Origin of the sequence: Mesorhizobium sophorae, from assembly GCF_002270415.1 — a bacterium.
Taxonomy (GTDB): domain Bacteria; phylum Pseudomonadota; class Alphaproteobacteria; order Rhizobiales; family Rhizobiaceae; genus Mesorhizobium; species Mesorhizobium sophorae.
In genome coordinates, this window is record NZ_NNRI01000007.1 from 172,615 (window position 1) to 230,285 (window position 57,671).

General features: G+C 63.3%; 49 protein-coding genes and 1 riboswitch (2 of these 50 only partly in view). Of the genes, 19 read left to right on the top strand and 30 right to left on the bottom strand.

The window, feature by feature from the left end:
* On the bottom strand, positions 1-230 hold the 5' portion of the coding sequence (locus CGZ66_RS05295; protein WP_095084264.1) for a LysR family transcriptional regulator. It extends 760 nt beyond the left edge of the window; only the first 230 of its 990 coding nucleotides appear in the window; the start codon lies at positions 228-230; its stop codon lies off the left edge, out of view.
* A gap of 311 nt (positions 231-541) precedes the next feature.
* Between CGZ66_RS05295 and chvE the strand changes: the two genes are divergently transcribed.
* The 5 genes from chvE to CGZ66_RS05320 all read left to right on the top strand — a co-directional run bounded on the left by chvE (position 542) and on the right by CGZ66_RS05320 (position 6,209).
* Entirely contained in the window at positions 542-1,612 is a 1,071-nt protein-coding gene (chvE, locus tag CGZ66_RS05300; RefSeq protein WP_095082253.1) for a multiple monosaccharide ABC transporter substrate-binding protein, read from the top strand.
* Between the two features lie 121 nt (positions 1,613-1,733).
* On the top strand, positions 1,734-3,266 hold the full coding sequence (gene mmsA, locus CGZ66_RS05305) for a multiple monosaccharide ABC transporter ATP-binding protein (RefSeq protein WP_095082258.1): 1,533 nt from the start codon (positions 1,734-1,736) through the stop codon (positions 3,264-3,266).
* Complete coding sequence (gene mmsB / locus CGZ66_RS05310; protein ID WP_095082262.1) at positions 3,263-4,555, top strand: multiple monosaccharide ABC transporter permease; 1,293 nt, start codon at positions 3,263-3,265, stop codon at positions 4,553-4,555. The genes mmsA and mmsB overlap by 4 nt, the downstream gene beginning before the upstream one ends.
* A gap of 192 nt (positions 4,556-4,747) precedes the next feature.
* Entirely contained in the window at positions 4,748-5,740 is a 993-nt protein-coding gene (araD1, locus tag CGZ66_RS05315; RefSeq protein WP_095082267.1) for an AraD1 family protein, read from the top strand.
* Positions 5,741-5,756: 16 nt separating this feature from the next.
* Positions 5,757-6,209, top strand: coding sequence for a hypothetical protein (locus CGZ66_RS05320; RefSeq protein ID WP_095082269.1), 453 nt, complete (start codon positions 5,757-5,759; stop codon positions 6,207-6,209).
* 18 nt (positions 6,210-6,227) lie between these two features.
* On the opposite strand, the gene CGZ66_RS05325 is transcribed toward CGZ66_RS05320, so the two are convergent.
* Positions 6,228-7,001, bottom strand: a complete 774-nt coding sequence (locus tag CGZ66_RS05325) for an ABC transporter substrate-binding protein (RefSeq protein ID WP_095084265.1) — start codon at positions 6,999-7,001, stop codon at positions 6,228-6,230.
* A gap of 100 nt (positions 7,002-7,101) precedes the next feature.
* Positions 7,102-8,196, bottom strand: coding sequence for a 2'-deoxycytidine 5'-triphosphate deaminase (locus CGZ66_RS05330; RefSeq protein WP_095082272.1), 1,095 nt, complete (start codon positions 8,194-8,196; stop codon positions 7,102-7,104).
* Positions 8,197-8,350: 154 nt separating this feature from the next.
* Positions 8,351-8,428: riboswitch (SAM riboswitch) on the top strand.
* Between the two features lie 57 nt (positions 8,429-8,485).
* On the opposite strand from CGZ66_RS05330, the gene CGZ66_RS05335 reads away from it, so the two are divergent.
* Positions 8,486-9,676 (top strand): O-succinylhomoserine sulfhydrylase, encoded by a 1,191-nt coding sequence (locus CGZ66_RS05335; protein WP_095082279.1) that lies wholly within the window; start codon positions 8,486-8,488, stop codon positions 9,674-9,676.
* Positions 9,677-9,690: 14 nt separating this feature from the next.
* On the opposite strand, the gene CGZ66_RS05340 is transcribed toward CGZ66_RS05335, so the two are convergent.
* The gene (locus tag CGZ66_RS05340; RefSeq protein WP_095082283.1) at positions 9,691-10,842 is read right to left on the bottom strand and encodes a ceramide glucosyltransferase; all 1,152 of its coding nucleotides are present in this window, start codon (positions 10,840-10,842) and stop codon (positions 9,691-9,693) included.
* Positions 10,843-11,065: 223 nt separating this feature from the next.
* Here CGZ66_RS05340 and apaG point away from each other — a divergent pair, with 223 nt between their 5' ends.
* Entirely contained in the window at positions 11,066-11,458 is a 393-nt protein-coding gene (gene apaG, locus CGZ66_RS05345) for a Co2+/Mg2+ efflux protein ApaG (protein ID WP_095084266.1), read from the top strand.
* 42 nt (positions 11,459-11,500) lie between these two features.
* Here apaG and CGZ66_RS05350 read toward each other — a convergent pair whose 3' ends face one another.
* The 3 genes from CGZ66_RS05350 to CGZ66_RS05360 all read right to left on the bottom strand — a co-directional run bounded on the left by CGZ66_RS05350 (position 11,501) and on the right by CGZ66_RS05360 (position 14,742).
* The gene (locus CGZ66_RS05350) at positions 11,501-12,535 is read right to left on the bottom strand and encodes an Hsp33 family molecular chaperone (RefSeq protein ID WP_095082287.1); all 1,035 of its coding nucleotides are present in this window, start codon (positions 12,533-12,535) and stop codon (positions 11,501-11,503) included.
* A 78-nt stretch (positions 12,536-12,613) separates the two neighbouring features.
* The gene (argF, locus tag CGZ66_RS05355; RefSeq protein WP_095082290.1) at positions 12,614-13,525 is read right to left on the bottom strand and encodes an ornithine carbamoyltransferase; all 912 of its coding nucleotides are present in this window, start codon (positions 13,523-13,525) and stop codon (positions 12,614-12,616) included.
* A 17-nt stretch (positions 13,526-13,542) separates the two neighbouring features.
* Positions 13,543-14,742 (bottom strand): aspartate aminotransferase family protein, encoded by a 1,200-nt coding sequence (locus tag CGZ66_RS05360; RefSeq protein ID WP_095082295.1) that lies wholly within the window; start codon positions 14,740-14,742, stop codon positions 13,543-13,545.
* Between the two features lie 356 nt (positions 14,743-15,098).
* On the opposite strand from CGZ66_RS05360, the gene CGZ66_RS05365 reads away from it, so the two are divergent.
* Positions 15,099-15,617, top strand: a complete 519-nt coding sequence (locus CGZ66_RS05365) for a GcrA family cell cycle regulator (protein ID WP_095082299.1) — start codon at positions 15,099-15,101, stop codon at positions 15,615-15,617.
* Between the two features lie 127 nt (positions 15,618-15,744).
* Here CGZ66_RS05365 and CGZ66_RS05370 read toward each other — a convergent pair whose 3' ends face one another.
* The 3 genes from CGZ66_RS05370 to CGZ66_RS05380 all read right to left on the bottom strand — a co-directional run bounded on the left by CGZ66_RS05370 (position 15,745) and on the right by CGZ66_RS05380 (position 18,952).
* Entirely contained in the window at positions 15,745-16,755 is a 1,011-nt protein-coding gene (locus tag CGZ66_RS05370) for a magnesium and cobalt transport protein CorA (protein ID WP_095082303.1), read from the bottom strand.
* A 91-nt stretch (positions 16,756-16,846) separates the two neighbouring features.
* Positions 16,847-17,572, bottom strand: a complete 726-nt coding sequence (gene phoU, locus CGZ66_RS05375; protein WP_095082306.1) for a phosphate signaling complex protein PhoU — start codon at positions 17,570-17,572, stop codon at positions 16,847-16,849.
* A gap of 114 nt (positions 17,573-17,686) precedes the next feature.
* Complete coding sequence (locus tag CGZ66_RS05380) at positions 17,687-18,952, bottom strand: ATP-binding protein (RefSeq protein WP_167392008.1); 1,266 nt, start codon at positions 18,950-18,952, stop codon at positions 17,687-17,689.
* Between the two features lie 184 nt (positions 18,953-19,136).
* Here CGZ66_RS05380 and ppk2 point away from each other — a divergent pair, with 184 nt between their 5' ends.
* Positions 19,137-20,045, top strand: a complete 909-nt coding sequence (ppk2, locus tag CGZ66_RS05385; protein ID WP_095082311.1) for a polyphosphate kinase 2 — start codon at positions 19,137-19,139, stop codon at positions 20,043-20,045.
* 68 nt (positions 20,046-20,113) lie between these two features.
* Here the strand turns inward: ppk2 and CGZ66_RS05390 are convergent, their stop codons facing one another.
* From CGZ66_RS05390 to CGZ66_RS05400, 3 genes are all read right to left on the bottom strand, one after another.
* Entirely contained in the window at positions 20,114-20,863 is a 750-nt protein-coding gene (locus CGZ66_RS05390) for an enoyl-CoA hydratase-related protein (protein ID WP_095082313.1), read from the bottom strand.
* Between the two features lie 14 nt (positions 20,864-20,877).
* Complete coding sequence (locus tag CGZ66_RS05395) at positions 20,878-21,516, bottom strand: acyl-homoserine-lactone synthase (protein ID WP_095082315.1); 639 nt, start codon at positions 21,514-21,516, stop codon at positions 20,878-20,880.
* A 97-nt stretch (positions 21,517-21,613) separates the two neighbouring features.
* Entirely contained in the window at positions 21,614-22,345 is a 732-nt protein-coding gene (locus CGZ66_RS05400; protein WP_095082317.1) for a helix-turn-helix transcriptional regulator, read from the bottom strand.
* Positions 22,346-22,602: 257 nt separating this feature from the next.
* Between CGZ66_RS05400 and CGZ66_RS05405 the strand changes: the two genes are divergently transcribed.
* Positions 22,603-23,454 carry an ABC transporter substrate-binding protein gene (locus tag CGZ66_RS05405; RefSeq protein ID WP_095082319.1) on the top strand — a complete coding sequence of 284 codons (852 nt, stop codon included), beginning with the start codon at positions 22,603-22,605 and terminating at the stop codon, positions 23,452-23,454.
* A 24-nt stretch (positions 23,455-23,478) separates the two neighbouring features.
* Here the strand turns inward: CGZ66_RS05405 and CGZ66_RS05410 are convergent, their stop codons facing one another.
* Complete coding sequence (locus CGZ66_RS05410; protein WP_167392009.1) at positions 23,479-23,892, bottom strand: tellurite resistance TerB family protein; 414 nt, start codon at positions 23,890-23,892, stop codon at positions 23,479-23,481.
* A 157-nt stretch (positions 23,893-24,049) separates the two neighbouring features.
* On the opposite strand from CGZ66_RS05410, the gene CGZ66_RS05415 reads away from it, so the two are divergent.
* A complete protein-coding gene (locus CGZ66_RS05415) occupies positions 24,050-25,696 on the top strand; it encodes a lysine--tRNA ligase (protein WP_095082321.1) in 1,647 nt (548 codons plus the stop codon).
* Here the strand turns inward: CGZ66_RS05415 and CGZ66_RS05420 are convergent.
* The 8 genes from CGZ66_RS05420 to CGZ66_RS05455 form a co-directional block, all read right to left on the bottom strand.
* Positions 25,662-26,513 (bottom strand): thermonuclease family protein, encoded by an 852-nt coding sequence (locus CGZ66_RS05420; protein WP_425352264.1) that lies wholly within the window; start codon positions 26,511-26,513, stop codon positions 25,662-25,664. The genes CGZ66_RS05415 and CGZ66_RS05420 overlap by 35 nt on opposite strands.
* 9 nt (positions 26,514-26,522) lie before the next feature.
* A complete protein-coding gene (locus tag CGZ66_RS05425) occupies positions 26,523-27,173 on the bottom strand; it encodes a S24 family peptidase (protein WP_095082323.1) in 651 nt (216 codons plus the stop codon).
* 158 nt (positions 27,174-27,331) lie between these two features.
* Complete coding sequence (locus tag CGZ66_RS05430; protein WP_095082325.1) at positions 27,332-27,637, bottom strand: DUF3303 family protein; 306 nt, start codon at positions 27,635-27,637, stop codon at positions 27,332-27,334.
* Between the two features lie 197 nt (positions 27,638-27,834).
* On the bottom strand, positions 27,835-30,054 hold the full coding sequence (locus CGZ66_RS05435) for a 3-hydroxyacyl-CoA dehydrogenase NAD-binding domain-containing protein (protein ID WP_095082327.1): 2,220 nt from the start codon (positions 30,052-30,054) through the stop codon (positions 27,835-27,837).
* Between the two features lie 15 nt (positions 30,055-30,069).
* Positions 30,070-31,278: an acetyl-CoA C-acetyltransferase gene (locus tag CGZ66_RS05440; RefSeq protein WP_095082329.1), complete on the bottom strand. Its 1,209-nt coding sequence runs from the start codon at positions 31,276-31,278 to the stop codon at positions 30,070-30,072.
* Between the two features lie 85 nt (positions 31,279-31,363).
* Entirely contained in the window at positions 31,364-32,536 is a 1,173-nt protein-coding gene (locus CGZ66_RS05445) for an acyl-CoA dehydrogenase family protein (protein WP_095082331.1), read from the bottom strand.
* A 51-nt stretch (positions 32,537-32,587) separates the two neighbouring features.
* The gene (locus CGZ66_RS05450; protein ID WP_095082333.1) at positions 32,588-34,378 is read right to left on the bottom strand and encodes an acyl-CoA dehydrogenase; all 1,791 of its coding nucleotides are present in this window, start codon (positions 34,376-34,378) and stop codon (positions 32,588-32,590) included.
* A gap of 273 nt (positions 34,379-34,651) precedes the next feature.
* On the bottom strand, positions 34,652-35,113 hold the full coding sequence (locus CGZ66_RS05455; RefSeq protein ID WP_095082335.1) for a MerR family transcriptional regulator: 462 nt from the start codon (positions 35,111-35,113) through the stop codon (positions 34,652-34,654).
* Between the two features lie 454 nt (positions 35,114-35,567).
* On the opposite strand from CGZ66_RS05455, the gene CGZ66_RS05460 reads away from it, so the two are divergent.
* The 4 genes from CGZ66_RS05460 (at position 35,568) to CGZ66_RS05475 (ending at position 42,878) form a co-directional block, all read left to right on the top strand.
* On the top strand, positions 35,568-39,602 hold the full coding sequence (locus tag CGZ66_RS05460) for a peptidoglycan-binding protein (protein WP_095082337.1): 4,035 nt from the start codon (positions 35,568-35,570) through the stop codon (positions 39,600-39,602).
* A 192-nt stretch (positions 39,603-39,794) separates the two neighbouring features.
* Positions 39,795-40,718, top strand: a complete 924-nt coding sequence (locus CGZ66_RS05465; RefSeq protein WP_095082339.1) for a sulfite exporter TauE/SafE family protein — start codon at positions 39,795-39,797, stop codon at positions 40,716-40,718.
* Positions 40,718-41,509, top strand: a complete 792-nt coding sequence (locus tag CGZ66_RS05470; protein WP_095082341.1) for a TIGR02186 family protein — start codon at positions 40,718-40,720, stop codon at positions 41,507-41,509. Before CGZ66_RS05465 ends, CGZ66_RS05470 begins: the two co-directional genes overlap by 1 nt.
* A 112-nt stretch (positions 41,510-41,621) precedes the next feature.
* Complete coding sequence (locus CGZ66_RS05475; protein WP_095082343.1) at positions 41,622-42,878, top strand: Hsp70 family protein; 1,257 nt, start codon at positions 41,622-41,624, stop codon at positions 42,876-42,878.
* Positions 42,879-42,888: 10 nt separating this feature from the next.
* On the opposite strand, the gene CGZ66_RS05480 is transcribed toward CGZ66_RS05475, so the two are convergent.
* A complete protein-coding gene (locus tag CGZ66_RS05480; RefSeq protein WP_095082344.1) occupies positions 42,889-43,797 on the bottom strand; it encodes a LysR family transcriptional regulator in 909 nt (302 codons plus the stop codon).
* 278 nt (positions 43,798-44,075) lie between these two features.
* On the opposite strand from CGZ66_RS05480, the gene CGZ66_RS05485 reads away from it, so the two are divergent.
* From CGZ66_RS05485 to CGZ66_RS05495, 3 genes are read left to right on the top strand one after another with little or no spacing between them, the layout of a single operon-like run.
* Positions 44,076-47,006, top strand: coding sequence for a molybdopterin oxidoreductase family protein (locus tag CGZ66_RS05485; RefSeq protein ID WP_167392011.1), 2,931 nt, complete (start codon positions 44,076-44,078; stop codon positions 47,004-47,006).
* A complete protein-coding gene (locus CGZ66_RS05490) occupies positions 47,003-47,737 on the top strand; it encodes a 4Fe-4S dicluster domain-containing protein (RefSeq protein ID WP_095082345.1) in 735 nt (244 codons plus the stop codon). Before CGZ66_RS05485 ends, CGZ66_RS05490 begins: the two co-directional genes overlap by 4 nt.
* A 5-nt stretch (positions 47,738-47,742) precedes the next feature.
* On the top strand, positions 47,743-48,678 hold the full coding sequence (locus CGZ66_RS05495) for a dimethyl sulfoxide reductase anchor subunit family protein (protein ID WP_095082347.1): 936 nt from the start codon (positions 47,743-47,745) through the stop codon (positions 48,676-48,678).
* Positions 48,679-48,680: 2 nt separating this feature from the next.
* Here CGZ66_RS05495 and pdeM read toward each other — a convergent pair whose 3' ends face one another.
* From pdeM to CGZ66_RS05520, 5 genes are all read right to left on the bottom strand, one after another.
* Entirely contained in the window at positions 48,681-49,397 is a 717-nt protein-coding gene (pdeM, locus tag CGZ66_RS05500) for a ligase-associated DNA damage response endonuclease PdeM (protein WP_095082349.1), read from the bottom strand.
* A gap of 13 nt (positions 49,398-49,410) precedes the next feature.
* A complete protein-coding gene (locus tag CGZ66_RS05505; protein WP_095082351.1) occupies positions 49,411-51,930 on the bottom strand; it encodes a ligase-associated DNA damage response DEXH box helicase in 2,520 nt (839 codons plus the stop codon).
* 66 nt (positions 51,931-51,996) lie between these two features.
* Positions 51,997-52,857 (bottom strand): C40 family peptidase, encoded by an 861-nt coding sequence (locus CGZ66_RS05510; protein WP_095082353.1) that lies wholly within the window; start codon positions 52,855-52,857, stop codon positions 51,997-51,999.
* Positions 52,858-52,952: 95 nt separating this feature from the next.
* On the bottom strand, positions 52,953-53,303 hold the full coding sequence (locus tag CGZ66_RS05515; RefSeq protein WP_056588405.1) for a MarR family winged helix-turn-helix transcriptional regulator: 351 nt from the start codon (positions 53,301-53,303) through the stop codon (positions 52,953-52,955).
* A gap of 72 nt (positions 53,304-53,375) precedes the next feature.
* Complete coding sequence (locus CGZ66_RS05520) at positions 53,376-54,740, bottom strand: leucyl aminopeptidase family protein (protein ID WP_095082355.1); 1,365 nt, start codon at positions 54,738-54,740, stop codon at positions 53,376-53,378.
* Between the two features lie 124 nt (positions 54,741-54,864).
* Between CGZ66_RS05520 and CGZ66_RS05525 the strand changes: the two genes are divergently transcribed.
* Positions 54,865-55,686 carry a tetratricopeptide repeat protein gene (locus CGZ66_RS05525; RefSeq protein ID WP_095084270.1) on the top strand — a complete coding sequence of 274 codons (822 nt, stop codon included), beginning with the start codon at positions 54,865-54,867 and terminating at the stop codon, positions 55,684-55,686.
* 174 nt (positions 55,687-55,860) lie between these two features.
* Here CGZ66_RS05525 and CGZ66_RS05530 read toward each other — a convergent pair whose 3' ends face one another.
* Positions 55,861-56,883, bottom strand: a complete 1,023-nt coding sequence (locus CGZ66_RS05530) for a type II secretion system F family protein (protein WP_095082357.1) — start codon at positions 56,881-56,883, stop codon at positions 55,861-55,863.
* A gap of 9 nt (positions 56,884-56,892) precedes the next feature.
* On the bottom strand, positions 56,893-57,671 hold the 3' portion of the coding sequence (locus CGZ66_RS05535) for a type II secretion system F family protein (RefSeq protein ID WP_095082359.1). 235 nt of this gene lie beyond the right edge of the window; only the last 779 of its 1,014 coding nucleotides appear in the window; its start codon lies beyond the right edge, outside the window; its stop codon occupies positions 56,893-56,895.

Genomic DNA, 57,671 nt, shown 5'->3' on the forward strand with positions numbered 1-57,671 from the left:
TCGCACAGCTTGACCTCCAGCACGGCCTCCATTTCGCTGATCATGCGCGAAGCCGCCGGCTGAGAAATATTCATAACCTGGGCTGCCGCGCTCACCCGGCCATGGTCGTCGAGCGCGACGATCATACGCATGTGACGCAAGCTGAGGCCACTGCGCAGCAAGGTTTCGCCGTCGCCCGGCATCTCTCTGTAACCATTTGAAATCGCATTCGGATTCCTTAGCGCCGCCATAGCCTCTCCTTGCTTCTGCTCGCAGGCGGCCAGCGGTCGCGCCAGCCGTCTCGCCTCGATAGCATATACCAATATTGATATAGCAATCATCAAAGATCGCATTTGACAGTTATGGCAAAGGATCACAACCTTCGCGCGTTCCGAGACGCGACGGTCGCAGACGAGAAAAATCGTATCGATTGAAATCAGCGCCTCGGGGCCATGGGAGGATACCGGAGATCGATATGACGGCAGCAGTGCCTTGGCGCTTCTGCACGATTGCGCGGCCCGCGACCCCCGGGGTGCCGCGTCCATCAACCAGGGAGAGTTAAGTGAAAATCATCAAGACGTTAGTCGCCGCCTTGGCGGTCAGCATCGCGGCCATGTCGGCCACCGCCTACGCAGCCGACAAAGGCCTCGTCGGCGTGCTGATGCCCACCAAGACCTCGCAGCGCTGGATCAATGACGGCGACGCCGTCAAGTCCCAGCTCGAGGCTCTGGGCTACACCGTCGACCTGCAATATGCGCAGGACGACATTCCAAACCAGCTCAGCCAGCTGGAAAATGAAATCACCAAGGGCCCGAAGGCGCTGATCATCGCCTCGATCGACGGCACCACCCTGTCGGACGCGCTGCAGAAGGCCGCTGACGCCGGCGTCGTCGTCGTCGCCTATGACCGCCTGATCAAGAAGACCGCCAATGTCGACTACTACACGACCTTCGACAATTTCGGCGTCGGCGTCATCCAGGCGAATTCGCTGGTCAAGGGTCTCAAGGAGCGTTTCCCGAACACCAAGCCCTGGAACGTCGAACTGTTCGGCGGCTCGCCAGACGACAACAACGCCTTTTTCTTTTACAATGGCGCTATCTCCGTCCTGCAGCCACTGATCGACGACGGCTCGATCAAGATCAAGTCCGGCCAGACCGGCATGGACAAGGTCGGCACCCTGCGCTGGCTGGCGGCAACCGCCCAGGCTCGCATGGACAATCTGCTCTCGGCCAACTACTCGGACGGCAGCCGTGTCGATGGCGTTCTGTCGCCCTATGACGGCCTGTCGCGTGGTATCACCGCATCGCTGCGCGCTGTCGGCTACGGCACGGACGCTCAGCCCTGGCCGATCGTGACCGGTCAGGACGCCGAGACCGCCTCGGTCAAGCTGATCATCTCGGGCGAGCAGTACTCGACCGTGTTCAAGGACACCCGCGAACTGGCCAAGTCGACCGTTGAGCTCGTCGACAAGGTGCTCTCGGGTGGCAAGCCGGACGCCCTCGACACCAAGACCTACAACAACGACGTCAAGGTCGTTCCCTCGATCCTCTTGACGCCGCATGAGGTCGACAAGTCGAACTACCAGGCCCTGGTGGTCGACTCCGGCTACATCAAGGCTGATGACCTGAAGTAATTCGGTCACAAATCGAGGGGTCCTGCGCAACGCAGGGCCCCTTTTCGTTCACCAGCAGGCCCGGTATTGTTACCGACCTCGCCGGCAGTGTTTGCCGACCTCTCAGGGAGCGGTAGTCCCAATGGCCTCGACGATTTTGGAGATGCGCGACATCACCAAGACGTTCCCCGGCGTGAAGGCGCTGTCGAACGTCAACCTCAGCGTCGAGGAAGGCGAGATCCACGCCGTGGTCGGCGAGAACGGCGCCGGCAAGTCGACGCTGATGAAGGTGCTGTCCGGCGTCTATGCGTCCGGCACCTATGATGGCGCGATCGTCTACCGTGGCGAGGAATGCCATTTCAAGGGCATTCACGACAGCGAACACAAGGGCATCGTCATCATCCACCAGGAGCTTGCGCTGGTGCCGATGCTGTCGATCGCCGAAAACATTTTCCTTGGCAACGAACACGCCAGATTTGGCATCATCGACTGGAATGCCAACGAGACACGTACCAGCGCCTTGCTGAAGAAGGTGGGCCTCAAGGAGGACCCCAAGACGCTGATCACCAATATCGGCGTCGGCAAGCAGCAACTGGTCGAGATCGCCAAGGCGCTCAGCAAGGAAGTGCAACTGCTGATCCTCGACGAGCCGACCGCGAGCCTGTCCGAAAAAGACAGCCAGGCGCTGCTCGACCTGCTGCTCGAATTCAAGCGGCAAGGCATCACCTCGATCCTGATCTCGCACAAGCTCAACGAGGTGAACCGGGTCGCCGACAAGGTCACCATCATCCGCGACGGACGGACCATCGAAACACTTGCCAAGAAAGACATCTCGGAGGACCGCATCATCACCTCGATGGTCGGTCGTTCGCTCGACGACCGCTATCCGCCGCGCGAGCCCAAGATCGGCGAGGTGGTGCTCCAAGTGAAGAACTGGTCGGTCTATCACCCGATCCATGCCGAGCGGCAAGTGATCAAGGGCATCGATATCAATGTCCGCAAGGGTGAGGTGGTCGGCATCGCCGGGCTGATGGGCGCCGGACGCACCGAATTCGCGATGAGCCTGTTCGGCCGCTCCTATGGCCGCCGCATCACTGGCGAGGTGCTGCTCAAGGGCAAGCCGATCGATGTCTCGTCGGTGAGCAAGGCGGTGGAACACGGCATTGCCTACGTCACCGAGGACCGCAAGACCTACGGTCTCAATCTCATCGATCACATCAAGCACAACATCACGCTGGCCAACCTGCCCGGCGTGTCGCGCCACGCCGTGATCGACGACCTGCGCGAACTTGCCGTCGCCAATGACTACAAGGCCAAGACCAACATCCGCTCGTCCAGCGTCTATCAGATGACCGGCAATCTGTCGGGCGGCAATCAACAGAAGGTGGTGCTGTCGAAATGGCTGTTCGCCAATCCGGAAGTGCTGATTCTCGACGAGCCGACGCGCGGCATCGACGTCGGCGCCAAATATGAAATCTACACTATCATCGCCCGCCTCGCCTCCGAGGGTAAGGCGATCATCGTCATCTCGTCGGAGATGCCAGAACTGCTCGGCATCACCGACCGCATCTACGTCATGAACGAAGGCCGCATCGTCGGCGAAATGACGGCGAGCGACGCCAGCCAGGAAAAGATCATGCGCGCCATCGTTCGGGGAGAAGGAAAAGCATCATGACCACCGAAAGCGCTCCCGCGCCGAAAAGCGGCGTCGCCGAAGATGTGCAGCAGGGGCCGCGTGTGGCCGTCTCGGCGCTGATCACGAATCTGCGCGAATACGGCCTGATCCTGGCGCTGATCGCCATCATGGTGTTCTTCCAGTTCACCACGTCCGGCACGCTCTTCAAGCCGGTGAACCTGAGCAATTTGGTGCAGCAGAACAGCTTCATCATCGTGATGGCGCTGGGTATGCTTCTGGTGATCGTTTCGGGCCATATCGACCTCAGCGTCGGCTCCGTCGCCGGTTTCATCGGCGCGCTGGCGGCAATGATGATGGTCATCTGGCCGCTTGGCCCCCTCAGCAATCCGCTGGTTGTGTCGATCATCTGCCTCATCATCGGCGGCGGCATCGGCGCGGCCCAAGGCTACTGGATTGCCTATCACCGAATACCGAGCTTCATCGTGACGCTGGCCGGGATGCTGATCTTCCGCGGCATCTGCCAGGCGCTGCTAGGTGGCGGGTCGTCCGTTGGGCCGCTTCCAGATGGCTTCAAGGCGCTCAGTTCCGGCTTCATTCCGGACGTGATCGGCCCCTTGACGCTGATCCCGCCGACGGTGAACGCCGCCGGCAAGACCATCATCGGCAGCGGCCTGACGCTGCACATGACGACGATCCTGATCGGCGTCGTCGCCGTGCTCGCCTATGCGTATTTCGGGCTCAAGGCACGGCGCACGCGCGAGCAGCACGGCTACGAAGCCGAACCTTTCACGCTGTTTGTCATCAAGACCCTGGTGACCAGCGCGCTGGCGCTGTTCCTGGTCTACCAGTTCGCCAGCTACAGGGGCCTGCCGATCGTTCTCATGGTGATGGGCGTGCTGATCGCACTGTTCGTGTTCGTCACCAAACGCATGACGATCGGCCGGCGCATCTACGCAATGGGCGGCAATGCCAAGGCGGCACAGCTATCGGGCATCAAGACCGAGCGACTGACCCTGATGGTGTTCGTCAATATGGGCGTGCTGTCGGCGCTTGGCGGCCTGATCATCGCGGCGCGCCTTGGGCAGGCGGTGCCGGCGGCAGGCCTTGGCAGCGAGCTTGACGTCATCGCCGCAGTGTTCATTGGCGGCGCCTCGGCGATGGGTGGTGTCGGCCAGGTCATCGGCGCGGTGGTCGGCGGCTTCATCATGGGCGTGATGAACAACGGCATGTCGATCATGGGCGTCAACGTCGACTGGCAGCAGGTGGTGAAAGGCCTGGTGCTGCTCGGCGCGGTGGTGTTCGACGTCTACAACAAGAACAAGGGCTGAGGGAACCAGGAAGGCATACGGGTCACATCGCGGCGCTGCCCGGCGGCACGAAAAGAAGTCCCTGAGGGACCAGGCTCGCGAGCGCAATCCGAATGGAGCATTTCACCCGTGGCATGGACGAGGTCCTGGCCGCGCTGGGCAAGGTTTGCCGTCCCGGCAGCCCCTGCCAAGGCAAATGAGAGAGGATTCATCATGCTGATCTCCCAGATTCTCGATGACGCCGAGACCATCCGCGTCGTTGCCCGCAACGGCGGCAAGACCCGGATCATCAACGGCGCGCGCAGCGTTTATTCGCTGGCGATGGAGGCCGCCCGCACCGGCGTCGGGCTCGTCGCGCTGATCGAACGCAAGGGGCTTGGCGAGACAATCGATCTCGATGCCGCCTACAAGAAGGGGCGGCTGCTGTCGCCGATCAACCACCCCGATCCGGCGCACCTGCATCTGACCGGCACCGGACTGACGCATCTCGGCTCGGCCGCGACACGCGATTCCATGCACAAGAAGCTCGGCGCCGACGGCGAGGAACAGCTGACCGATTCCATGAAGATGTTCCGCATGGGGCTGGAGGGCGGCAAGCCGGCGAAAGGCCAGATCGGCGTGCAGCCGGAATGGTTCTACAAGGGCAACGGCACGATGGCGGTGGCGCCAGGCGCCGCACTGCTGTCGCCGGCTTTCGCCAAGGACGCCGGCGAAGAGCCGGAAGTGGCCGGCATTTACGTCATCGGCGACGACGGCGCGCCGTTCCGTGTCGGCTTCACGCTGTCGAACGAGTTTTCCGACCACGTCACCGAGCGCGTGAACTATCTGTTCCTGGCCCACTCCAAGCTGCGCAACGCCTCATTCGGGCCGGAAATATTGATCGGCGACTTGCCCTCCGACATCCGCGGCAGCTCGCGCATCTATCGCGACAACGAGGTGCTGTGGGAAAAGCCGTTCCTGTCAGGCGAAGCGAACATGTCGCACACCATAGCCAATCTCGAACACCACCACTTCAAATATGCGGCTTTCCGCCAGCCGGGCGACGTGCATGTGCATATGTTCGGAACGGCGACGCTATCCTTCGCCGACGGCATCAAGACCGAGGCCGGCGATCTGTTCGAAATCGAGGCCAAGGATTTTGGCCTGCCGCTGCGCAACCCACTCGAGATCGAGCAACCGGTGAAGGTGGCGGTGAAGGCGCTTTGAGATAGCGGAGTGGAAAATGAACAGAATGCGGCTTGTCATTTTGTTCGCGGGCCTAGCCCTGTTCCTGGTCCAGCCGCCATCGGTCGCCTTTAGCGCTGGTCAGTGCAGCGCGAAGTCCTACCGTGAAGCCCACTCGGCGATGACGAAGCGTCTTCTGGCAACTGGTTATTCGAAAGCACAAGTAGGCTTTCTGATGAGCAATACGGATCGTATAACGTCCGCGCTTCGCAGCGACAGGCTGAACGACAATGCCAGTGCCTGCGGTATCGACTCCGCCAGGGCCCATATTCTCGGTTGCCTCGACAAGCAGTTGTTTCCTTTGAAGTCTGGCTCAAGCGCCTCGCTCGATGAGGAGAAACCGACCAGAGGATTTTGGGGCAGGAAACGCTTGGCCGTACGCGAACTGCTCTTTGTCGGCCAATTTCATGGCTGTCTGGGCGCCGCGAAAGAGCATCTCTTTCGCGGCTGACCCGGACGGGGTTCAACCTCAATAAATATCGAAGTCGAAGTACTTGGCCTGGATCTTCTTGTAGGTACCGTCGGCGACGATGGCGTCTATTGCCGCATTGAGCTTGTCGCGCAGCGCGGTGTCTTCCAGGCGAACGGCAATGCCGGCCTGGGTCTCCGTGCCCTTGACGTCACCGACCAGCTTGCAGCAGCCGTCGCTTGCCTTCTTCAACCAGTCCACCAGCACGAACTTGTCAGAGATGACGGCATCGAGACGGCCGTTCGTCAGATCGGTGATCGCCTCTTCCTGGGTCGGGTAGAGTTTCGCCTCCGCGCCAGCCTTGCCATAGACATTCTGGGCATAGTCGGCCTGCGTGGTCGAGGCCTGGGCGCCGACCGTCTTGCCGGCAAGGGCCGCCGGTTCGGTCGAGGTGAGTTCGGTATCCTTCGGCGCCACCAGCGCGAGCGGAGTCGTATAGTATTTGTTGGTGAAGGAGACCTGCTTCTTGCGTTCCTCGGTGATGCTCATCGAGGCGATGATGGCATCGAATTTCTTGGCCTGCAGGGCGGGGATGATGCCGTCCCAGTCCTGGGTGACGATCTCGCACTCGACCTTCATCTGCGCACACAGCGCATTGGCGATGTCGATATCGAAGCCGACGACCTTGCCGTCCGGGGTGATGGTGTTGAACGGCGGATAGGCACCCTCGGTGCCGATCTTCAGTTTCTCAGCAGCCTGCGCCGACAGAGAGCCGGCCGCCATCAGCAACACGGCAGCACCTGCTGCCGATATGATCCATTTTGAAATCCGCATTTTCTTGGTTCCCCTTGAACGCCGCCAGCTTGGCGGCCAGAAAGCCAGCCAAGCATGACGAGCCATCGCAGGCAAGTGTATTGCCCGACGGGAATTGGGTTCAGCGCGCTGGGCGGAAATGCTTGGACAGCTTCAGGCCTTGCGCCTGGTAGTTGGAGCCGAGATCCGTGCCGTAGAGCGCCTGCGGCCGCTTCAGCATATGCTCGTAGACCAGCCGGCCGACGATCTGGCCATGGTCGAGGATGAACGGCACTTCGTGGCTGCGCACTTCGAGCACTGCGCGACTGCCGGTGCCGCCGGACGCCGAATGGCCGAAACCCGGATCGAAGAAGCCGGCATAGTGGACGCGGAACTCGCCGACCAGCGGATCGAACGGTGTCATCTCGGCGGCGTAGAGCGGCGGCACATGCACCGCTTCCTGGCTGACGAGGATGTAGAATTCATCGGGATCGAGCACCAGTTCGCCGGCGCCGCTCTTGTGGATCGGCTCCCAGAAGTCGACGACCTCTTGTGCCGCGCGCTTGTCGACATCGACGAGACCGGTGTGATGCTTGCCGCGATAGCCGACCAGGCCGTTCTGATCGCCGTTGAGATCGATCGACAGTGCGATGCCGCCGCCGGAAATGTTCGGCGGCTCGGTTGCGACCAGCATCTCGGCGCGATGCAGGTCATGCAGCTCGGCTTCCGAGAGCAGTGCATTGCCGGTGCGGAAACGGATCTGGGACAGACGCGAACCGGTACGCACGACGATCGGAAAGGTGCGCGGGCTGACCTCGAGATAGAGTGGGCCGTGATAGCCGGCGGCGATCTTGTCGAACTCGTGGCCGCGATCGGTCATGACGCGGGTGAAGATGTCGAGCCGCCCGGTCGAACTCTTCGGATTGGCCGAGGCCGAAATGTCCGCCGGCAATGCCAGGCTTTCAAGCAAGGGCACGATATAGACGCAGCCGGTCTCCAGCACCGCGCCCTCGGCAAGATTGATCTCGTGCAGCTGCAGCCGGTCGAGCTTTTCCGAAACCTTGTGGTTGGGGCCCGGCAGGAACGAGGCCCGCACCCGCCAGGCCTTGTCGCCGAGCCGCAGATCCAGGCTCGCCGGCTGGATCTGATCGGCATCGAACGCGCGCGCCGACTTCAGCGCACCGGACTGGAACAGCGCCGAAATGTCCTGATCGGGAAGAATGCCTGTCTGCCGCAAGGCTCCACTCCTAGGCCAGGCGATTCTTGGGGCCAGGCGATTTTCTGTTCGCAGGTTCTTGCCGCAAAACCGTGGAACACTGCTGCGGAACCTGCTTGGTACAACCTCTTAATGAAGCCGGCAATTGACGCAAGCGTGGCGCGGGTCTAAAGGGTCGTTATCCCGTGGTGATTTGGCCGGTCGGCTTGCAGCCACGTTAAACAAGTCGCTAAAGGACCGTCGGGCCGCAAGGCCGTATGGACCGGTTGCGACTTTCGCGGCCGGTTTTTTTGTGTCTGGAACAAAAGCGATGAGCACCAAGAAGCGTAACTGGAAGCCTCAAACGACACTCGTGCATAGCGGAACCCTGCGTTCCGGTTTCGGCGAAACCTCCGAGGCGATGTACCTGACCCAGGGCTATGTCTACGAAACGGCGCAGGCCGCCGAAGCCCGCTTCAAGGGCGAGGAGCCGGGATTCATCTACTCGCGCTACGCCAACCCGACCGTCGACATGTTCGAAAAGCGCATGTGCGCGCTCGAAGGCGCCGAGGACGCGCGCGCCACCGCGTCCGGCATGGCCGCGGTGACGGCCGCGCTGTTGTGCAGCGCCAAGGCCGGCGATCATATCGTGGCAGCACGGGCGCTGTTCGGCTCCTGCCGCTGGGTGGTCGAGACGCTGGCGCCGAAATATGGCATCGAGGCGACGCTGGTCGACGGCACCGACATCGCCAACTGGGAAAAAGCGGTCAAGCCGAACACCAAGCTGTTCTTTCTGGAAAGCCCGACCAACCCGACGCTGGAAGTGGTCGATATCGCCGCGGTTGCCGCGCTTGCCAATTCGATCGGTGCGCGGCTGATCGTCGACAATGTCTTTGCCACGCCCCTGCAGCAGAAGCCGCTGCAGCTCGGTGCGCACATCGTCGTCTACTCGGCGACCAAGCATATTGACGGCCAGGGCCGCTGTCTCGGCGGCGTCATCCTGTCGGACAAGAAGTGGATCGACGAGAACCTGCACGACTATTTCCGCCACACCGGCCCCAGCCTGTCGCCGTTCAATGCCTGGACGCTGCTGAAGGGGCTGGAGACGCTGCCGCTGCGCGTGCGCCAGCAAACGGAAAGCGCCGGCAGGATCGCGGATTTCCTGGCCGAGCGGCCCGAAATCGCCCGCGTCATCTATCCCGGCCGTGCCGACCACCCACAGGCGGCCATCGTCAAGAAGCAGATGTCGGGCGGCTCGACGCTGATCTGCCTGGACGTCAAGGGAGGCAAGCAGGCGGCCTTCGCCTTGCAGAATGCCCTCGACATCGTGCTTATCTCCAACAATCTCGGCGACGCCAAGAGCCTGATCACCCATCCGGCGACGACGACGCACAAGAATCTGAGCGACGAGGCGCGTGCCGAACTCGGCATCGGGCCGGGCACGCTCAGGCTGTCGGTCGGCCTGGAGGATACCGACGATCTTCTGGAAGACATCGAACAGGCGCTGAAGTCGGCCAAGTAAAAGGCCTTTGGCCATCAGGCGCCGGACGGCGTCTCTTCCAACTCGGCGGCCTTGGTGCCGATGGTCATCGCGTTGCCGCGCCAGTCGACGGCGCCACCCAGCCAGCCGCGCGCCCACATCGCCGGCAGGATCAGGTCGCGCATCATGATCGCCGCGACCATGCGCGGCGACAGGTACCAGCCCTTGGACCAGGCCAGGGCGCATTCCGGAAGGTAGAAGGCCGCCAGCACGGCAATGGCGGTTGCCCAGAGGCTGACGCCGGCGCTTGCCGCCGCCAACAGCGCGAGTGCCAGCGGCACCACTGCCCCGGTCAGGATTTCGGGTGCGAAAAACCATGGGAAGGTGACGCGGCGCAGGCGCGCCCAACGGGCCTGACGCGACCAGATCTCGTCAAAGGTGCGCCGGCCGAGTGGTTGCTCGAAGGGCGCGGCGACGAGATTGACGCGCAGGCCAAGGCCATTGACCAGCTTGGTCGCGGCAGCATCCTCGGCGATCTCGGCGGCGAGCGCACGGATGCCACCACTGGCGTCGAGCATCGGCTTGTTCCAGAGCATGCTCTTGCCCTGGGCAAAGCCGAGGCCAAGCGCCTCGCCAGCATATTGCCAGCGCGCTTGCAGCGTGTTGAGGAAAGCGCACTCGACCTCGGCCCAGAAGCCAGCGGGCCGCGAGCCTATCGGCGTCGAGCAGACAAGGCCGGTGTCGGGCCGCCATGCAGCCATCAGGTGCTGCACGTAGTCTCTCGGCATCAACACGTTGGAATCGGCCAGGACAACCCAATCGTGGCGCGCTGCCTCCCAACCCTTGACGCAATTGTTGAGTTTCGGATTGGCGCTGATGCGGTCGTCGCCGATCAGCAGCCGCGCCGGCACCTTGGGAGAACGGGCGATGGCGGCACGGATCAGCCTGACCACCGGATCGTCGGCATGGGCGACGCAAAAGACCAGTTCATAGCGTGGCCAGTCGAGCGAGAGGGCGCGCTCCAGCGTCTCCTGCGTGAACGGCTCGACGCCACGCGATGGCACGATAATCGACACCGGCCGCGGCTTGCCGGCCGGCGGCGCGATGGTGCGGTGGCGCTTCAGACGCGAAGCGGCGAGCAGGATGCTGGCGAGGTTTGAAAGGATGAGAGTGACCGAAAGCGAGGCGGCTATGAGGGTGAGTTCCATCGAGACCTGGCCACTCCAGAAAAGACGGCCCGCGTGATGGCCGTTTTCAACAGTTCGACAGAGCGCCGAGTCGCCCGCTTCGTGCACACCACCATTGTCATGTGTCACTTAAATGACATTCTTTGTCGGCACCTGCCTTTCAGGCCGGGCGCGACAAGACGCGCACGTTGACCTGCTCGCCCGGAGCGAGGACAGTTCGACCTGGATTGTTTTGGAGCCGCTTATGTACCGCGCCGTGACGCGCAACATCGAAGTGCAGGTCAGGCCGTTCTATCTGGAGGACCGCTCAGACCCCTCGGAGAACCGCTATGTCTGGGGCTATCAGATAACGATCGACAACCAGTCGGATGAGTTCGTGCAGCTGTTGTCGCGCTATTGGCACATCACCGACGGCACCGGACGGGTCGAGGAGGTGCGCGGTCCCGGCGTCGTCGGCGACCAGCCCGAACTCAACCCCGGCGACAGCTATCAATACACGTCCGGTTGCCCGCTTTCGACACCGTCCGGCATCATGGTCGGGCACTACACGATGCGAAACAAGCGGGGCGAGACGTTCGACATCGCCATCCCCGCCTTCTCGCTCGATCTGCCGGGGACGCGGCGGACGGTGAATTAGCTTCGCCTCACCGGCCGCCAAGCAGCCGGTGAGGCGCGTTCTCTACTGGGTCGCCGCAAATTCCGCCGGATCGAAGTCATATTGCTTCGAGCAGAATTCGCAGGCGACGTGGATGCCGCCGTCTTCGGTGCTGTCCTTGATCTCCTGCGCCGAGAAGCCCTCGAGGATGCCACGGATCTTGTCCCTCGAGCATGAGCACTGGTCGGCGACCGGTACGCCGCCGAAGACGCGCACGCCATGCTCGTGGAACAGCCTGTACAGCAGCCGCTCGGCGCCGATCGTCGGGTCGATCAGTTCGGTCGGCTCGATGGTGCCGAGCAATGCCAGCAGTTCCTGCCACGAATTGTCGGCCGGATCGTGGATCTCCTCGCGCGGATCGCCATCGCCGCCCGGCAGGTCCGGAACGCGCATGCGCTCGGGCGACTGCGGCAGGAACTGCGCCAGGATGCCACCGGCACGCCACTGCTCGCGAGCACCGCCGACGCCAGGCGTCAGCAGCTTGGCCACCGAAAGCCTGATATCGGTCGGAATCTGCTCCGACTGGCGGAAATAGGTGCGGGCCGCGTCTTCCAGCGTTTCGCCATCGAGCTGGACGATACCCTGATAGCGCTGCGTGTGAGCACCCTGGTCGATGGTCAGCGCAAGCACGCCGCTGCCGAGCAGCGTCTGCTGAGACGTTTCGCCGGCCGCGACCAGCGCCTCCAGCCGGTCGGCATCGAAGCGGGCATAGGCGCGCAGTGCCGAGGGCGTGGAAAAATCCGCCACCAGCATGTCGACCGGCCCGTCGGTGCGGGTCTGCAGGATGAACTTGCCCTCGAACTTCAGCGAGGTGCCGAGCAGCACCGTCAGCACGCAGGCTTCCGCCAGCAGGTGGGCGACCGGCTCGGGATAGTCGTGACGGCTGAGGATGGCGTCGAGCATCGGCCCGAGCTGGACGGTGCGGCCGCGCACATCGAGAGGGCCGACCTCGAAGGGCACGACGTGATCGTCGCCGGCGTAGCCGAATTCGCCGAGTTTGGGGTGATGTTCAGTCACTTGATAGGTTTCCAACATGACAATGCTCCAGGGCGCGGCCATGCCGCCCTGGAGGGCGCATGCTTCGAAACGCGCTTGATTTGCGTGATGCGGCGCAGATAGGCATCACACCCCCAGAGATCAAGCGCCGAGACACCAGGCGAGCACGGCCTTCTGGGCATGGAGCCGGTTCTCGGCCTCGTCGAAGACCACCGAATGCGGCCCGTCAATGACCTCGTCGGTCACTTCCTCGCCGCGATGCGCCGGCAGGCAGTGCATGAACAGCGCCTCCGGCTTGGCCTTCGCCATCAGCTTGGCATTGACCTGGTAGGGCGAGAACACGTTGTGGCCGCGGGCGCGATGCTCCTGGCCCATCGACACCCAGCAATCGGTGACGACGCAGTCGGCCTGGTCGACGGCTTCCTCGGGCGAGCGGGTGAAGTGCAGCTTGCCGCCATGCGCCTGCGACCAGTCGACATGCTTCTGTTCCGGCTCGCTGCCTTCGGGCACGGCGACGTTGAGGTTGAAGCGGAACCGCGCCGAGGCCTCGAGCAGCGAATGCAGCACATTGTTGCCGTCGCCGGTCCAGGCGATGGTCTTGCCGGCAACCGGACCGCGATGCTCCTCGAAGGTCATGATATCGGCCATCAGCTGGCAGGGATGGGTGTCGTCGGTCAGTCCATTGATGACCGGAACGGTGGCATTCTCGGTCAGTTCGAGCAGCCGCTCATGCGAGGTGGTGCGGATCATGATCGCGTCGACGTAGCGCGACAGCACCTTGGCGGTGTCGGCAATGGTCTCGGAGCGGCCGAGCTGCATCTCGGTGCCGGTCAGCATGATGGTTTCGCCGCCAAGCTGGCGCATGCCGACGTCGAAGGACACGCGGGTGCGCGTCGAGGGCTTGTCGAAGATCATCGCCAGCACCTTGCCTTCGAGCGGCCTGGTGCGCTCGCCAGCCTTGAGACGGGCCTTTCGCACCACCGCATCGTCAAGCATGAAGCGCAGATCGCCTTCGGAAACGGCGGAAAGATCGGTGAAATGGCGAACTGACATCAGCAATGGTTCCGGGATTACTTCGCGGCGGCGGCGGCGATCGCCTCCGCCAGGCCCTTGGCGCCGGCGCGGATGCGGCCGAGCGCGTCGTGGATCTCGGCATCGGTGACAGTGAGCGGCGGCAACAGGCGAATGACGTTGTCGCCGGCCGGAACCGCCAGCAGGTGCTGGTCGCGCAATGCCATGTTCACCTTGGTGTTGGGCATGGCGCACTTGAGACCGAGCATCAGCCCGGTGCCCCTGATGTCCTCGATGACCTCAGGAAACTCGTCGGCGACCGCCGCCAGCCCCTGCTTCATCAGCAGCGCCTTGCGCTGGACATCTTCGAGGAAGCCGTCTTCCAGCACCACGTCGAGCACCGCGTTGCCGACCGCCATGGCCAGCGGGTTGCCGCCGAAAGTGGTGCCATGCACCCCGGACGTCATGCCAATGGCCGCCTCATCGGTGGCAAGGCAGGCGCCCATCGGGAAGCCGCCGCCAATGCCCTTGGCGATCGCCATGATGTCGGGCGTGACGCCGGACCATTCATGCGCGAACAGCTTGCCGGTCCGGCCGATGCCGCACTGGACCTCGTCGTAGATCAGCAGCAGGCCGTGCTGTTCGCACAACTGCCTGAGCCGCTTCAGCGACTGCGTCGGCACCGGGCGGATGCCGCCCTCGCCCTGTACCGGCTCGATCAGGATCGCCGCGGTCTCCGGCGTGATCGCCTTTTCGGCCGCATCGATGTCATCGAAGCCGACCTGGTCGAAGCCCTCGACCTTGGGTCCAAACCCTTCAAGGTACTTGTACTGACCGCCTGCCGCGATGGTCGCCAGCGTGCGGCCATGGAAGGCCCCCTCGAAGGTGATGACGCGGAAGCGTTCGGGATGTCCCTTGCCGAAATGGTAGCGCCGCGCCGTCTTGATCGCGCATTCCAGCGCTTCGGCGCCGGAATTGGTGAAGAACACCTTGTCGGCGAAGGTGGCGTCGACCAGCCGCTCGCCGAGCCGGGTTTGCCCCGGAATCTCGTAGAGATTGGAGACATGCCAAAGCTTCGCGGCTTGCTCGGTCAGTGCTGAGACCAGGTGCGGATGGCTGTGACCCAGCGAATTGACGGCGATGCCGCCGGCGAAATCGAGATATCGCTCGCCCTTGTCGGTAACCAGCCAGGTGCCTTCCCCATGGTCGAAGGCCAGGGGTGCGCGGGCAAAGGTCTCGTAAAGCGCCGAACCGCTCATTATATGCGTCTCCGGTACCGGAAAATCAAAAAAGCCGCCAAAGCGGCGGCCTGTGCGGCTTATCGTGTTTTTCGGCCATGAAGTCAACGAAAACGTCGCGTAGTGCCCCGCGGCAAGCCCTCCGACGCAACGCCGGCTCACGAGCGACCGGGCAAGTTGGGGAAAACCTAAAAAACCGATTCGTGTTGCACTTGGGACTCTTGTCACCGAGTCAGCGCATAGAGTAGTTGTAGTCAAGAAATAACTAGATTTCGTGCGGCGGACCTAATCACCAGATATATGTGGTGTCTGCCCCGGCAAATGTTGCCGGGCCGGGAGTGGATTCCGATTGCCGCACGCTTAGCAGGAGCGGTCTCATGAACTGGACTGACGAGCGGGTAGAACTTCTCAGAAAACTGTGGTCCGAGGGTCTGAGCGCAAGCCAGATTGCTGCGCAGCTTGGGGGGGTCAGCCGCAATGCGGTCATCGGTAAGGTGCACCGGCTGAAACTGTCGGGCCGCGGGCGGTCGACCGCCACGCCGGCACGCCAGAAGAAGGCGGCGCAAGGATCGACCGTTCAGAAATCGGTGTCGCGCGCTGCAAGCGCGGTCCGCCATGTCACGACATCGATCGGCGCAACGGCATTGCAGACGCAGTTCGACGCCGAACCGGTGGCACGCCACTACATCCGCCCGGTCGAGAATGTCGTGGTGCCGATCTCACGGCATCTGCAGCTGGTCGAGCTGACCGAGCGGACCTGCAAATGGCCGAATGGCGATCCGCTTTCGGAGGACTTCAATTTCTGTGGCAACGAGGCCGCCGAAACCGGCCCCTACTGCAAGTACCACGCCCGCGTGGCGTTCCAGCCGGCATCGGAGCGGCGGCGGAGTCGATAACAGAGAAGGGAATAGGGGAGTAAGGCAATACGGCAGTAGGTGTGCGGAAAGTCGCGCTTGCGAAATGCCATCCTACTGCCCTACTGCCCTACTGCCCTACTGCCCTACTGCCCTACTGCCCTCTTCTTCACAGCCAGCCATTCTTGCGAAAGCGCCAGTAGAGAAACGAGCAGATCAGCGCGATCGTGGCCAGCACCACGGGGTAGCCATATTCCATCTTCAGTTCCGGCATGTCGCTGAAATTCATGCCGTAAATGCCGGCGAATGCCGTCGGCACCGCCAGGATGGCGGCCCAGGAGGCTAGCTTCTTGGAGATCGCCGTTTCCTGGCTCTGGCCGACCAGAAGGCTGGCCTCGAAAGCAAACGCCAGCACCTCGCGCAGACTGTCGATCTTTTCCTGCACGGTGCGGATATGGTCGGTCACGTCACGAAACAGCGGATGCATGGCCGTGTGGATCTGTGGCAGGTCGGCACTGGTTAGTCGGCGGCAGACTTCGACAAGCGGAAGTGCCGCATTGCGCAAGCGCAAAAGATCGCGGCGCAGCATATAGAGCCGCTCGATGTCGGGACCTGTCATCGGCTTCAGCAGGACCCTGTCCTCGATCAGTTCGACCTCGTCCTCGATCTGCTCGAGCACGGGCATGTAGTTGTCGACGATGAAATCGAGAATGGCGTAGAGGACGAAATCCTCGCCCTTGGCCAGCGAATGCGGGCAGCTTTCCCAATGCTGACGCACGGCGGCATAGGATGTGGACGGGCCATGCCTGACGCTGACGATGTAGCCGCTGCCGACGAACAAATGGGTCTCGCCGAAGGTGACCCGTCCGTCGATCAGCTGTGCGGTTCGGGCGACGATGAACAAGGCGTCGCCATACTGCTCGATCTTCGGCCGCTGGTGCGGGTGTTCGGCATCCTCGATCGCCAGTTCATGCAGGTGAAACTGCGCCTGAACGCGAAGCAGCAGGTTGCGGTCGGGCTCGAGCAGGCCAATCCAGACGACATGACCGGTTTTTTTTGCCCATTCGCCGGCTTCCTCGATGGGAATGTCGGCGATGCGACGCCCAGCCGTGTAGACGCCGCAAGCGATAATGCCGGAGGTCGGCGCAGGCGCCGGAGTCAGGTTCCGAACATTTTCCATCACAACCTCCCGAAGCAAATCCACGGACGAGGATACAGGAAAGCCCGGAAAGTCTAGCGCAATTCGGATGATGGTTCGAGAGTGCGACCGTTCAATTAACCGGAGGCGTCGCGGAAAGGCTGATCTTGTCGGTCTTGTCGCCCTTCGGCCGCTCGGCCGACATCTGCTGGCCGGTGACGATGTAGTAGATGGTCTCGGCGATGTTGGTGGCGTGATCGCCGATGCGCTCGATGTTCTTGGCGCAAAACAGCAGATGCGTGCACGGCGTGATGTTGCGCGGATCTTCCATCATGTAGGTCAGCAATTCGCGGAACAGCGACGTGTACATGGCGTCGATCTGGTCGTCGCGGTCGCGCACGAAGCCGATCTTGTCGACCGAGCGCGATGCGTAGACGTCGAGCACTTCCTTGAGCTGGGTCAGCGCCAGGTTGGCCAGGGCTTCGAGGCCGCGGAACAGGCTGGTCGGCTGGCGTCCGTCGGTGACGGCGCCCACCCGCTTGGCAACGTTCTTGCCGAGGTCACCGACCCGTTCGAGGTCGGCGGAAATGCGGATGGCGCCGACGATCTCGCGCAGGTCCGTCGCCATCGGCTGGCGCTTGGCGATGATGATGATCGCCTTGTCGTCGATTTCGCGTTGCCCTTCATCGAGCACTGCATCGTCGCGGATGACCTTCTGGGCGAGGCCGGGGTCGGCATTGACGAGGGCGGCAACCGCCTGTTCGACCATACGCTCGGCATGGCCGCCCATCGCCGCGATGCGCTTCGACAGATACTTCAGCTCCTCGTCATAGGCGCTCATGATATGCACGGACTGCATGGCGAAATGCCTTCCCACGGGGTGTCTTGTTTTGAGTCGTTTCCTCGAATCCCCGCTGATACGCTAGCCGGATGACAGAAAAAAGAAACGGACCCGTGGAAAACTAGGGCAGTATCAGTGCGTCGGCAAATGAACCGAGAAGGTAGCGCCATTGCCGAACTCGGACTTGATCGAAAGCCGGCCATTGTGGCGTGTCAGGATATGCTTGACGATCGACAGACCGAGGCCGGTTCCCTTCTGAGTGCGGCTGGTCTCGACATCGACGCGATAGAAGCGCTCGGTGATGCGCGGAATGTGTTCCTCGGGAATGCCGGGGCCAAAGTCCCTGATGGTCACGTCGATGCCTGGCTCCGAGCCGGGATCGCCGCGCGCGATCGACACCACCACGCGGCCGCCCGACTGCCCGTACTTGCAGGCGTTTTCCAGGAGGTTCTCGAAAACCTGGAAGAGCTCGTCGCGATCCCCCGGCACGTCGAGCGGGCCGTCGGCGTAATCCCGTTCGACGATAACGCTGTTTTCGCTGGCCAGCGGTCCGAGCGAATCGATGACGCTATCGACCGTCTCACGCAGGTCGACCTCGGTTCCCGGCTTCAGATAGGGCTTCATCTCGAGCCGCGACAGCGACAACAAATCATCGATCAGGCGCGCCATGCGCCCGGTCTGGCTCTGCATGATCTGCAGGAACTGGTCGCGCGCCGCCGGGTCGTTGCGGGCGGGTCCGCGCAGCGTTTCGATAAAGCCGGAGATCGAGGCGAGCGGCGTGCGCAGTTCGTGGCTGGCATTGGCTATGAAATCGGCGCGCATCCGGTCGATCCTGCGCGCTTCGCTCTGGTCCTTGAACACCAGCACATAGAGATCGGTGCCGTGGCCGACCGAGGAGGCACTCACCCGGTAAGCCCGTTCGACCGGCAGCTTCTCCGTATAGTCGACGACGTCAGAGGCGACATCGCCCGACAGCACGCCGTCCAGCAGAGCCTGCATTTCCGGCGCCCGGAATTTCAGCGACAGCGACAGACCGGGCGCAATCCCGCCGAAGGCGGCGAAGGCGGCGGAATTGGCGTGGACGATGGTGGCGGTCCGGTCGAAGATGATCAGCGGGTCGGCGACGGCGGCCGCAAGATATTCGCCGGAGAGCCGTTGCAGGCCGATTGCCTCGATCGCGGCGGCACTCTCGGCCGATTGGCGCGTGCCGGTGACCGGCAGCATTGCCGCTGCAAGCAGCAGCGCCAGCGCCGCAAGGACGACAAAGCCGGATATCGCGGCCAAGGCATACACGCCGAGAATCGCGACGACGCCGGCGATCAGCAGCCAGCGGCTGCTCCACAGCCGGACCGCCAGGCCTTGCGCCATGCCACTCTGCTCTGCGTCCAGGTCAGCCATTCGCTCGCGCGCCCGCACCCTTGCCTCGCACCCGGTCGACCGGCGACGGAAACTTCCGCGCGACCGGTCTAACGCATGACCCAGAAAATCGGAATCGATTTTCTGAAAGGATCATGCGCAAAATCAAAAGTGCTGTAGTGGCTCCCAATAGCATGAGTTCGGAAGCAGAAAAGGGTTCGTCTCGATGAAAAAAGCCAAGGAAACTCCCGCCGCGCCAACTTCGGGTCCGCTGAAGATCAGTATCGGCGGCAAGGAGCGGGAGTTTGATATTGAAAATCCCGTGCTTCCCGACTGGGTCGAGGACAACAAGCTGACCGCCGGCGGCTACCCCTACGACAAGAAGATGAAAAGCGAGGAGTATGACGAGACGCTCGAGAAATTGCAGATCGAGCTGGTCAAGGCGCAGGCGTGGCTGCAGTCGACCGGAAAACGGGTGATGGCGCTGTTCGAGGGCCGCGACGCCGCCGGCAAGGGCGGCACGATCTTCGTGCTGCGCCAGTACCTGAACCCTCGTACCGCGCGCAACGTGGCGCTGACCAAGCCGACCCCGACAGAGCAGGGGCAGTGGTACTTCCAGCGCTATGTCGACCATTTTCCGACATCGGGTGAGTTCCTCACCTTCGACCGCTCCTGGTACAACCGCGCCGGCGTCGAGCCGGTGATGGGTTTTTGCACGCCGCAGCAGCACGAGCAGTTTCTCGACGAGACACCGCATTTCGAACGGATGATCGCCAATGAGGGCATCCACTTCTTCAAATTCTGGCTGAACATCGGCCAGGAGACGCAGCTCGAGCGCTTTCACGACCGCCGCTTCAGCCCGCTGAAAAGCTGGAAGTTTTCGCCGATCGACGTTGCCGGGATCACCAAGTGGGACGACTACACCAAGGTCCGCGACACCATGTTCGAGCGCACCCACAAAGAATTCGCGCCGTGGATCATCATACGGGCCAATGACAAGCGGCGCGCGCGGCTCGGGGTCATTCGGCGCATCCTCCTATCGCTGCCCTATGACGGGCGCGATCTCGACATCATCGGCAAGGAAGACAAGAAGATCGTTGGCGAAGGGCCGTCGTTTCTGGGAAAGCAAGACTGACGTCTTTTGCGCCGCGCAGCCAGAGGCCGCGCGGCGCGTTCGTCATCGACGCCTTTCGGTCGGACCGTTCAAGCCACCAGCCGGGCTATGCGCTGCAATCGCCGCAGCGTGGTGTCGTCCTGCAGCGCCTGCTGGAAAAGCGAAATCTCCTGATCGATACGGTCGCACAGCGCGGTGGTGTTGCCCTTGAGCAGGCCGCGCGTCTGCAGCAAGGCGGCGACCGGCTTCTTGACAAGTTGTCTCGCCCGGCCGAGGGCCGCGTCCTCGACGCTGCCGCCCGGCACGATCTCGGCGACGAGGCCGAGCGCCCTGGCATCCTCGGCGCGAAGCGTGTCGCCGAGGCAGAAGAAGCGGAAAGCACCGGCATAGCCGAGTTTCTGCGGCGCCAGGATGCTGGTCGCGGCATCCGGGACCAGGCCGAAATCGACGAACGGCACCCGGAACGTGCTTTGATCGGACGCGATCACCATGTCGCAATGGAACAGGATCGTGCAGCCGACGCCGACGGCGTCGCCATCGACACAGGCAAGGATGGGCTTGGGGAACGTCGCCAGCGTGCGAAACAGATCGGTGACGGCGGCGATCAGTTTCTGGTGCTTGGTGGCGTCGAGGAATTCGGAGAAATCGCCGCCGAGACAGAAGCAGCCTGACAGGCCGCGTAGCACGACGACGCGCACCTCCTCATTGTCGGCGGCTTCATGGAAGATCTTTGCCAGGCTTTCATAGGCTCGTCTGTCCAGCACCGGCCGGCCGTCATTCGACGATACGGTGACCATTAGCGTGTGGTTGCGGAGTTCTGGTTGCGGATGGGGGCTCATGACTGTCTCCGATTTCACGACGCACGCCTTTGGCCGAGCATGTCGGGGTATCCCCTGGTCAGCACGGGAGCAAAATGGTTGCGGCGCGAACGCACCACATCGAGCGTGTGCTCGTTGAAGGTAAGCAAGGTGGCTACGACCTGCTGGTTGCCATAGGTGCGCTGATAACCCAGCGGCGTCGCCAGGAAATGCAGCTGCAATGCACGCAGCACCCACATCGGCTCGAACTCGATGATCACCTGGTTGACGTTGCGCTTCAGTCCCCACTCGACGAAGCCAGCGATCAGCTCGGTGCCGACGGTTGACACGCCGCGACGGCCATCGCGGTAACCTGGAGCGACCGCATAGCGGGTCAACTCGTAAATGTTGGGTCCGGAGGGCGGCGTTCCTTCAAAGAGGTCGGTCAGCACCTCGGTCAGCAGATGTCCCCGCGTCGTCGGCAAAAGCCTCTGGTAGCCTGCGACTTCACTGCCCCTGATGACGATTTGATGGACGGCCTCGTCATGATCGAACTGGTCGCATTCTAGCCCGTCGGGGCGCCTGAGGTCCTCCCATCCCATCTCCTCAACGAATATCTTGTAGCGCAAGCGATGGACCGCCTCCCAAAGGTCCGGGCGTTCCATCAATTCTTGGGTTGTGAGAGAAAAAAGCATTCCGTCATCTCCTGGTTTCAGAGGAAGATACGGCCGTGCTTCGATGAGAAAATTGCGTGATCGCGTAGGCTAGAATTGCTAGGCCGGCACGGCCGACCTAACTAATGTAGCCCCGCCTTATCGCTTCGGCGACCGCCTGAACCCGGTTGACGGCACCAAGTTTGCTTTTGGCGTTAAGAAGATGTTTCTCCGAGGTATGTTCGGAGATGCCGAGGATTTGCGAAATCTCCCACTCGGACTTGCCGACGGCGGCCCATTGCAGGCATTCGCGTTCGCGCGGCGTCAGTACGATGTGATCGATGGTGTTGCTCGCCATCGTGTGGAGCTGCATGGCGCGGCCGACCGCATAGGTCGACACCAGCGACACCAGGCCGAAATCGGCCGCCGACAATTCGACGGCCTCGCCACCCAGCGACACCATGACGATCTGGCCGTCGAGCGTGATCAGCGGGAAGGCCAGTCCGTCGCGCAACTTGAACGCGCCGGCATCGCCCATCACTTCGCCGCTGCTCTTGTCGATGCGGGCGCCCTGTGAGGCTTCGCGCCACTGGAACGGCGCCTGCAGCTGTTTCATGTGGCTGACGACCGGGTCGTGATCGACATAGTTGCGTGCCACATAGCGCTCCAGCCATTCAACAGGCCAGTCGCAGAGAAGCACATGCTGCTTTTGCTGGCCGCTTGGCGTGCCCGGCTGCGGCACGGTTCCCGCCATCAGCGCGGTGAGCCCGAAATCCGACGTTACACCCAGCAACGTTTCGCAGACTGCCGCCGCCGTTCCGGCGTGCTGCAGTTGGTCTATGAATTCCAGCGTGCGATCGAACTGACCCATCGCAACATCAACCCTATGTTGCCTCATGCATTGCGACCAATGATGCGTGCTTCGTTTGCACTTCACCACCGACCACGGATTGCAAACCGCATGTTTCCAGTCGTGGTTCTCACCTTGGTCCCCCAACCAAGGCAGCCACTGCTATTTGCAAACTCCCTAAAGCATATCCTGAAATCGACGCGTTGAAATCAAAAAGCATTGTACCTTTGTCATTTTCGTACCAAAACCTGCCAACACGACTGCGGCGGAGTCTTATCGTGGCGTTCCAGTGGAGGTTTTTGGCTCTTGCGTCGCTGCTGATCGCAGCGCTGTCGGTCGCCGGTACCGCGCGCGCCGCTGAGCCGCAGGTGCCGGTGCTGTGGGATGCCAAGGAGCGGCTGCCAAAGCCGGACCTTTCGGCACTGCCCCGGCTGCGCTTCCTGACGACCACGGATTTTCCGCCCTTCAATTTCCTCGACGGCTCGGGAAAACTGTCCGGTTTCCATATCGATCTGGCACGCGCCATCTGCGCCGAGCTTGGTATTGTCGACAAATGCCAGATCCAGGCCCTGCCCTGGGCAGAGCTCGAAGGCGCGCTGCAGAAAGGCGAGGGCGAAGCGATCATCGCCGGCATCGCCGCAACGGCCGAATCGCGCTCGACCTATGCCTTCTCACGCTCCTACCTGCAGTTCCCGGCTCGCTTCGTCACGCAGAAGAGCAAGGATCTGACCGAACCGGTCTTCGACAAATTGCGCGGCAAGCGTGTCGGCGTGCTCGCCGGCTCGGCGCATGAGCGCATGCTGCGCGACTATTTCAACACCGTTCAGATCGTCCCCTTCGACAGGCCGGAAGAACTCTATGCCGATCTCAAGGCCGGCAAGCTCGACGCCGCCTTCGGCGACGGTATGCGCCTGGCCTTCTGGCTGGGCGGCTCGGATGCGGCCGGTTGCTGCCGCTTCGCTGGCGGACCTTATCTGGCGCCCGAATATCTGGGTTCTGGCATGGCCATCGCCACCAGGGCGGACGATCCAGCACTGGCCGCCGCGTTCGACTACGCGCTGCAGGAGATCTCGATGAAAGGCACGTTCGCCGAATTCTATCTGCGCTATTTCCCGGTCAGCTTTTTCTAGTCTAGCCAACCGAAAGGCAGCGCCCTAAGTCAGGGTCCGCAGCCTCGCCTTTGCGGCACGACCGATGGCGGCGACCGTCAAGGTGTCGAGGTCGAGCTGACGCCGGATGAGCTGCAGCACCCGGACTTCCTCCATGCGCATTTCGAGATCGACGGCGGCCACCTCGAAGGCGGCGGCATAGGCGGTGTCGCGCAAGCGCTCGGGCAGCGCCTCGGCAACCCGCGCAAGAACGCCTTCCAGGCCGTCCTTTTCATTCAGCATCTTCTGGCAAGCCTGGGCGACGCCGACCAGCCGGTCGTGGTTGAAATCCTCGAACACCGGCCAGGAGCGGACGACGTCGCCGATCCGGGCCAGTTCGACATCGGTCATGTCGCGATCGGAAGCCGAGGTGATGACCATCAGGTAGATCAGCGCTTCATGCGGCGTCGGCAACGGCATTCTGTACTCCTTGAATGGGCACCGAAGGTAGGAAAGCGGTATCTGTACCGCAAGGAAAAAGCGCTGCACGCGTTGACGCTCCGGCCACGCACGCCTAGAGACCGGTTGAAAACCCCTGCTCCGGGCAACACCGGCGATTTATTTGGAAAACTGTGACATGGCGGGATCAAACATCATCGATCTCAATCCCGAGCTGCTGGCGGCCGCGACCGATAGCAAGGCATGGCCGTTCGAGGAAGCCAAGAAGATCATCGAACGCTACAAAGGCACCGACTTTCCTGAAACAATCCTGTTCGAGACCGGCTACGGACCGTCGGGGCTGCCGCATATCGGCACGTTCGGCGAGGTGGCGCGCACGACGATGGTTCGGCATGCCTTCCGCGTCCTGACGCAGGACAAGGTTGCGACCAAGCTGCTGTGCTTTTCCGACGACATGGACGGCATGCGCAAGATCCCCGACAACGTACCGGATCGCGCAGCGCTGGAGCCACATTTGCACAAGCCGCTGTCGTCGGTGCCCAATCCGTTCGGCGACGATTATGCGAGCTTTGCCGATCACAACAACGCGATGCTTTGCCGCTTCCTGGACACGTTCGGCTTCGACTACGAGTTCGCCAGCGCGACGCAATATTACAAGTCGGGCCGCTTCGACGCGATGCTGCTGCGCGCCGCCGAACGCTATGACCAGATCATGGCGGTGATGCTGCCGACGCTCGGCTCCGAGCGGCAGGCGACTTACAGTCCGTTCCTGCCGATTTCGCCGAAGAGTGGCCGCGTGCTTTACGTGCCGATGAAGCATGTCGACGCCAAGGCCGGCACCATCACCTTCGACGACGAAGGCACCGAGACCACGCTTTCGATCACCGGCGGCAGGGTGAAGCTGCAGTGGAAGCCGGATTTCGGTATGCGCTGGGCAGCGCTCGGCGTCGATTTCGAAATGTTCGGCAAGGACCACCAGACCAATGCGGTGGTCTATGACCGCATCTGCAAGATCCTGGGCGGGCGTGCGCCGGAGCATTTCGTCTATGAACTGTTCCTCGACGAAAACGGCCAGAAGATCTCAAAGTCGAAGGGCAACGGGCTGACCATCGACGAGTGGCTGACCTATGCGCCGACCGAGAGCCTGGGGCTCTATATGTACCAGCGGCCGCGGCAGGCCAAGAAGCTGTATTTCGATGTCATCCCGAGAGCAGTGGACGAGTATTACACCTTCCTTGCGGCTTACCCGCGGCAGGACTGGAAGGAGCGGCTGGGTAACCCGGTCTGGCATATGCATGACGGCAACCCGCCGGCCATCGACATGCCGGTGCCGTTCTCGCTGCTGCTCAACCTGGTCAGCGCTTCCAACGCGCAGAACAAGGATGTGCTGTGGGGCTTCATTTCGCGCCATACCGCTGGGGTGACGCCTAAGACGCATCCCGAGCTCGACCAGCTGGTCGGCCATGCGATCCGCTATTTCGACGATTTCGTGAAGCCGACGAAAACCTTCCGCCCCGCCGACGAGGTCGAGCGCGCGGCGCTGGCAGCCCTCGAAACGGCGCTTGGCGCGCTGCCGACGGACGCCAACGGCGAAGCGATCCAGAACGCTTCGCTCAACGTCGCACGTAGGATCGAACGCTATCAGGATCACTCCAAGCAGAGCCCGGAAGGTGGCCCCGGCGTGTCGGGCGCCTTCTTCCAGATGATCTACCAGGTGCTGATCGGCCAGGAGCGCGGCCCGCGCTTCGGCTCGTTCGCCGCGCTCTATGGCATTGCCGAGACGCGGGCGCTCATTGAGCGGGCGCTGGCTGGTCAGCTGGCTTGAGAACGCCGTCGACCTCTTCCAGGATCGAGCTCGGCGCCTGAGGCGCAGGGCTTGGTGCGGCCGGCATCGCCGGCATGCCGGAAAGGTTCGGCGCCGATCCGAAAATGCCCTTCCTGGCCGTGCGCGCCTTGTCGCCGGCCTCGACATAGGGCCCACCCTTGGCGGCCCGAGCCCAGCCGTTTTCGACCAGCCATTGACCGACATCCTGCTTGCCGATCCGGCATTCGGCGGCGATCAGGTCGCGACCGCCCTCAGGCGGCACGGTGCAGACCACCGCGCGGCCGCGCAGGAAGGCGCGGAACGCCGTTCGCGCCCGGATACCGCACGGCCAGGCTTTGCCGTCATCGCTGCAGGTCTCGTCCTGCCTGACGATGTCGATGCCCGACACCGCGACCGAATAGCCCTTGGCCTCGATCAGGCCGGCGGCCTGCGCGACCGGCTGGAACAGCTTTGTCCCGTTCCAGTCGTCGGGCATTTTCGGCCTGGGCGGCACCGCCAGCGCCAGCTTGCTCAACGGCTCGCGCGGCTCGACACGCTCAAGCCCCTCGGCGGGCAGTTCCGGTGGTACGATAATTTCAGGATCGATCGCCCTCGAATGCGACGCCGCCTTTGCCGGCTGCGGAGCGGTTATGGCGGATGTCGCCGGCTCTGCGAGCACGGTCTCGGCGCCCTCCTGCGAGATCGTGTCGGCGCCCGGATCGACCTGATCCACCGTGACTACTCCTGCACTTCCCTTCAGCGTGCGACCGCCAGCGACGACCATTGCCGCCATCGCCGGGACCATCAGAACCGCCAGGACAAGATGAGGGAGCCGCACCAGCCGGACCTACTGGCTTGCCCAGACAATCCGCGCCACCCATTCGACATCGCGCATGGGAATGTCGCGGTCCGGATGATCGGGATTGAGCGAGACCAGTGCAATCGACCTGACGGTCTGGCGCTCGAGCACCTTGGCCATCACTTCGCCGGCGGTGGTCTTGACGACGACACGATCGCCCTTGCGGGTGATGGCGCCCGGTTCGACGATGAGGACATCGCCATCGCGGTAGAGCGGCAGCATGGAATCACCTTGCACCTGCAGCGCATAGGAGCTCTCCGTCGATTGCGCCGGCAGTTCGACCAGGTCCCAGCCCTGCCCGGCCGGAAAGCCGGCATCATCGAAGAAGCCGCCGGCGCCGGCCTGGGCAAAGCCGAGTAACGGCACGGAGCGCCTGTGGGCTACCCGTGCTTCCTGGGCTGACGCGGCCCTGCCCTCGATCAGGCCGGTGAATTCGTCGAGCGTAGCCCCTGTTGCCTCGATGATCTTGGCAAGCGATTCGGTCGACGGCCAGCGCGGCCGGCCATCCGACGACAGACGTTTCGACTTGTTGAAGGCCGTCGAATCGAGCCCCGCGCGCCGGGCCAGCCCCGAAGCCGACAGCGAATAGCGCTCGGCGAGAGCATCGATGGCAGCCCAGACACGGTCATGCGAGAGCAAGCTCGCTCTCCCTCGAAACAGGAAAAAATGCCTCTTCCTGTCTAACGCGCAACCGCCGCCATGTCCACCGGGCGCACCGCCGGATCGCCGACGAAACGTATGCCGCCGCGACAGCGCCGCGCGGTTCAGTGATCGGACATCAATGATCGCCGATGAACCTATCCGGCCATCGCCGCCATCGCTCTCGGCAAGCCCTTCCTGAGTTCCTCGGCGTTCATCACCGGGATCATCTCGACGCTGGCATTGAAGGCGAAGAAGAACCGCTCGGCGACATAGGGCATGTCCGAACTGTCCTTTACCTCCACGACGAGATAGGCCGTTCGCCGGCCACCGTCGGCGGTGAAATAGGCGGCCTCCGGGTTGAGGTCGGACAGGGTGTGCTCGATGAACTTGGCCATGCTGCCGTTCTTGATCGCCTTGTTGCCTTCCTCGGCCGGGATGGAAACTCTCAGCATCATACGCATGACGATTACGTCCTTCTGCCAACTTTAGGTTAGCAAAAGCTAATTTATCACCGACGGACCGCATGGGAAAGCTGAAGCGCGCTGGCCACGGCTACGTGCCGTGGCCATCATGCGCAAACTAAAGGGCGACAAGCGTCATTCGCGTCGCTGAAGGACGCGCAGCGCTGCCGTCGCGCCCAGATATAGATCGGCCGGCGTCAGGCCGCCTGCTTCACGTCACCCTTGGCGTAGGGATCGAAGCGCCCGTAGAAGGTCTCGCCCTTCTCGGCCATATCGAGCAACAGCTTGGGCGCCTTGAATTCGGCGCCGTATTTCTTCTGCAGCTTCTTGGCAATCTTGACGAATGCCTTGGCGCCGATGCCGTCGATATAGGACAGCGCACCGCCGGTGTAGGGCGCGAAGCCGAAGGCCAGGATCGAGCCGACATCGGCCTCGCGCGGGTCGGTGACGATGCCCTCTTCCATCACCCGGGCCGCTTCCAGCGCGATGGTGACCAGCAGCCGCTGTTGCAGCTCTTCATAATCGACCTTCTCCGCCGCAAGCTGCGGATAGAGGTCCTTGAGGCCCGGCCACAGCTTCTTCTTGGCCGGCTTGGCGGGATAGTCGTAAAAACCCTTGCCGTTCTTACGGCCGAAGCGGCCATGATCGTCGACCATGGTGTTGATCAGCGCCATTTGCTTCTGGTCGACGGCGGTGTCGCCGAGATCGCGCATGGTCTGCTTCATGATTTTCTGCGCGAGGTCGATGGCCGTCTCGTCGGTCAGGGCCAGCGGGCCGACCGGCATGCCGGCGGCTTTCGCCGCATTCTCGATCATGGGTGCAGGCACCCCTTCGATCAGCATCTTGTAGGCTTCCGACATGTAGCGCAGCACGCAGCGGTTGACATAGAAGCCGCGCGTGTCGTTGACGACGATCGGCGTCTTCTTGATGGCGCGGACGAAATCGATGGCTGTCGCGAGCGCCTTGTCGCCGGTCTTCTTGCCTAAAATGATCTCGACCAGCATCATCCTGTCGACCGGCGAGAAGAAATGGATGCCGATGAAGTTCTTCGGCCGCGCCGAGTTCTTGGCCAGCGACGAGATCGGGATGGTCGAGGTGTTGGAGGCGAAGATGGCCGAGGCTTTAAGCACCGCTTCCGCCTGCTCGGTGGCGCTCTTCTTGACGGCGGAATCTTCGAACACCGCTTCGACCACCAGGTCGCAACCGGCAAGGTCGGCATAGTCAGCCGTCGGCGTGATCAGCGACAGAAGTTTGTCCTTCTCCTCGGGCTTGGCACGGCCCTTCTTCACCTGATCCGAGACCAGGCTGTCGGAATGCGCCTTGCCCTTGGCGGCCGACTCCATGTCGCGGTCGAGCAGAACCACCGGAATGCCGGCCTTGGCGGTGACATACGCGATACCGGCGCCCATGAAGCCGGCGCCGAGAATGCCGATCTTCTTGAACTTGGTTTCCGGTACGCCGGCCGGGCGACGCGCGCCCTTGTTCAGTTCCTGCAGCGACACGAACAGCGAGCGGATCATCGCCGCCGCTTCCTGGGTCTGCATGATCTCGGTGAAATAGCGCTGCTCGATGCGCAGGGCCGTGTCGAACGGCACCAGCAGGCCTTCATAGACGCACTTCAGGATCGCGGCGGCAGCTGGATAATTGCCATAGGTCTCGCGGCGCAGGATCGCGATGGCCGGCGGCCACAGATTGAAGCCGGCTGGTGAATAGATCTGGCCTCCGGGCAGCTTAAAACCCTTCTCGTCCCACGGCGCCACCGGCTTCAGGCCGTTCCTGATCATCGCCTTGGCGGTGTCGACCAGCTTGGCCGGTTCGGCTATCTCATGGATCAGGCCCATCGACTTGGCCTTCTGCGGCGACAGTGGCTGGCCGGACGTCAGCATCTGCAGCGCCTGTTGCTGATCGGTCAGCCGCGGCACGCGCTGGGTGCCGCCGGCGCCCGGGAAGATGCCTATCTTCACTTCGGGAAGCGCCATCCTGACCTTGTCGCTATCGGCGGCGACACGGCCGTGGCAAGCGAGCGACAATTCGAAGGCGCCGCCCATGCAGGTGCCGTTGATCGCCGACACCCACGGCTTGCCCGACGTTTCAAGCTTGCGGAACAGGCCGGTCATAGTGCCGGCCTGGTCGAACAGGGCCTTGGTGGCCTTTTCGATATCCTTGTCCTTTTCAGCGGCGAAAGTGGTCAGCATCTTCTGCAGCAAGGTGATGTCGGCGCCGCCGGAGAAGGTGTCCTTGCCGGAGGTGATCACCGCGCCCTTGATGGCGGCATCGCCCGCCACCAAGTCGACGATGGCGTTCAGTTCCAGCATCGCCTCTTCGGTGAAGACGTTCATCGAGCGGCCCGGCATGTCCCAGGTGACCAACGCAATGCCGTCGGCGTCGATGTCGAGGGTGAAATTGGTGTAGCTCATGATTTCTCTCCCCTATCAGACGCGTTCGATAATCGTTGCGGTGCCCATGCCGGCACCGATGCACAGCGTTACCAGTGCGGTGTTGAGATCGCGGCGCTCGAGTTCGTCCAGCACCGTGCCGAAAATCATCGCGCCGGTGGCGCCGAGCGGATGGCCCATGGCAATGGCGCCGCCATTGACGTTGATCTTGTCGTGCTCGATATCGAAGGCTTGCATGTAGCGCAGCACCACCGAGGCGAAGGCCTCGTTGAGCTCGAACAGGTCGATATCCGACAGCTTCATCTTGGCACGCTTCAACAGCTTCTCGGTGACGTCGACCGGACCGGTCAGCATCAGCACCGGTTCGGAGCCTATGTTGGCGAAGGTGCGGATGCGAGCGCGCGGCTTCAGCCCCATCGCCTTGCCGGCCTTCTTCGAGCCGAGCAGCACGGCGGCGGCGCCATCGACGATGCCGGACGAATTGCCGGCATGGTGGACGTGGTTGACCTCTTCCACCTCGGGGTGCTTCTGCACGGCGACGGCATCGAAACCACCCATTTCGCCGGGCATGACGAAGGACGGGTTGAGCGAGGCCAGCGACTGCATGTCGGTCGACGGACGCATGTGTTCGTCATGGTCGAGGATGGTCAGGCCGTTCTGGTCCTTGATCGGAATGACGGAATTCTTGAAGCGGCCGTCGGCCCAGGATTTGGCCGCGCGCTTCTGGCTCTCGACTGCATAGGCGTCGACGTCGTCGCGCGAGAAGCCGTATTTGGTGGCGATCAGGTCGGCCGAGATGCCTTGCGGCACGAACCAGCCGGGCAGGCCAACCGAAGGATCCATAAACCAGGCGCCGCCAGAGGCGCCCATGCCGACCCGCGACATCGATTCAACGCCGCCAGCGATGACGATGTCATCGGCGCCCTGCGCGATCTTGGCGGCGCCGAAATTGATGGCGTCGAGGCCCGAAGCGCAGAAGCGCGAGATCTGCATGCCAGGCGCCTTGGTGTCGTAGCCAGCCTCGAAGGCGGCGGCGCGCGGAATGACCGAGCCCGCCTCGCCGACCGGATCGACGCAGCCGAAGATGATGTCGTCGACATTGGCGGTGTCGAGCCCGTTGCGATCGCGCAATGCTTCGAGCGTCCTGGCGGCAAGCCGCACCGCTGGCACCTCGTGCAGCGATCCGTCCTTCTTGCCCTTGCCGCGCGGCGTGCGCACAGCATCATAGACATAAGCTTCGGCCATCTTTTTGCTCCTTGGGTTTATCGAACGGCTTTAGACTGATGCATGTCGATCTCCCAAAACCGGGACCGCTTTTGGGCGACATGCATTAGAGCGAGCGTCCGATCAGCAATTTCATGATCTCGTTGGTGCCGCCGTAGATGCGCTGGACGCGGGCGTCGCGGAACATGCGGGCGATCGGGTATTCATTCATGTAGCCATAGCCGCCATGCAATTGAAGGCATTCGTCGACGACTTTTCCCTGCAGGTCGCTGAGCCAGTATTTGGCCATCGACGCTGTCACCGGGTCGAGGCCGCCGGCGATGTGGCGGGTCACACAATCATTGTAGAAGACCCGGCCGATGGTCGCCTCGGTCTTGAGTTCGGCCAGCTTGAACTGGGTGTTCTGGAAATCGATGATCGCCTTGCCGAACGCCTTGCGTTCCTTGACGTAATCGATGGTCAGCGCCAGTGCCCGCTCGATCATGGCAATGGCACTGGTGCCGATCTGTAGCCGCTCCTGCGGCAATTGCTGCATCAGCTGTACAAAACCCTGCCCTTCCTCGTGGCCGAGCAGGTTGGACGTCGGCACGCGCATATCGTTGAAGAACAGCTCCGACGTGTCGTTGGCCTTCAGCCCGATCTTGTCGAGGTTGCGGCCGCGCTGGAAGCCTTCGACCTCATCGGTCTCGACGACGATCAGCGAGGTGCCCTTGGCGCCCTTCTCCGGATCGGTCTTGGTGACGACGATGACGAAGTTGGCAAGCTGGCCATTGGTGATGAAGGTCTTGGAACCGTTGATCTTGTACTGGTTGCCATCCTTCTCGGCCCGCGTCTTGACGCCTTGCAGATCGGAGCCGGCACCTGGCTCGGTCATGGCGATGGCGCCGATCAGCTCGCCGGTCGCCAGCTTCGGCAGCCATTTCTTCTTCTGCTCTTCAGAGCCGTAGTGGAGGATGTAGGGGGCGACGATCGAGTTGTGCAGGCCGATACCGAAACCGTCGACACCGACATGGCCAATGGCCTCGATGATGGCGCTCTCATGCGCGAAGGTGCCGCCGGAGCCGCCATATTCCTCCGGCATCGAGGCGCAGAGCAGACCGGCAGCGCCGGCCTTCAACCAGCTCTCGCGGTCGACCATCTCGTTCTTCTCGAATTCGTCGTAGCGCGGCGCGATTTCCTCCGACATGAAGCGGTGCGCCATGTCGTAGAGCATGCCGACCTCGTCCGCGGCCCAGGCGGGCTTCGGCAAAGAGAGCACTTCGGCGGGATTTGTCGCCACGATTTCCTCCGCGTATCGACAGGACAGGGCCGGCGGTGCCGGCGTTCGAGCTTAGAACGCTTCCGCCGGTAGAGCCATCAGCGTGTCGGCACCGCTCGAAATGCGAGCGAGGTGAGCGCCGGTTTCCGGCATGATCCGCTCCATGAAGAAGCGCGCCGTCACAACCTTGTTGTCGTAGAAGGACTGCGAACCGTTGGCCCCCGTCTTGCCGAGCGCCGCCTTGGCCATCTGCGCCCACATATAGCCCAGCGCCACAAGGCCGAAGAGATGCATAAAATCGGTCGAGGCGGCGCCCGCATTGTCGGGCTTGGCCATGCCGTTCTGTAGCAGCCACATGGTGGCGGCCTGAAGGTCGTTGAGGCCCTTCTTCAGCGCCTTCGTGAACGGCGCCATCTTCTCGTCGGAACGGTTTTCCTCGCAGAATTCGCCGACCTCCTTGAAGAAGGCCTGCACGGCGCGGCCGCCATTCAAACCCAGCTTGCGGCCGACAAGGTCGAGCGCCTGGATGCCGTTGGCGCCTTCATAGATCATGGCGATGCGGGCATCGCGCACGAACTGGCTCATGCCGTGCTCTTCGATGTACCCGTGACCGCCGAACACCTGCTGCGCCATCACGGCGTGGTCGAACCCCTTGTCGGTGAGCACGCCCTTGACCACTGGCGTCAACAGGCCGGTGTAGTCGTCGGCGGCCTGGCGGTCCTTGTCGTCGCCAGAGCGGTGGGCGACGTCGGACTTGATCGCCGTCCACAGCGCCAGCGCGCGGCCGGCCTCGTTGAAGGCCTTCATGGTCATCAGGCTGCGGCGGATGTCGGGATGGACGATGATCGGGTCGGCCTTCTTGTCCGGTGCCTTCGGCCCCGACAGCGAGCGGCCCTGCAAGCGGTCCTTGGCGTAGGCCGCGGCGTTCTGGTAGGCGATCTCCGACAGCGACAGCCCTTGCAGGCCGACGCCGAGGCGCGCCTCGTTCATCATCGTGAACATCGCCTTCAAACCACCATTGGCCTCCCCGAGCAGCGTGCCTTCGGCCTCGTCATAGTTCATGACGCAGGTCGAATTGCCGTGGATGCCCATCTTCTCCTCGATCGAACCGCAGGAGACGGTGTTCCTGTTGCCGGGATTGCCCGATGCGTCGAGCTTGAGCTTTGGCACGATGAACAGCGAGATGCCTTTGACGCCTTCAGGCGCGCCCTCGATGCGGGCCAGCACCAGATGGACGATGTTGTCCGACATGTCGTGCTCGCCGGCCGAGATGAATATCTTCTGGCCTGAAATCTTGTAGGTGCCATCGCCATTCGGCACCGCCTTGGTTCGCAGCAGGCCAAGATCGGTACCGCAATGCGGCTCGGTCAGGTTCATGGTGCCGGTCCAGGCACCCTCAACCATTTTCGGCAGCCATTTGGATTTCTGCTCGTCAGTGCCGTGTGTGATGATCGCCGCGATCGCGCCCTGCGTCAGGCCCGGATACATCATCAGCGACATGTTGGCCGACACCATATATTCGGCAACGGCGGTGTGCACCGCATAGGGCAGGCCCTGGCCGCCGAACTCGACGGGTGCGGCCAGACCCATCCAGCCACCCTCGCGATACTGGTCGAAGGCCTCCTTGAAACCTTTCGGCGTCGTCACCGAACCGTCGTCATGGCGGACACAGCCTTCGATGTCGCCGACACGGTTCAGCGGATGCATGACGTTCTCGGCGAGCTTGGCGCCTTCGGCGAGAATAGCCTCCAGTACATCGGGCGTGGCGTCGGCAAATCCGGGAAGGTTCGAATAGCGCTGATAGCCCAGCACCTCGTTGAGCACGAACAGCGTATCCTGGACCGGAGCCCTGTATATCGGCATGCTTTCCTCCACCCTGCAGACCTGTCCGAATGCCCCCGAAGTCTACCAAGGTGGCATGCGGACCTATGTTGCGAGCGGGATAGCAAAAATTGACGTTTGCGTAAACGTCAATTTTTTCGATGCGACAAGATTTCCCGCCCGCCGCGCGGTGAACGTAGCGGCGAGGCGTTGCGCAAGCTAGCGGCGAGAGGCTGCATTGGGCCGCGGCCAAGACGACGAAAAGCCGCGCGGCAGGGCCACGCGGCTTTGATAGTCAGACAGTCAGCGGATGAGTTAGCCCGCGACGCTCGCCTGCGGCGCCGAACGCTCGGCCAGCATCTGGCGCACCGCCGACATCGAGCCGCTCAGCTCGTTGATGGCGTCATCGATCAGCGCCCGCTGCTTCTGTAGCCGGGCAAGCTGCTTTTCCGACTTGTCCAGCGCCAGCCGCAGTTGCTTGGTGTTGGAGCCGGTCGGATCGTAGAGGTCCATCATCTGCTTGACGTCGCGCAGCGAGAACCCAACCTTGCGGCCAAGCAGGATCAGCTTCAGCCGGGCCTTGTCGCGGCGCGTATAGAGACGGGTCGAACCGTCGCGCTGCGGGTTAAGCAGGCCCTTGTCTTCATAGAAACGCAGCGTGCGCAGCGTCACTCCATATTTTTTGGCCATCTCACCGATGCGGACAAGGTCCTCGCCGGTTTCGACAGACATATTGTTGGTATTGGCCGCGGTCTCGCCGGCCGAGATAAGCTTCATGGTCACTGGCTTTCCCCATCTGGTGGCGTCGCGGTCCTGGACCGTGCGTCGCCTGACTGGAAGCGGGGGCTTGCTTCCGGTCGTGGTTTCAACAAACAAATCGCAAACAGCACGCTCAGGGCGCCTTTTACGTTTACGTCAATTCTATACCGATAGCCGCCTCATGACGCAAGGGCGTTCTGCGCGGCGAGCGTTATGCCGCACCGTGCTGCCGGCATCCGACATCCTTGCAACTTCTTAAGTTTGGTTAACGCGTTGTTTACCACGTTGGGCGAAATGTGGGCGCGTCGGCTACCCGTGGTTATCCTGTATCGAATTTTTCACGGTTTTTCGGAGCGCGGGTGAGAGCCCGGGAAGCTCGTCTTCCACCGCGGCATAGCCGCTGTCGCCTCGTTCCGACAGGGACTTGGGGGAACTGGCCGAGAGCCAGCCAATCTGAAAGACGGACGCACCGATGAACAGCAAGCGGTCCTACCTCGATACACTCAACGCCGGCAGGCAGCGCAGGCCGCAGACCACGCTCGAGCAGTTGAACCGTTCCCTCGAAACGCTGGAGCAGCGGCTGGAGCGTACGCGCGAGGACCCGATGGCACGGCCCGAGCCCCGCCAATACGGGGCCGATGCGCGCTATCCAGCAGCCCAACCCTCTGGCCAACCCTCCAGCCAGCAGCGCTGGTACGAGGATCCGCAGCCGGCGCCGCGCCCGACGAGCCCGGCGCAGCCCGCCGCCGCCTTCGGGCAGAATTACCAGGCCATCGCCCGCGACATCGATCGTGTGCGTGGCCAGGAAGACGGCGTTGCGATGGTCGGCAAGATCGCCGGCGAGTTGCGCGGCATGCGCGAGGAACTGCGCCACCAGATGACGGCTGGGCTGCAGCGGGAATTCGAAGCGCTGCGCAAGGACATCGAGCGGGCTTTCCAGTCGAGCGCCAGGCCGGGCACCTCGGCCAAGGGCAGCGCCGAACTCGGCCTTGAATTCGAACGGCTCTCCGGCGCCATCCAGACACTGGCCGAGAAGAGCGACGACAGAAGCGTCAACATGCTGCGGCTCGAGCTCGAACAGGTCAAGGCCGCGCTCGACACGCTGGCGCGCGAGGAGAGCGTGCAGAAGGTCGACCGCCGCTGGGACGATTTCGATCGCCGGTGGACGGCCTTCGAGGACCGCGTCGACGCCGATCAGCGCAAGCGCTCCGACGACCCCGGCCTATCAATGCTGACCGACCGGCTGGAGCAGATCAGCAACGCCGTCAACAATCTGCCGGAATCGCTGTCGCTGCGCTCGCTCGAGGAAAAGGTCCGCACGCTTGCCGGCGCCGTCGATCATTTCGCCAGCCAGCAGGACAATCGTGGCAGCGACACGCTTGGCATGATCGACGAGCGGCTGGACGAGATCTCCCGCGCCATCGTCGCCTCGACGGTCGCCGCGCAAGCCAATTCATTCGACCACGAGGCTTTCGAGCGCATCGAGAAGCGGATCGACTCGCTTGCCCAACAGATCGAGGAAGTGGCGCAGGACCGCCCGGGCAACGCCGTCATGGACCGGCTGAGCACCCTGTCGAGCCGTGTCGACGAGCTCGCCGGCCGCGCCAACCTGCCCGAGCAGGCGATGGAGCGCCTGGCCAAGCAGATCGCGCTCATCGCCGACAAGATCGACCAAGCGCCTGCCATGCCCGACGCCGACTATATCTTCCATGGCCTGGAGCAACGCTTCGACGTGCTGTCGAGCATGATGGAACGTCGCCAGGGCGACGCCATCGAACAGGGCAACATGCTGTTCCGCGATCTCGAGCGGCGGCTGGACGAGGTGGCCGACAGGCTGGACCAGCGCATGCCGCATGTCGACAGCGCCGGCATCATGGAAGCCATCGACGCCCGCTTCACCGCGCTGGCCAAGCGCATCGAAACGCGTGTTCCCGATCCCGCAGGCGAAGCCGCGATCCGCGGCCTGGAAAGCCGGCTCGAAGACATTTCAAGCCGGCTGGACGCATCGGCCGCGCAGGTGGCCGGCATCGATCCGGCGCTGATCCGCAGCCTGGAGGCGCAGGTCGCCGGCCTGTCCGCCCACCTTTCAAGGCCCAGCACGCCCCTGCCGGAATTCGAGGACATCAGCCCGCGTCTCGACGAGATCGAGAAGTCGCTGTCCGGAACCCGCGATTCCATCCTCGGCGCGGCGCGCGAGGCGGCCGAGAACGCGGTGCGTTCGCTGGCTGGTTCGAGCGCCAACACGACAGCCGTTTCCGGCCTCGCCCAGGACCTGAAGACCCTCGAAACGCTGACGCGGCGCTCGGACGAGCGCAATTCGAGAACATTCGAAGCCATCCACGACACGCTGCTCAAGATCGTCGACCGGTTGGGTTCGCTGGAACCCGGCGAACCGGTCGAGGCGGTGAGCGAACTCCTGGATGCGGCTGCGGTCGGATCCAACAGCCGGCGCGGTGCGCGGCGGTCCAAGATGGCCGTCGAGGCACCGTCAATGGATATCGATCAGCCGATGCCGCTGACCGGAGACATGGCCGATCTCGATGGTCGCGCCGCCGCTATCCTGCGCAATGATCCGGGCATGCGTGGCGACCTGGATACGCGTGGCGACCTGGATATGCGTGGCGACGTGGGCACGCGCTCACCAGCCGAAGCCGCCGCTGCCGCGGCCCTGGCTGCCCTCAGTTCCGATACCATCGCCGAGAAAAGCGAACAGGCAGGCGGCCGCAAATCGTTGTTCGGCGGGTTGGCACGTGCATTCAGGGGCAAGAAGGAGGCCGACATTCCGCCGCTGGCCGGCTCGGCGCCGATTGCCCCGACACCGAGCGTCGACCTCGACGAACCGCTCGACCCAAAATTGGCCAATCGGCCGCTGGAGCCCGGCTCCGGCGCGCCCGACCTCAATGCCATCATGAAGCGGGTGCGCGACGAGCGCGGCCAGCCGGCCAAGCCCAGCGACACCGATGCCGCCAAATCGGATTTCATCGCCGCAGCGCGGCGCGCGGCGCAGGCCGCCGCCGCCGAGGCCGATGCGCTGAAGCGCCAGTCGACGATGACCGGACCCGTGAAGGCATTGCGGATCGGCGACCTGCTCAAGGCGCGCCGCAAGCCAATCCTGATGGCGGCCGCCGCGATCATGCTGGCGCTCGCCGGCCTGCAACTGGGCAAGGCCTTCTTCGCCGATCCGGCGCAGGTGGCAAGCAACGACGCCGCGCCGATCGTTGCCTCGCAACCGGTGCAAACCGCCTCGGTCGATGCGGCTAGCCAGCCGAAGACGGACGTTCAGCCGCAGGCCGTGGAAAGCGCGCCGGCCCGTCCCGTCAGACAGGCCGAGCCGTCCGAACCGGCAGCCAAGGATGACATGGCCGCGCAAGGCACGATGGCCACGCCGCCAAGCATCGAGTCTTCGATGGATGCGGCACCGACAGCCCAGCCGGTTCCTGCGCCTGTTGCTTCGGCGACGCCCGCCGACGCAAGCCCGACGGCACCCGACATGACAGCTTCGGCTGCTGCGCTCCCGGCTGGTCCGGCCCCGGTCGCCGCGGAAGCGACCGATGCCGATACCGGGCCTGTGACGGCCGAGCCGAACACCGCCAAGGACACCACGGGAGCGGTTCCACCGGCCGACACTTCGCCGGCGGCAGCCACCGCCAAGTTCGACATTCCCACCGACGTCGGCCCGCTCGCCTTGCGCGATGCCGCTGCCGGCGGCGACGCCAAGGCGTTGTTCGAGGTCGGTTCGCGCTACGCCGAGTCGCGTGGCGTCAAGGAAGACATGGCGGCAGCCGCCAAATGGTACGAGAAGTCGGCCGAACTCGGCTTCGCGCCGGCCGAATACCGCATCGGCAATTTCTTCGAGAAGGGCATTGGCGTCGCGCGCGATATCAAGAAGGCGAAGACCTGGTACCAGCTCGCCGCCGAGCAGGGCAACGCCAGCGCCATGCACAACCTGGCCGTGCTGTTCGCCATGGCCGCGGATGGCGTCACCGACAATGAGTCGGCCGCGCACTGGTTCCAGGCGGCGGCAGACGTCGGCGTCAAGGACAGCCAGTTCAACCTCGGCATCCTCGCCGCCAAGGGCGTCGGCATGAAGCAGAACCTCGAGGAATCCTACAAATGGTTCGCGCTCGTCGCCAAGACCGGCGACAAGGATGCGGCGGCCAAGCGTGACGAGATCGCCAATGCGATGCGGCCCGAGCAACTCGAACGCGCCCGTGCCGCGGCCGAACTGTGGAAGGCCAAGCCGCTGGATGCGGCAGCCAATTCGGTCGACATTCCCGAATCGTGGCAGGACGGCGCGCCGCAGACGACCGCCAGCGTAGACATGAAGAAGGCCGTCGAGAATATCCAGCGCATTCTCAACAAGAATGGCTACGATGCAGGCGACGCCGACGGCAGGATGGGCCAGAAGACGAAGACCGCGATCATGGCTTTCCAGACCGACAACAAGCTGCCGGCGACCGGCACGGTCGACGAAAAACTGGTCAAGGCGCTGCTGGCGCGCAAATAACGGCAGATGCGTCGCTTCCACGACGCCCTTGCCACACATTTGCCTGTTAACTGATTGAGATGTTTTTTGTTTCGGCAATGCTGCGTGGTTTGACTTCGTAGCACCTCCGGCGCAAGAACAAACTGGCTTGTCGGGTCAAGATGCCCGCAACGGTTGCATTCACCGACAGGCAGAACTGATCGAGACTGACGGGTGGGCATCTATCTCCCGATCGCGGAAATTTCCGTCAACGTCTTCGTACTGCTGGCCATGGGTGCGGCAGTGGGCTTCCTGTCGGGCATGTTTGGCGTCGGCGGTGGCTTCCTCATCACGCCGCTGCTGATCTTCTACAACATCCCCCCGGCGATCGCCGTCGCCACCGGCGCCAACCAGGTCATCGCCTCCTCCTTCTCCGGCGTCCTTTCGCACATGAAGCGAGGTACGCTCGACTTCAAGCTCGGCGGCGTGCTGCTGGCCGGGGGCATCGTCGGCTCCACCGGCGGTATCTTCGTCTTCGCCTTCCTGCGCAGGCTCGGCCAGCTCGACCTGTTCATCTCGCTGCTTTATGTCGTGCTGCTCGGCACGGTCGGCGGGCTGATGCTGGTCGAAAGCGTCAATGCGCTGCGCGCCACGCGCAGCGGTGCGGCACCGGTGCTGAAAAAATCCGGCCAGCACAACTGGATCCACCGCTTGCCGCTGAAGATGCGGTTCAGGGCCTCGAAACTGTTCGTCAGCGTCATCCCGGTGCTAGGTCTTGGCGCAGGCATCGGCTTCCTGTCGTCGATCATGGGCGTCGGCGGCGGCTTCATCATGGTGCCGGCGCTGATCTATCTGCTGAAAGTGCCGACCAACGTCGTCATCGGCACTTCGCTGTTCCAGATCATCTTCACCTCCGCCTACACGACGCTGGTCCATGCCACCACCAACCAGACGGTCGACGTCGTGCTGGCCTTCCTGTTGATGGCGGGCGGCGTTGCCGGCGCGCAATATGGCGCCAAGGCCGGACAGAGGCTGCGCGGCGAGCAGCTCAGGGCGTTGCTGGCGCTGCTGGTGCTGGCGGTGGCGATCCGCCTCGCCATCGACCTCTTCGTCACCCCGCCCAATCTCTATTCGCTGACCGCCACGGGCCTTAACTGATGAGGGGGCCCAAAGCGTTCGCAACCGCCATTCTCCTGTCGTTGCTTGCGGCCGCCGTGCCGGTCAAGGCACAGACACCACCGGTAGAAGGTATCCAGATCGGGCTCTCCACCGACAATGTCTCCATCACCGCCGGCTTTTCCGGCGCCGACCTGACCATTTTCGGCTCGCTGGAAAATCCCGACCCGCTGGTTGCCCGCCAAGGCAGATACGATGTCATCGTCGTGCTCGAGGGTCCGCCGCGCCCGGTCGTGGTGCGCCGCAAGGACCGGGTGCTCGGCGTCTGGGTCAACCTGGAGTCCGAAACCTTCGAGAATGTGCCGATGTCGTATTCGGTGGCGACGACGCGGCCGCTGCAGGACATCACCGAACCGAATAGCTACAAGCAACTGTCGCTCGGCGCATCCAACCTCTACATGCAGCCGGCCGACGCCGGCGACAACCCGGCGACCATCGAGGAATTCACTGCGGCGCTGCGCAGCCGCAAAACAGCGACCGGCCTCTACAGCGAGAATGTCGGCGGCGTGCAATTCCTGTCGCAGAACCTGTTCCGCGCCACCGTCAGGCTGGCACCGAATGTTCCGGTCGGCACCCACAAGGCGCGCGCCTTCCTGTTCAAGAGTGGCGTGTTCATCAAGGAAAGCTCGGCCCAGCTCGAAATCCGCAAATCCGGTTTCGAGCAGTCGATCTTCCGTGTCGCGCACAATTATTCCTTCCTCTATGGCGTCTTCGCGATATCGCTGGCCATGCTGACGGGCTGGCTCGGTAGGGTGATCTTCCGAAAGGATTAGGCGCCGGATTTCCAAAAAGGGTTTCCCTTTCCGGCGTCTTGCGTTAGAGCACGCCCCCGGCCCGACCGGACACGAGTTGCCGCTCCCCAAAGACAAAATCAGGAAACTTGCCATGCGACCAGCATTCGGCGGTATCGACTTTGGCACTTCAAACTCCACCGTTGGCGTGGTCCGCAACGGGCAGCCGCGCCTCGTCGCACTTGAAGATGGGCAGGTCACGCTGCCCAGTGCCGTGTTCTTCAACTTCGAGGACAACCGCACCTGTTTCGGACGCCACGCCATTGCCAACTACACTGACAGCATCGAAGGCCGGCTGATGCGCTCGCTGAAGAGCGTGCTCGGCAGTTCGCTTGCCCACGAGAAGACCCGCATCAAGTCCCGCTCGATCGGCTTCATGGAGATCGTCGGCCTGTTCCTCGGCCACCTCCGCAAAAAACTGGAGGAAGATGCCGGCGGCGTGGTCGAAACGGTGGTGCTCGGCCGCCCGGTGCAGTTCGTCGACGACGATCCCGAGGCCGATGCAAACGCCCAGGGCGAACTCGAGAAGGCCGCGCGCGCCCAGGGCTTCAAACACATCGCTTTCCAGTTCGAGCCGATCGCGGCGGCGCTCGACTATGAGCAGAAGGTGACGCGCGAGGAACTGGCGCTGATCGTCGACATGGGCGGCGGCACCTCGGACTTCTCGATCGTGCGCGTCTCACCGCAGCGCTCGCGGTCGCTCGACCGCAAGGACGACATCCTGGCCAGCCGCGGCATCCATATCGGCGGCACGGATTTCGACCGGCTGTTGAGCATCGCCCATGTGATGCCGCAGCTCGGCTATCTGACCCCGACCAAGGACGGCAAGCGCAATCTGCCGGCCAGCTACTTCATCGATCTCGCGACATGGCAGCGCATCAACCTGGTCTACACCGCCAAGGCAATGACGCATCTGCGCCAGATCCGCTACGAGGCCGAGCGCGCCGACCTGGTCGACCGCTTCATCCACATTGTCGAGCATCGCTATGGACATGCGCTGGCGGCCCTTGTCGAAAAGGCCAAGATCGAGCTGACCGACAGATCATCGGCTCAGGTGGCGGTGAAGCTGCCGGGGGCGGCGTTCGCCGCCGAAATCACGCGCACCGGGTTGGACGCCACGATTGCCAGGGACATCGAGCGGGTCACCGCAACGGTCGGGCAGACCATCCGCGACGCCCAAGTCAAGCCATCCGACATCACCGCGGTGTTCCTGACCGGCGGGTCGACCGCAATCCCGCTGGCAAGACGAGAGATTCTCTCCTTGGTGCCGCAGGCATCCGTCATCGACGGCGACATGTTCGGCTCGGTCGGGCTTGGCCTGGCGCTCGACGCCCAGCGAAAGTTTGGCTGACACGGCCCACTCACGGGCGGGCGGGCGCCGCTTCATCGGCACTGGCGCTGAGATGCGCCTTGAGCGCCATCTGGGCAAGGCTCGCCTGCCGGTCGCGGTGGGTGATGATGGCGAAGTCGCGCTTCGGCAGGTCAATAGGCACCGCGCGCAAACTGCCTTCGGCAATCGCGCCGCCGACGACGAGTTCGGAAATGATGGTGGCGCCGGCACCCGCCTCGACCGCCTGGCGGATGGCCTCGTTGCTCGGCAGCACCAGGAATATCTGCAGGTCGGCGAGCGAAATTCCTTCGCGGCGGGCCAGATCCTCCAGCACTTCGCGCGTGCCCGAACCACCCTCGCGGATGATCCAGCGCAGGCCCTTGATGTCGGGCCGGCCTTGCGAGACTTCGGCGATCTCGGGGTGGGCGCTGGCGACGACCAGCATCAACCTGTCGACGTCGACCTTGGCGCGACGCAGGATGTCGGATTCCGTCCGCCCCTCGACCAGACCGAGATCCGCGGCACCATCGAGGACATTGGCCTCGACCTGCCTGGTGTTGCCGATGGTGACGCTCAACCTGACGGCGGGATAGGCCTCGTGGAAGGAAGCCAGCCGGCGCGGCAGCCAATAGCTGGCGATGGTCTGGCTGGCGGCGATCGAGAGGCTGCCGGTGACCGTCTGCGAGACATGCTCCAGCACGTTGCGCGCAGCGGCTGCCCGCTCCAGCACGGCCTTGGCTTCCGGCAGGAAGCGGTGCCCGGTCTGGGCGAGCTCGATGTTGCGGCCAACCCGGTTGAACAGATGGACGCCATGCTGCTCTTCAAGCGCGCGAATAGCGGCAGACGCGGCCGATTGGGAAATGCCAAGCAGCTCGGCCGCCTTGGTCATGTGGCCACGCTCGGCAACGGCGACGAAAATCCGCAATTGGTCCAGGGTCATACGTGCATTAAGAACCAATATCGATCGAATTTACAAGAACAACTGATTAGACAGATCGATAGCTTTATTCTACGTTTTCGAGTGAAGTTAGAAAAAACTCGCCATCGAATCGCAGAGAACAAAATGATCGGGCGGTTCAGATCCCTGCTTGCCCATTGGACCCGCGGCATCCGGCGGCGGCTGGGCGGTGACCGATACCACCCGGAAGAGCACTATATGCGTGGCCCCGGGCCGAAGACACGAGCCAAGTCCGCCGGCCGTGCAGGCACCAGCGGATCATGATGCACCGACCGCCGCGCGGCGCAAATTCGGCTCCATCGCAACGCCCGCTTGCCGACACGCGCGCGCCCGATGAAGGCGACGGCGTCGACACCTCGCCGGACATTTCCGACAGCATCGCCAAGACGACCTGCTACATGTGCGCCTGCCGCTGCGGCATCGACGTGCACATCAAGGACGGCAAGGTCCGCTACATCAACGGCAACAAGGACCATCCGGTCAATCGCGGCGTGATCTGCGGCAAGGGCAGCTCCGGCATCATGCAGCACTACAGCCCGGCCCGGCTGAAAAAACCATTGCTGCGCACAGGCCTGCGCGGCTCAGGAGAATTCCGTGAGATCGAGTGGGAGGAAGCCTTCTCGATCGCGACCGAACGGCTCTCGGCCATCCGCCGGACCGATCCGAAAAAACTCGCCTTCTTCACCGGCCGCGACCAGTCGCAGTCGCTCACCGGCTGGTGGGCAAGCCAGTTCGGCACGCCTAACTTCGCCGCGCATGGCGGCTTCTGTTCGGTCAACATGGCGGCCGGCGGCCTCTATACGATCGGCGGCTCATTCTGGGAGTTCGGCGAACCCGACTGGGACAACACCAGATACTTCATGCTGTTCGGCGTCGCCGAGGATCACGATTCCAACCCGATCAAGATCGGCCTCGGCAAGCTCAAGGCGCGCGGTGCCAAGGTGGTTTCGATCAATCCGTGCCGGACCGGCTACAACGCCATTGCAGACGACTGGATCGGCATCCGGCCCGGCACCGATGGCCTGTTCGTGTTCGCCCTCATACACGAACTGCTGAAGGCCGGGCGCGTCGATCTCGACTATCTCCTGCGCTACACCAATGCGCATTTGCTCGTCATCCAGGAGCCGGGTGCGGCGGATGACGGCCTGTTCGTGCGTGACGCCGGCGGCAATCCACTGGCCTGGGACAGGGTTGCGAAGACGCCTGTCAACGCCACCGATGCCGGCGCGAAACCTGCGCTGACGGGCAGCTTCATCGTCGACGGTCGCCGCTGCGCGCCGGTGTTCCAACTCATCGCCGACCGCTATCTCGATGAGAGCTACGCACCCGATGCGGTGGCAGAGCGCTGCGGCATTCGCGCCGACACGATCCGCAGGATCGCCGCCGAACTCGCGCATGTCGCCTTCGAACAGACGATCGAATTGCCGGTCGCCTGGACCGACTGGGCCGGGCGCCGGCACGAGACGATCAAGGGGCGGCCAGTGTCGATGCATGCCATGCGCGGCATCTCCGCCCATTCGAACGGCTTTCACACCTGCCGCGCCATCCATCTCTTGCAGGTGCTGCTCGGCACCGTGGACGTCCCCGGCGGCTTCCGCTTCAAGCCGCCCTACCCGAGATCGGCGCCGCCGGGCCCAAAGCCTTCAGGCAAGACCGTCAAGCCGATGACGCCGCTCGACGGCATGCCGCTCGGCTTCGTCTGCGGGCCGGACGACCTTTTGGTCGACGAGGCCGGCATGCCTGTTCGCATTGACAAGGCCTATTCCTGGGATGCACCGCTGGCGGCACATGGCCTGATGCACACCGTTATCCGCAACGCATGGGCCGGCGATCCGTATCCGATCGACACGTTGATGATGTACATGTCGAACATGGCATGGAATTCCTCGATGAACACCGTCGAGACCATGGCGATGCTGACCGACCATGACGAAGCGGGCAACTACAAGATCCCCTTCATCATTTATTCCGACGCCTACTATTCCGAGACGGTACCGTTCGCCGATCTCGTGCTGCCGGACACAACCTATCTCGAACGCCATGATTGCATCAGCCTGCTCGACCGGCCGATCAGCCATGCCGACGGACCAGGGGACGCCATCCGCCATCCCGTCGTCGAGCCGGATCGCGATGTCAGGCCGTTCCAATCGGTGCTGATCGAACTCGGCGCGCGGCTTGGCCTGCCGTGCTTCGTCAATGACGACGGCTCGGCCAGATACCGCGACTATGCCGATTACATCGTCAACCATGAGCGGACGCCCGGCATCGGCCCGCTTGCCGGCTGGCGCGGCAAGGACGGGAGTGCGATCGGCAAGGGCGAGGCCAATCCGGACCAATTGCAGCGCTACATCGACAATGGCGGCTTCTGGCACCACGATTTCGCCGAGGACCAGCGCTACTACAAGATGGCCAACCGCTCCTATCTCGACTTCGCGGTGCAGATGGGTTTCATCCCCAAGGCTGAGCCGGTCGTCTTCCAGCTCTATTGCGAGCCTCTGCAGCGCTTCAGGCTGGCCGCACGCGGCCATGGCCGCGTGGTGCCGCCAGAGGGCGACCGCCAGCGCATCGAGACCTATATGGACCCGCTGCCGTTCTGGTACATGCCGTTCGAGGAAGCGGCCGTCGATTTGCAAGACTATCCGCTGCACGCGCTGACGCAGCGGCCGATGCATATGTATCATTCCTGGGGCTCGCAGAATGCGTGGCTGAGACAGATTACCAGCCAGAACCGGCTGTTCGTGCATCACCGGACCGCCGCAGGTCTCGGCCTTGTCGATGACGACTGGGTGTGGATCGAAAGCATCAACGGCAAGGTCAAGGGACAGATCAAGCTGGTCGACGGGGTGAACGAAAGCACGGTTTGGACCTGGAACGCGATCGGCAAGCGGCGCGGCAGCTGGGGGCTGAAGGACGATGCGGCCGAATCCAATCGCGGCTTCCTGCTCAACCACATCATTGGCGACCAGACTTCGGCCGACGCCAACGGCAAGCGCTATTCGAATTCAGACCCGGTGACGGGCCAGGCAGCGTGGTTCGACCTGCGCGTGCGCATCGTCAAATGCGCGGCCGAGGAGGCCGGCTTCACCGAGCCGCAATTCGAACGTTTCCAACAACCGCCGGGCTTCGAACCCGCACCAGACAGACTGACCTTCGGCGCTGACTTCCGCCGGGCAAGGGAGGCGGCCGAATGACCTGTCTGCCAAGTCAAAGCGGCAAGAAGCTCGGCCTCGTCATCGATCTCGACACCTGCGTCGGCTGCCAGGCCTGCGTCACTGCCTGCAAGGAATGGAACACCGGCGGCCACATGGCGCCGCTGACCGACATCGACCCCTATGGCGGCCATGTCGACGGCGTCTGGTTCAACCGCGTCCACAGCTACGAACACACCACCGAGGTGGGCGGGCGCACGGTCAACTTCCCGCGCTCTTGCCTGCATTGCGAGACGCCGGCCTGCGTCACGGTCTGCCCGACCGGCGCCTCCTACAAGCGGGCCTCGGACGGCATCGTACTGATCGACGAGGACAAGTGCATCGGCTGCAAATTGTGCAGTTGGGCCTGCCCCTATGGGGCGCGCGAATTCGATCGTGATGTTGGCGTGATGAAGAAGTGCACGCTGTGCGTCGACCGCATCTACAATGACAATTTGGCCGAGGAAGACCGCGTGCCGGCCTGCGTCGCGGCTTGCCCGACCAGCGCCCGGCATTTCGGCGATCTCGGCGATCCCGCGTCGGCTGTCTCGCAACTGGTGGCGGAGCGTGGCGGCGTCGACCTGATGCCAGAACTCGGCTATCACCCGACCAACAAATATCTGCCGCCGCGCGCCCACACCAAGCGCGCCGCATCGGTGGCCGCGCCGGCACTCGAACCGGTGCGGCCCGAAGGCGGCTTCCTGGGCTGGGTCGACCGCATGCTTTCGAACTGACATCCATGCATCCAGCCTTCTCCGTCGTCTTCTTCACCACCGCCACCGGCGCCGGCTATGGGTTGCTGGCGCTGCTTGGGGTGCTCGGAGGGCTCCAGATCATCCCGCCCGACTTCTGGCTCGCCCTCATCGGCATGGGCCTGGCGCTTGGCCTGATCATGGCCGGGCTATTGTCCTCGACAGGTCATCTCGGCAGACCCGAACGCGCCTGGCGAGCGTTCTCGCAATGGCGCAGCTCATGGCTGTCGCGCGAAGGCGTTGCCTCGGTCATCACCTTCGTTCCGGCGGGCCTGTTCGGCATCGGCTGGGTGTTTTTCGGCCGCAGCGGCGGCTGGGTGGCCATCGCCGGATTTCTGGCGGCCATCGGTGCGGTCGTCACCGTCTGTACCACCGGCATGATCTATGCGTCGCTGAAGCCTATCGCCCAGTGGCACAGCCGCTTTACTCTGCCCGGCTACCTCATTTTTTCTGCGATGACCGGCAGCGTGCTGTTGAACGCGCTGCTGCAGGCATTTGCTCTCGGCTCGAAGACCCTTCTGGCGGCCTCGGTGCTGCTAGGTCTGCTCGGCTGGGGCTGGAAGCTGGCGACCTGGCGCTACAACGACCGCCTGGAAATCCCAACCAATGCCAACACCGCGACGGGGCTCGCCGGCGGCACGGTACGATCGCTGGAATGGCCGCATACCGAAGAGAATTATCTGCTCAAGGAGATGGGGTTCCGAATCGCGCGCAAGCACAGCGCGCGCCTGCGCCGGATCACGCAGGGTCTGGCCTTCGCCCTGCCCGTCCTGCTGCTTGCCGCTGCATTCGCCTTGCCATGGCCCTTCGCGGTGCTGCTGTCAGTGTTCGCCGCGATCGTCCAGTTCGCCGGCATGCTGGTCGAAAGATGGCTGTTCTTCGCCGAGGCAAAGCACACTGTGACGCTCTACTATGGACGCTGACCTCAGCCCGGTCTGAGCATCGAGCGTGAAATCGCAAAAATGCGCTCGGCGCCGAGCATATAGGCCATCAGCGTGTCCAGCCGGAACAGCCCGGCATAGGCGCGATCGAGCACGTTGAGCGAACCGGTATAGGCGCCGAAGGCCGGCATGATCATGCGTCCGCCATCGCCGGCAAAGCAGCGCCGCCGCACCGAACGCCCACGCTGCACGATGCGCGCGCACGGATGCAGATGGCCCGCTATCTCGCCTTCGACACGTTCCTTCGTTGGCTCATGCCGGAACAACAGCGAGCCTATGGCAAGTTCGCGCACCGTCTCGCCGGGTAGGTCGGCGGGCGCTTCCGGATCGTGATTGCCGGCAACCCAGAACCAGTCGCGGCCTGATATCAGCGCTTCCAGCCGTTCGCGGAAGCTCGCATGCATGCGCTCGGCGCCGCCGCCATCGTGGAAGCTGTCGCCCAGGCTGATGACGATGGATGGCTGATAGTCGGCGATCACGGCCTGCAGTCTCAGCAACGTCGCGCCGGTGTCGTAAGGCGGGATCAGCGCGCCGCGCCGCGCCAGCGACGAACCCTTTTCGAGATGCAGGTCGGAAACGGCCAGAAGCCGCAGATCCGGAAAATAAAGCACGCCGCGCCGGTCGCAGACCGCACGTTCGCCGGCGATGCCGACAAGGTCGGCCTCGGCAATCAGCGACGTGCGCGCCAGCGAAAAATTCATCTCGAAATCAGTCTCATCTTTGGCCCATGGCCTCCTCGACCAGATCCGCGGCTTCCATGAGCAAGGACTCATTGGCGCCGCCATTCACCAATTCCTTGCCGATCTCCAGCATGATCGGCACGGCCAGCGGCGATATCTGCTCAAGATGCTTATGCATGATTCGACCGCGAACACGCGAGAGCATCTCGGCAAGTCTGCTGACATCGAGCAGGCCCGCCGATGCATCGGTGCGCGTTGCCTGTAGCAGGATGTGGTCCGGTTCGTGGCTGCGCAACACGTCGTAGATCAGGTCGGCCGAGACGGTTACCTGGCGGCCGCTCTTCTCCTGGCCGGGAAAGCGCTTTTCGATCAGCCCGGCGATGACCGCGCAGGTGCGAAACGTCCGCTTCAGCATCCAGCTGTCGTTCAGCCAGGCCTCGAGGTCGTCGCCGAGCATGTCCTCGTCGAACAAGGCGGCCAAAGAAGGCTTCTTCGCCTTGAACAGTGCCGCCATGTCGTCCAGCGCCCAGACGGCCAGCGAATAGTCGGTGGCGACGAAGCCGAGTGGGCGGGCGTTGGCACGCTCCAGCCGCCGCGTCAAAAGCATGCCGAGCGTCTGGTGCGCCAGCCTGCCTTCGAAGGGATAGGCGACCATGTAGTGGCGGTTGCCGCGCGGAAAGGTCTCAACCAGAAGGTCGCCGCGCTTCGGCAGCACCGACTTTTCCTTCTGCAGCCGCAGCCAGTCGGCGACCTGCTCGGGCAGCGCCTGCCAGCGGTTGCTGTCGGCCAGCATGCCGCGCACCTGATCGGCGAGATAGGTCGACAGCGGAAACTTGCCGCCGGCATAGGACGGCACGATGATGTTGGCGCCGGCGCCGTTGGAGACGACGCATTCGTTCTCGCGGATGCCCTCGAAGCGCAGCACCTTGCCGGCAAACAGGAAATTGTCGCCGGGGCGTAGCGTCTCGGCGAAATATTCCTCGATCTTGCCCAGCACCGGCCCCCCGCGCCCAGCCATGCCACGGCCCTGCCTGACATAGCGGACATTGAGTTCCGGCATTTCGACGATGGTGCCGACATTTAGCCGGTATTGCTGGGCGACACGCGGATGCGAGACGCGCCACAGCCCGCCGACTGTCTTTCGAATGCGGGCGTAGCGCTCATAGTTCTTCAGCGCGTAGCCGCCGGTGGCGACGAAATCGACGACACGGTCGAAGGTCTCGCGTGCCAGCCCGGCATAGGGCGCGGCGCTGCGCACTTCTTCGAATAAATGGTCGGCATCGAAGGGCGCGCCGCAGGCGACGCCCAGCACGTGCTGCGACAGCACGTCGAGCGCGCCGGTGATCAACGGCGGCGTGTCCTGCGCGCCGAGATAGTTGGCGTCGAGTGCGGCACGGCATTCCAGCACCTCGAAACGGTTGGCCGGAATAAGGATCGCCTTGGACGGCTCGTCCATGCGGTGGTTGGCGCGGCCGATGCGCTGCGCCAGGCGGCTCGCGCCCTTCGGCGCGCCGACATGCACGACCAGGTCGACGTCGCCCCAGTCGATGCCGAGATCGAGCGTCGACGTCGCGACGATGGCGCGCAGCGCATTCTCGCCCATCGCCTTCTCGACCCGCCGACGCTGGCCGACATCGAGCGAACCGTGATGCAAGGCAATCGGCAGCGAGTCCTCATTGGCCCGCCACAGTTCCTGGAACAGCAATTCGGCCTGGCTGCGGGTGTTGACGAACAGCAGCGTCGTGCGGTGCCTTTTGATCGCCTCGTAGATTTCAGGAATGGCGTATCGGGCCGAATGGCCGGACCACGGCACATGCTGCTCCGAGTCGAGAATGGAGATGTCGGGCCTGGCTCCGCCGGCCACGGTGATCAGGCCGGCCATGGCGCCTGACGGATTCTGGCCGACCAGCCAACGCCGCAATTCGTCGGGCTCGGCGACCGTAGCCGACAAGCCTATCGTCTGCAGGCCAGGCACGTAGCTGCGCAGCCGCGCCAGGCCGAGCGCCAGCAGATGCCCGCGCTTCGACGTCACCAGCGAGTGCAGCTCGTCGAGCACGACATAGCGCAGATCCTCGAAGAAGCGACGGGCATCGGGCGCCGCGATCAGCAGCGCCAGTTGCTCGGGCGTGGTGAGCAGAATGTCGGGCGGCACCAGTTTCTGGCGCTGACGCTTGTGCGACGGCGTGTCGCCGGTGCGCGTCTCGATGGTTACAGGCAGGCCGATCTCTTCTACCGGCTTGCCGAGATTGCGCTCGATGTCGACCGCCAGCGCCTTCAGCGGCGAGATGTAGAGGGTATGGATGCCGCGATGCGCCTGCCCCGGCTTTCGCCTTGGCCAGTTGGCCAGTTCGGTCAGCGAGGGCATGAAGCCGGCCAACGTTTTGCCGGCCCCGGTCGGGGCGATCAGCAGCACCGATTGCCCGGCCTGGGCCCTTGCCAGCAATTCGATCTGGTGGGCACGCGGCGACCAGCCTTTCTCGCCGAACCACCTGATGAATGGTTCGGGCAGGGCTACAGTGGCATTCTGTTCGGCAAGGCGCGGCTGCTCTGTCACGCGCCAGAGGTAGCGCGAAGGTGGGCAATCGCCAAGAAGAATCGGAACAAAAGGGGATCGAAGGCCTTAAGGCCGCCGAAAACCGGTCGGGCCGCCATAGAGATAGCCGATGCGGGCGATCGCCTCCTTCAGCCCTTCGCGCGACACCAGCATGGTGTGGCCATTGGCATGGATCATCGTATCGGCGTCGGTCATGACGGCGACATGGCCTTTCCAGAAGACGAGGTCGCCGCGCCGCAACCCGGTGTAATCCGGGCCAGGATCGAGCGGCTCGCCGAGAGTCGCCGCTTGCATGTCGGAATCGCGCAGCACGTCGCTTCCGGTCATGCGCATCGCCAGTTGCACAAGGCCCGAACAGTCGATGCCGAAACCCGAAGCGCCGCCCCACAGATACGGTGTGCCGAGAAACATCTCGGCCACCGCAACATAGTCGGCTGCCGCATTACCGACAGGCCGCAGATGGCCGGCGATGATCGCCTCGCCGGAAGGCAGGACGGCATAGTGCGTGCCGCGCGTTTCGGCTGCACCCGTCACCGCAACCGTCGATCCCATCGACAATTGTCCGGCGATCGGAAACCGCAGATCCGGCGCGGGGTAGAGGAAGGTGCGCGGCACCGACACGATATGGGTCGCCGCCTGATCCCGCCCGCCCAGCATGGTATCGGCGACATAACCGACATAACCATCGCGCTCGGCCTGGATCCAGGCCCAGCCTTCGGCGACCTCGAAGACGAGGACATCATCGCCGAACAGGGCTTGCGTGTTGACGCCGGCATCCGGCCGCGGCGCTTTGCGCACATCGGCCACGGACGCGGTGATCCGCGCCGGCCGGCCGGCGACGAAGCGGTCGGCGGCGACCTCGCCCTTCAGCCGCGCATCGGCAAGGTCGGAACGGAAAGCGTGAAGGCGGGCATCCCTGGCGGTCAAATCAGCAACTCTGCTTTATTATGTTGACGCATGATCTTGTCCGAAAAACTGGTTCCCGCTTCTTGCTGCGCTGACCTGCGGTTCGGGATCGTGCTTCAAATCGGCAATTCGTGGGCCTTGGCAATGATACCATCGCCGAAGCGCTCGACAAAGAGCGCGCCCTCGACCGTGCGCCTGATCAGCACATTGCGCTTGTCGAGCTCGTCGCGATGGCGCGACACGAGCTTCAACGCACCCATCGTGTCGAGCGCGCGGGTGATCACCGGCTTGGTGACATTGAGGCGGGCGGCGAGCCCGCGCACCGTGTGCGGCGGCGGATCGAGATAGATGGTGAACAGGATCGCCGTCTGGCGCATGGTCAGGTCGGGCGCGTCGTCGCGCACCTGCGACAGCATCACTTGCTGCCACAGTCGCAAGGCCTGGCTGGGGCGCATGGCAATCGACATCCGAGCAGCATGACGGCAAATTGTTTCGGTTCCGTTTCAGTTTCTGCAATTTGCCGGCTCTGCTTGTCGCTATCAGCCAAAGCGTTTCGAGATGATCCGCTCCAGCGCGCGAATGCCCTGCGCCTCGCCGCCCGCGGGGCCATACGCACGGTCGGCGGGGTTCCAGGCGAAGATGTCGAAATGCGCCCAGCCGGCGGTCTTTTCGACAAAGCGCTTGAGGAAGAGTGCCGCCGTGATCGAGCCGGCGAAACCGTCCGTGGTGACGTTGTTGATGTCGGCGATCTTCGACGACAGTTTTGCATCGTAAGGCCGCCACAACGGCATGCGCCACAGCGGATCTTCGGCGGCGACGGAAGCCGCCGCCAGGTCGGACGCCAGTGCGTCGTCGCCGGTATAGAAGGGTGGCAGGTCGGGGCCGAGCGCGACACGGGCTGCCCCGGTCAGCGTCGCCATATCGACCAGAAGCTGCGGTTCCTCCTCGTCGGCCAAGGCCAGCGCATCGGCCAGCACCAGTCGCCCCTCGGCGTCCGTGTTGCCGATCTCGACGGTAACGCCCTTGCGGCTCGTCAGCACGTCGCCCGGCCGGAAGGCGTTGCCGGCGATCGAATTCTCGACCGCGGGAATGAGCACGCGCAGACGCACGTTCAGCCCGGCGGCCATGATCATCGATGCGAGACCAAGCACATTGGCCGCGCCGCCCATGTCCTTCTTCATCAACAGCATGCCGGACGACGGCTTGATGTCGAGACCGCCTGTGTCGAAACAGACGCCCTTGCCGACCAGCGTCACCTTCGGCGCGCCCTGCGGCCCCCATCTCATGTCGATCAGGCGCGGGGCGCCGGTCGACGCGCGACCGACGGCATGGATCATCGGGAAATTCCGGTCGAGGAGATCGTCGCCCGTCACCACCGAGATTTCGGCACTGTGCGCTGCGGCGAGGCTCCGCACCGCCTTCTCCAATTCTTCCGGACCCATGTCGCTGGTCGGCGTGTTGACCAGATCGCGTGTCAGGAAGACGCCATCGGCAATGCGGCGAACGCGCCCGGCATCGACGCCGGCCGGCAAGACGAAGCGCAGCGCCTTGCCGGATTTCTTGCCATAGCGGGTAAAGACATAGCCGCCGAGCACCAACGCAGTTGCCGCCAGCTCCGGCTCGGCCGGCGCGGAGGCGAAATGCCAATCGCCTTCCGGCAAGGCTTTCGACAACGCACCAAGAGCGAGTGCGCCCTCGCCATCGCCGATACCGAACAAGGCGCCGCCGAGGGCTCCCTTTTCGCCGGGCACGACCAGCGTCCTGCCTGCCTCGCCTGAAAAGCCGTTTGCCCTGGCCCAGGCGACCGCGGCAGGCGCAAGACCGGCTGCTTCCAGCCCATCCCTGGCGACCAGATGGACCGGCAGCGCGCCCGGCAGTTTCTTTTCGACGAGTTCGACAGGCATTCGAGGTTCTCCGTGCGGCGCCCTTGAGTCGCCATTCTTAACCGTCCGTTAGGGTTAACAGAATATTTCTTCGGGAGGGAAGATGGCCACGCAATGGCCGCGTATGAATGGAGGCCCGGTGCCGATGCCGACCAACCGCACGATCAATGCCACGGGAAAACGGTTCATCACCACGGCGCTCGTGCTGGCGCTCGCGGCCGGTGTCGCCGGTTGCGCAACCGACAAGTTCACTACCGGTTCGATCGGACGCAACAGCGGCAAACCGCTGGAGGCCATGTCGGGCGGGGAACTGCACACTGCAACGGCGGCACTTGGCCAATCCTACGCCAGGAACCCCACCGACAAGCGTATCGCCACCAATTATTCGGCGGCGCTGCAGATGGATGGCGACGCCGACCAGTCGCTCGCCGTGATGCGCAAGCTGGCGATCGCCCTGCCGAAGGATCGCGACGTGCTCGCCTCCTATGGCAAGGCGCTGGCTGCCAACGGCCAGTTCGAGGCCGCTCTGGACGCCGTGCGCCGCGCCCAGACACCGGAATATCCCGACTGGAGGCTGGTGTCGGCCGAAGCGGCCATTCTCGACCAGATCGGCCAGAAGGACGACGCGCGCCAGCTTTATCGCAAGGCTCTCGAACTAAAGCCGAACGAGCCTTCGGTGCTCTCCAATCTCGGCATGTCCTACGTGCTGGAAGGTGACCTGCGCACCGCCGAAACCTATATGCGCTCCGCCGCGCAGCAGCCGAACGCAGACAGCCGGGTGCGCCAGAACCTGGCGCTGGTCGTCGGCCTGCAGGGCCGTTTCGACGAAGCCGAGAAGATCGCCTCGCAGGAACTCTCGCCCGAACAGGCACAGGCAAACGTCGCCTATCTGCGCCAGATGCTGGCCCAGCAGAACGCCTGGAGCCAGCTCAAGGACCAGGACAAGCCAAAGTCCGCGACCAACTAGATCTCGTCGCGCCGAACTCGCTTTAAGTCTTTGTTTGATGCATGTCGTTGGCCCAATACCGCTGCGTTCTTGTGCGACATGCTATGGACGACAATCTGCGACAACCTTGAAATGAAGAAGCCGCGCTGCGTTCAGCGCGGCTTCTTCATTTCTGATGCGGGACGAGCCTCGCCTCTATTGCGCTGTCGATGATGGTGCCGAACGATCGCCGAAGATGCCGCGCTGGCTGACCTGAATGCCGGCGGGGCCCAGAATGATCGCGAAAAGCACCGGCAGGAAGAACAGGATCATCGGCACGGTGAGCTTCGGCGGCAAGGCCGCCGCCTTCTTCTCCGCCGCGTTCATGCGCATGTCGCGGCTTTCGGCGGCCAGCACGCGCAGTGCATGCGCCACCGGCGTGCCGTAACGTTCGGCCTGGACGAGTGCCTGCGACACCGACTTGACCGATTCCAGGCCGGTGCGGCTTGCCAGGTTCTCGTAGGCCTGCCTGCGCTCCTGCAGATAGGAAAGCTCGGCGTTGGTGAGGATGAATTCTTCCGCCAGCGCCACCGATTGCGCGCCGATCTCGTCGGCGACCTTGCGCAGGGCCGCTTCCACCGACATGCCCGATTCGACGCAGATCAGCATCAGATCGAGCGCATCCGGCCACGCCATCTGGATCGACTGCTTGCGCTTGGTAGCGCGGTTGTTGACGTAGACGACCGGAGCGTAGAAGCCGCCATAGGCAACGAGGATGCAGACGAACACCCTGATGACCAATGGCTTGTCGGGCAATCCTCCGAGTACGAAGGTGTAGATTGCGCCCAGCGCGAAGCCGACAAAAGGAAGCACGAGACGGAAGAAAAGAAACCGCGTCAGCGGGTTCTGTCCGCGAAAGCCGGCGACCTTGAGTTTCTGCAATGTGCCCTCATCGGCGAGAGCGCGCCTCAGATCCAGCCGGTCGACAATGTTGCGCATACCAACCGACTGTTCCTCGCGCAGGCCCTTGCGACGGCGATCCGCTTCGACGGCAAGCCGGGCGCGCTGCTTGGCGCGCAGTTCGTCGCGTTCCAGCGCGACGGTTTTCATGCGTGACTTGAGCTGGTTTCCGCCAAACGCCGGCAGCAAGGTGAAAATGGTCGCAAACACCGCTATGGCGACCAGCATCGCGATCAGGAAGCTCGGATCGGTCAGGGATTTGATGACTTGGTCGGTCATGCCAGCATCCTAGACTTCGAAGTTCATCATCTTGCGCATTACAAAGATGCCGATCGACATCCAGACCGCCGAGCACCCAAGGATCAGGTGTCCAACGTTGGTGACGAACAGCGGCATCAGGTAGTTCGGGCTCGACAGGTAGACGAGAAACGCAACGATGAAAGGCAGCGCACCGATGATGGCGGCGGACGCTTTCGCTTCCATCGACAGTGCCTGGACCTTGGCTTTCATCTTCTTGCGATCGCGAAGCACGCGCGAAAGATTGCCCAGCGCCTCGGATAGGTTGCCGCCAGCCTGCGATTGAATCTGGATGACGATGCCGAAGAAGCTCGCCTCCGTGCAAGGCATGGTTTCGGGCATGCGCAAGGTCGCATCGGGGATCGACAGGCCCATCTGCTGGGAATCGACGATACGACGAAATTCGGTCTTCACCGGTTCGGGAGATTCGTTGGCTATCAGGCGCACGGCGTCGTTCAGCGGCAGGCCGGACTTGACTGCACGCACGATGATATCGAGCGCGTTTGGAAATTCGTTGAGGAATGCCTTGACGCGGCGGGCGCGACGAAACGAGACGAACCAGCGCGGCAGGCCGAGTGCGCCGGCCAGCAGCACGCCCGGCAGAACGAGCCGCGGCGCTCCGACCACAAAGGCAACCATCGTCAAAGCGAGGCCGCATATGGCGGAGTATATATAGAAGCGCTCGACGGTGGTCTTCAGGCCAGCCTGACGGAGTTGGGCTTTCAGCGGTGGTTTCTTGACCCTGCTGTCGTTGGTTTTCTGCTTTGCGT

What these genes read in the sequence shown, in the direction of transcription:
- mmsA (WP_095082258.1), top strand. Translation starts at nt 1,734, where the DNA reads ATGGCCTCGACGATTTTGGAGATGCGCGACATCACCAAGACGTTCCCC.
- mmsB (WP_095082262.1), top strand. Translation starts at nt 3,263, where the DNA reads ATGACCACCGAAAGCGCTCCCGCGCCGAAAAGCGGCGTCGCCGAAGAT.
- araD1 (WP_095082267.1), top strand. Translation starts at nt 4,748, where the DNA reads ATGCTGATCTCCCAGATTCTCGATGACGCCGAGACCATCCGCGTCGTT.
- CGZ66_RS05320 (WP_095082269.1), top strand. Translation starts at nt 5,757, where the DNA reads ATGAACAGAATGCGGCTTGTCATTTTGTTCGCGGGCCTAGCCCTGTTC.
- CGZ66_RS05325 (WP_095084265.1), bottom strand. Translation starts at nt 7,001, where the DNA reads ATGCGGATTTCAAAATGGATCATATCGGCAGCAGGTGCTGCCGTGTTG.
- CGZ66_RS05335 (WP_095082279.1), top strand. Translation starts at nt 8,486, where the DNA reads ATGAGCACCAAGAAGCGTAACTGGAAGCCTCAAACGACACTCGTGCAT.
- CGZ66_RS05340 (WP_095082283.1), bottom strand. Translation starts at nt 10,842, where the DNA reads ATGGAACTCACCCTCATAGCCGCCTCGCTTTCGGTCACTCTCATCCTT.
- apaG (WP_095084266.1), top strand. Translation starts at nt 11,066, where the DNA reads ATGTACCGCGCCGTGACGCGCAACATCGAAGTGCAGGTCAGGCCGTTC.
- CGZ66_RS05350 (WP_095082287.1), bottom strand. Translation starts at nt 12,535, where the DNA reads ATGGCCGCGCCCTGGAGCATTGTCATGTTGGAAACCTATCAAGTGACT.
- argF (WP_095082290.1), bottom strand. Translation starts at nt 13,525, where the DNA reads ATGTCAGTTCGCCATTTCACCGATCTTTCCGCCGTTTCCGAAGGCGAT.
- CGZ66_RS05360 (WP_095082295.1), bottom strand. Translation starts at nt 14,742, where the DNA reads ATGAGCGGTTCGGCGCTTTACGAGACCTTTGCCCGCGCACCCCTGGCC.
- CGZ66_RS05365 (WP_095082299.1), top strand. Translation starts at nt 15,099, where the DNA reads ATGAACTGGACTGACGAGCGGGTAGAACTTCTCAGAAAACTGTGGTCC.
- CGZ66_RS05370 (WP_095082303.1), bottom strand. Translation starts at nt 16,755, where the DNA reads ATGGAAAATGTTCGGAACCTGACTCCGGCGCCTGCGCCGACCTCCGGC.
- phoU (WP_095082306.1), bottom strand. Translation starts at nt 17,572, where the DNA reads ATGCAGTCCGTGCATATCATGAGCGCCTATGACGAGGAGCTGAAGTAT.
- CGZ66_RS05380 (WP_167392008.1), bottom strand. Translation starts at nt 18,952, where the DNA reads ATGGCTGACCTGGACGCAGAGCAGAGTGGCATGGCGCAAGGCCTGGCG.
- ppk2 (WP_095082311.1), top strand. Translation starts at nt 19,137, where the DNA reads ATGAAAAAAGCCAAGGAAACTCCCGCCGCGCCAACTTCGGGTCCGCTG.
- CGZ66_RS05390 (WP_095082313.1), bottom strand. Translation starts at nt 20,863, where the DNA reads ATGAGCCCCCATCCGCAACCAGAACTCCGCAACCACACGCTAATGGTC.
- CGZ66_RS05395 (WP_095082315.1), bottom strand. Translation starts at nt 21,516, where the DNA reads ATGCTTTTTTCTCTCACAACCCAAGAATTGATGGAACGCCCGGACCTT.
- CGZ66_RS05400 (WP_095082317.1), bottom strand. Translation starts at nt 22,345, where the DNA reads ATGGGTCAGTTCGATCGCACGCTGGAATTCATAGACCAACTGCAGCAC.
- CGZ66_RS05410 (WP_167392009.1), bottom strand. Translation starts at nt 23,892, where the DNA reads ATGCCGTTGCCGACGCCGCATGAAGCGCTGATCTACCTGATGGTCATC.
- CGZ66_RS05415 (WP_095082321.1), top strand. Translation starts at nt 24,050, where the DNA reads ATGGCGGGATCAAACATCATCGATCTCAATCCCGAGCTGCTGGCGGCC.
- CGZ66_RS05430 (WP_095082325.1), bottom strand. Translation starts at nt 27,637, where the DNA reads ATGCGTATGATGCTGAGAGTTTCCATCCCGGCCGAGGAAGGCAACAAG.
- CGZ66_RS05435 (WP_095082327.1), bottom strand. Translation starts at nt 30,054, where the DNA reads ATGAGCTACACCAATTTCACCCTCGACATCGACGCCGACGGCATTGCG.
- CGZ66_RS05440 (WP_095082329.1), bottom strand. Translation starts at nt 31,278, where the DNA reads ATGGCCGAAGCTTATGTCTATGATGCTGTGCGCACGCCGCGCGGCAAG.
- CGZ66_RS05450 (WP_095082333.1), bottom strand. Translation starts at nt 34,378, where the DNA reads ATGCCGATATACAGGGCTCCGGTCCAGGATACGCTGTTCGTGCTCAAC.
- CGZ66_RS05455 (WP_095082335.1), bottom strand. Translation starts at nt 35,113, where the DNA reads ATGAAGCTTATCTCGGCCGGCGAGACCGCGGCCAATACCAACAATATG.
- CGZ66_RS05460 (WP_095082337.1), top strand. Translation starts at nt 35,568, where the DNA reads ATGAACAGCAAGCGGTCCTACCTCGATACACTCAACGCCGGCAGGCAG.
- CGZ66_RS05470 (WP_095082341.1), top strand. Translation starts at nt 40,718, where the DNA reads ATGAGGGGGCCCAAAGCGTTCGCAACCGCCATTCTCCTGTCGTTGCTT.
- CGZ66_RS05475 (WP_095082343.1), top strand. Translation starts at nt 41,622, where the DNA reads ATGCGACCAGCATTCGGCGGTATCGACTTTGGCACTTCAAACTCCACC.
- CGZ66_RS05480 (WP_095082344.1), bottom strand. Translation starts at nt 43,797, where the DNA reads ATGACCCTGGACCAATTGCGGATTTTCGTCGCCGTTGCCGAGCGTGGC.
- CGZ66_RS05485 (WP_167392011.1), top strand. Translation starts at nt 44,076, where the DNA reads ATGATGCACCGACCGCCGCGCGGCGCAAATTCGGCTCCATCGCAACGC.
- CGZ66_RS05490 (WP_095082345.1), top strand. Translation starts at nt 47,003, where the DNA reads ATGACCTGTCTGCCAAGTCAAAGCGGCAAGAAGCTCGGCCTCGTCATC.
- CGZ66_RS05495 (WP_095082347.1), top strand. Translation starts at nt 47,743, where the DNA reads ATGCATCCAGCCTTCTCCGTCGTCTTCTTCACCACCGCCACCGGCGCC.
- pdeM (WP_095082349.1), bottom strand. Translation starts at nt 49,397, where the DNA reads ATGAATTTTTCGCTGGCGCGCACGTCGCTGATTGCCGAGGCCGACCTT.
- CGZ66_RS05515 (WP_056588405.1), bottom strand. Translation starts at nt 53,303, where the DNA reads ATGTCGATTGCCATGCGCCCCAGCCAGGCCTTGCGACTGTGGCAGCAA.
- CGZ66_RS05520 (WP_095082355.1), bottom strand. Translation starts at nt 54,740, where the DNA reads ATGCCTGTCGAACTCGTCGAAAAGAAACTGCCGGGCGCGCTGCCGGTC.
- CGZ66_RS05525 (WP_095084270.1), top strand. Translation starts at nt 54,865, where the DNA reads ATGCCGACCAACCGCACGATCAATGCCACGGGAAAACGGTTCATCACC.
- CGZ66_RS05530 (WP_095082357.1), bottom strand. Translation starts at nt 56,883, where the DNA reads ATGACCGACCAAGTCATCAAATCCCTGACCGATCCGAGCTTCCTGATC.